At 66.2% G+C, this 55,070-nt stretch carries 57 protein-coding genes, 1 tRNA gene and 1 riboswitch (2 of these 59 only partly in view); of the genes, 28 read left to right on the forward strand and 30 right to left on the reverse strand.

From position 1 onward, the window contains the following. The 3 genes in view from ileS to QOL68_RS10810 are tightly spaced (at most 27 nt apart) and all read left to right on the forward strand, a layout consistent with a single transcriptional unit that may run on beyond the window. Nucleotides 1–704: the 3' end of an isoleucine--tRNA ligase gene (ileS, locus tag QOL68_RS10800; protein WP_058456793.1), read on the forward strand. The gene continues 2,323 nt to the left of window position 1, outside the view; only the last 704 of its 3,027 coding nucleotides appear in the window; the start codon falls outside the window, past its left edge; its stop codon occupies nt 702–704. Continuing rightward, on the forward strand, nt 701–1,237 hold the full coding sequence (lspA, locus tag QOL68_RS10805) for a signal peptidase II (RefSeq protein WP_282949463.1): 537 nt from the start codon (nt 701–703) through the stop codon (nt 1,235–1,237). Before ileS ends, lspA begins: the two co-directional genes overlap by 4 nt. A 27-nt stretch (nt 1,238–1,264) precedes the next feature. Continuing rightward, a complete protein-coding gene (locus QOL68_RS10810; RefSeq protein ID WP_282949462.1) occupies nt 1,265–1,684 on the forward strand; it encodes a DUF3035 domain-containing protein in 420 nt (139 codons plus the stop codon). 21 nt (nt 1,685–1,705) lie between these two features. On the opposite strand, the gene QOL68_RS10815 is transcribed toward QOL68_RS10810, so the two are convergent. The 4 genes from QOL68_RS10815 to QOL68_RS10830 all read right to left on the reverse strand — a co-directional run bounded on the left by QOL68_RS10815 (nt 1,706) and on the right by QOL68_RS10830 (nt 5,578). Beyond that, nucleotides 1,706–2,599, reverse strand: a complete 894-nt coding sequence (locus tag QOL68_RS10815; RefSeq protein WP_282949461.1) for an aspartyl protease family protein — start codon at nt 2,597–2,599, stop codon at nt 1,706–1,708. Between the two features lie 62 nt (nt 2,600–2,661). Next, nucleotides 2,662–3,330: a hypothetical protein gene (locus tag QOL68_RS10820; protein ID WP_282949460.1), complete on the reverse strand. Its 669-nt coding sequence runs from the start codon at nt 3,328–3,330 to the stop codon at nt 2,662–2,664. Nucleotides 3,331–3,359: 29 nt separating this feature from the next. After that, nucleotides 3,360–5,288 carry a 1-deoxy-D-xylulose-5-phosphate synthase gene (dxs, locus tag QOL68_RS10825; protein ID WP_058456789.1) on the reverse strand — a complete coding sequence of 643 codons (1,929 nt, stop codon included), beginning with the start codon at nt 5,286–5,288 and terminating at the stop codon, nt 3,360–3,362. A 47-nt stretch (nt 5,289–5,335) separates the two neighbouring features. Further along, a complete protein-coding gene (locus QOL68_RS10830; RefSeq protein WP_058456788.1) occupies nt 5,336–5,578 on the reverse strand; it encodes a hypothetical protein in 243 nt (80 codons plus the stop codon). Between the two features lie 162 nt (nt 5,579–5,740). Between QOL68_RS10830 and QOL68_RS10835 the strand changes: the two genes are divergently transcribed. Further along, complete coding sequence (locus tag QOL68_RS10835) at nt 5,741–6,766, forward strand: MipA/OmpV family protein (protein WP_282949459.1); 1,026 nt, start codon at nt 5,741–5,743, stop codon at nt 6,764–6,766. Between the two features lie 169 nt (nt 6,767–6,935). Here the strand turns inward: QOL68_RS10835 and QOL68_RS10840 are convergent, their stop codons facing one another. Then, nucleotides 6,936–7,826, reverse strand: coding sequence for a LysR substrate-binding domain-containing protein (locus QOL68_RS10840; RefSeq protein WP_282949458.1), 891 nt, complete (start codon nt 7,824–7,826; stop codon nt 6,936–6,938). A 133-nt stretch (nt 7,827–7,959) separates the two neighbouring features. Here QOL68_RS10840 and QOL68_RS10845 point away from each other — a divergent pair, with 133 nt between their 5' ends. From QOL68_RS10845 to QOL68_RS10865, 5 genes are read left to right on the forward strand one after another with little or no spacing between them, the layout of a single operon-like run. Then, nucleotides 7,960–8,586, forward strand: a complete 627-nt coding sequence (locus QOL68_RS10845) for a pyridoxamine 5'-phosphate oxidase family protein (protein ID WP_282949457.1) — start codon at nt 7,960–7,962, stop codon at nt 8,584–8,586. After that, a complete protein-coding gene (locus tag QOL68_RS10850) occupies nt 8,583–8,993 on the forward strand; it encodes a VOC family protein (RefSeq protein WP_058456784.1) in 411 nt (136 codons plus the stop codon). Before QOL68_RS10845 ends, QOL68_RS10850 begins: the two co-directional genes overlap by 4 nt. A gap of 6 nt (nt 8,994–8,999) precedes the next feature. Continuing rightward, complete coding sequence (locus QOL68_RS10855) at nt 9,000–9,479, forward strand: nuclear transport factor 2 family protein (RefSeq protein WP_282949456.1); 480 nt, start codon at nt 9,000–9,002, stop codon at nt 9,477–9,479. 28 nt (nt 9,480–9,507) lie between these two features. Next, nucleotides 9,508–9,729 carry a tautomerase family protein gene (locus QOL68_RS10860; RefSeq protein WP_058456783.1) on the forward strand — a complete coding sequence of 74 codons (222 nt, stop codon included), beginning with the start codon at nt 9,508–9,510 and terminating at the stop codon, nt 9,727–9,729. Then, nucleotides 9,726–10,181 carry a DMT family transporter gene (locus tag QOL68_RS10865; protein ID WP_282949455.1) on the forward strand — a complete coding sequence of 152 codons (456 nt, stop codon included), beginning with the start codon at nt 9,726–9,728 and terminating at the stop codon, nt 10,179–10,181. Before QOL68_RS10860 ends, QOL68_RS10865 begins: the two co-directional genes overlap by 4 nt. 112 nt (nt 10,182–10,293) lie before the next feature. Here the strand turns inward: QOL68_RS10865 and QOL68_RS10870 are convergent, their stop codons facing one another. Further along, nucleotides 10,294–10,749, reverse strand: a complete 456-nt coding sequence (locus QOL68_RS10870; RefSeq protein WP_282949454.1) for a DUF6265 family protein — start codon at nt 10,747–10,749, stop codon at nt 10,294–10,296. A 19-nt stretch (nt 10,750–10,768) separates the two neighbouring features. Beyond that, nucleotides 10,769–11,158, reverse strand: coding sequence for a winged helix-turn-helix transcriptional regulator (locus tag QOL68_RS10875; protein ID WP_282949453.1), 390 nt, complete (start codon nt 11,156–11,158; stop codon nt 10,769–10,771). A 120-nt stretch (nt 11,159–11,278) separates the two neighbouring features. Here QOL68_RS10875 and QOL68_RS10880 point away from each other — a divergent pair, with 120 nt between their 5' ends. The 5 genes from QOL68_RS10880 (at nt 11,279) to QOL68_RS10900 (ending at nt 15,940) form a co-directional block, all read left to right on the forward strand. Then, nucleotides 11,279–11,881 carry a flavodoxin family protein gene (locus QOL68_RS10880; protein ID WP_282949452.1) on the forward strand — a complete coding sequence of 201 codons (603 nt, stop codon included), beginning with the start codon at nt 11,279–11,281 and terminating at the stop codon, nt 11,879–11,881. Nucleotides 11,882–11,939: 58 nt separating this feature from the next. Further along, a riboswitch (TPP riboswitch) is annotated at nt 11,940–12,051 on the forward strand. Between the two features lie 57 nt (nt 12,052–12,108). Beyond that, a complete protein-coding gene (gene thiC, locus QOL68_RS10885) occupies nt 12,109–14,016 on the forward strand; it encodes a phosphomethylpyrimidine synthase ThiC (protein WP_282949451.1) in 1,908 nt (635 codons plus the stop codon). A gap of 142 nt (nt 14,017–14,158) precedes the next feature. Continuing rightward, nucleotides 14,159–14,896, forward strand: coding sequence for a TIGR04255 family protein (locus tag QOL68_RS10890; RefSeq protein ID WP_282949450.1), 738 nt, complete (start codon nt 14,159–14,161; stop codon nt 14,894–14,896). Then, nucleotides 14,893–15,486 carry a hypothetical protein gene (locus tag QOL68_RS10895; RefSeq protein ID WP_282949449.1) on the forward strand — a complete coding sequence of 198 codons (594 nt, stop codon included), beginning with the start codon at nt 14,893–14,895 and terminating at the stop codon, nt 15,484–15,486. Before QOL68_RS10890 ends, QOL68_RS10895 begins: the two co-directional genes overlap by 4 nt. Then, nucleotides 15,479–15,940 carry a hypothetical protein gene (locus QOL68_RS10900; protein ID WP_282949448.1) on the forward strand — a complete coding sequence of 154 codons (462 nt, stop codon included), beginning with the start codon at nt 15,479–15,481 and terminating at the stop codon, nt 15,938–15,940. Before QOL68_RS10895 ends, QOL68_RS10900 begins: the two co-directional genes overlap by 8 nt. Before the next feature lie 632 nt (nt 15,941–16,572). Here the strand turns inward: QOL68_RS10900 and QOL68_RS10905 are convergent. Then, a tRNA-Cys gene (locus QOL68_RS10905) sits at nt 16,573–16,646 on the reverse strand. Between the two features lie 238 nt (nt 16,647–16,884). On the opposite strand from QOL68_RS10905, the gene QOL68_RS10910 reads away from it, so the two are divergent. From QOL68_RS10910 to QOL68_RS10920, 3 genes are all read left to right on the forward strand, one after another. Further along, complete coding sequence (locus QOL68_RS10910) at nt 16,885–17,547, forward strand: protein-L-isoaspartate O-methyltransferase family protein (RefSeq protein ID WP_282949447.1); 663 nt, start codon at nt 16,885–16,887, stop codon at nt 17,545–17,547. Nucleotides 17,548–17,600: 53 nt separating this feature from the next. Further along, complete coding sequence (locus QOL68_RS10915; RefSeq protein WP_282949446.1) at nt 17,601–19,076, forward strand: TolC family outer membrane protein; 1,476 nt, start codon at nt 17,601–17,603, stop codon at nt 19,074–19,076. A gap of 127 nt (nt 19,077–19,203) precedes the next feature. Continuing rightward, nucleotides 19,204–19,614 (forward strand): DUF2497 domain-containing protein, encoded by a 411-nt coding sequence (locus QOL68_RS10920; RefSeq protein ID WP_282949445.1) that lies wholly within the window; start codon nt 19,204–19,206, stop codon nt 19,612–19,614. A 124-nt stretch (nt 19,615–19,738) separates the two neighbouring features. Here the strand turns inward: QOL68_RS10920 and nudC are convergent, their stop codons facing one another. From nudC to QOL68_RS10935, 3 genes are read right to left on the reverse strand one after another with little or no spacing between them, the layout of a single operon-like run. Further along, nucleotides 19,739–20,608: an NAD(+) diphosphatase gene (gene nudC, locus QOL68_RS10925; RefSeq protein ID WP_282949444.1), complete on the reverse strand. Its 870-nt coding sequence runs from the start codon at nt 20,606–20,608 to the stop codon at nt 19,739–19,741. Then, complete coding sequence (locus QOL68_RS10930; protein ID WP_282949443.1) at nt 20,608–21,894, reverse strand: serine hydrolase domain-containing protein; 1,287 nt, start codon at nt 21,892–21,894, stop codon at nt 20,608–20,610. The genes nudC and QOL68_RS10930 overlap by 1 nt, the downstream gene beginning before the upstream one ends. After that, on the reverse strand, nt 21,891–22,919 hold the full coding sequence (locus QOL68_RS10935; protein ID WP_282949442.1) for an A/G-specific adenine glycosylase: 1,029 nt from the start codon (nt 22,917–22,919) through the stop codon (nt 21,891–21,893). Before QOL68_RS10935 ends, QOL68_RS10930 begins: the two co-directional genes overlap by 4 nt. A 26-nt stretch (nt 22,920–22,945) precedes the next feature. Here QOL68_RS10935 and QOL68_RS10940 point away from each other — a divergent pair, with 26 nt between their 5' ends. The 4 genes from QOL68_RS10940 to smc all read left to right on the forward strand — a co-directional run bounded on the left by QOL68_RS10940 (nt 22,946) and on the right by smc (nt 28,605). Further along, nucleotides 22,946–23,503 (forward strand): DUF721 domain-containing protein, encoded by a 558-nt coding sequence (locus tag QOL68_RS10940; protein WP_058456828.1) that lies wholly within the window; start codon nt 22,946–22,948, stop codon nt 23,501–23,503. 9 nt (nt 23,504–23,512) lie between these two features. After that, a complete protein-coding gene (locus QOL68_RS10945; protein WP_282949441.1) occupies nt 23,513–24,226 on the forward strand; it encodes a DsbA family protein in 714 nt (237 codons plus the stop codon). A 37-nt stretch (nt 24,227–24,263) separates the two neighbouring features. Then, nucleotides 24,264–25,010, forward strand: coding sequence for a thioredoxin domain-containing protein (locus QOL68_RS10950; protein ID WP_204992244.1), 747 nt, complete (start codon nt 24,264–24,266; stop codon nt 25,008–25,010). Between the two features lie 151 nt (nt 25,011–25,161). Beyond that, entirely contained in the window at nt 25,162–28,605 is a 3,444-nt protein-coding gene (smc, locus tag QOL68_RS10955; protein ID WP_282949440.1) for a chromosome segregation protein SMC, read from the forward strand. Here smc and ubiA read toward each other — a convergent pair whose 3' ends face one another. The 4 genes from ubiA to QOL68_RS10975 form a co-directional block, all read right to left on the reverse strand. Continuing rightward, nucleotides 28,606–29,511, reverse strand: coding sequence for a 4-hydroxybenzoate octaprenyltransferase (gene ubiA / locus QOL68_RS10960; RefSeq protein ID WP_282949439.1), 906 nt, complete (start codon nt 29,509–29,511; stop codon nt 28,606–28,608). It abuts the gene before it with no gap. A 64-nt stretch (nt 29,512–29,575) separates the two neighbouring features. Further along, entirely contained in the window at nt 29,576–30,235 is a 660-nt protein-coding gene (locus QOL68_RS10965) for a TadE/TadG family type IV pilus assembly protein (RefSeq protein ID WP_282949438.1), read from the reverse strand. Continuing rightward, on the reverse strand, nt 30,232–30,828 hold the full coding sequence (locus QOL68_RS10970) for a TadE/TadG family type IV pilus assembly protein (RefSeq protein ID WP_058456766.1): 597 nt from the start codon (nt 30,826–30,828) through the stop codon (nt 30,232–30,234). The genes QOL68_RS10965 and QOL68_RS10970 overlap by 4 nt, the downstream gene beginning before the upstream one ends. Next, the gene (locus QOL68_RS10975; protein WP_282949437.1) at nt 30,825–32,744 is read right to left on the reverse strand and encodes a TadE/TadG family type IV pilus assembly protein; all 1,920 of its coding nucleotides are present in this window, start codon (nt 32,742–32,744) and stop codon (nt 30,825–30,827) included. The genes QOL68_RS10970 and QOL68_RS10975 overlap by 4 nt, the downstream gene beginning before the upstream one ends. A 206-nt stretch (nt 32,745–32,950) precedes the next feature. On the opposite strand from QOL68_RS10975, the gene QOL68_RS10980 reads away from it, so the two are divergent. From QOL68_RS10980 to QOL68_RS10990, 3 genes are all read left to right on the forward strand, one after another. Continuing rightward, nucleotides 32,951–33,691 (forward strand): 16S rRNA (uracil(1498)-N(3))-methyltransferase, encoded by a 741-nt coding sequence (locus QOL68_RS10980; RefSeq protein WP_282949529.1) that lies wholly within the window; start codon nt 32,951–32,953, stop codon nt 33,689–33,691. Between the two features lie 153 nt (nt 33,692–33,844). Then, a complete protein-coding gene (locus QOL68_RS10985; RefSeq protein WP_282949436.1) occupies nt 33,845–35,755 on the forward strand; it encodes a proprotein convertase P-domain-containing protein in 1,911 nt (636 codons plus the stop codon). Between the two features lie 62 nt (nt 35,756–35,817). Continuing rightward, nucleotides 35,818–37,191: a glutamate--cysteine ligase gene (locus QOL68_RS10990; protein ID WP_204992238.1), complete on the forward strand. Its 1,374-nt coding sequence runs from the start codon at nt 35,818–35,820 to the stop codon at nt 37,189–37,191. A 113-nt stretch (nt 37,192–37,304) separates the two neighbouring features. Here QOL68_RS10990 and QOL68_RS10995 read toward each other — a convergent pair whose 3' ends face one another. The 10 genes from QOL68_RS10995 to QOL68_RS11040 all read right to left on the reverse strand — a co-directional run bounded on the left by QOL68_RS10995 (nt 37,305) and on the right by QOL68_RS11040 (nt 44,252). Continuing rightward, nucleotides 37,305–37,976, reverse strand: coding sequence for a glutathione S-transferase family protein (locus QOL68_RS10995; RefSeq protein ID WP_282949435.1), 672 nt, complete (start codon nt 37,974–37,976; stop codon nt 37,305–37,307). Between the two features lie 42 nt (nt 37,977–38,018). Beyond that, nucleotides 38,019–38,663 (reverse strand): ribosome biogenesis GTP-binding protein YihA/YsxC, encoded by a 645-nt coding sequence (gene yihA / locus QOL68_RS11000; protein ID WP_282949434.1) that lies wholly within the window; start codon nt 38,661–38,663, stop codon nt 38,019–38,021. A gap of 109 nt (nt 38,664–38,772) precedes the next feature. After that, a complete protein-coding gene (yidC, locus tag QOL68_RS11005; protein ID WP_282949433.1) occupies nt 38,773–40,512 on the reverse strand; it encodes a membrane protein insertase YidC in 1,740 nt (579 codons plus the stop codon). A gap of 46 nt (nt 40,513–40,558) precedes the next feature. Next, complete coding sequence (yidD, locus tag QOL68_RS11010; RefSeq protein ID WP_058456758.1) at nt 40,559–40,771, reverse strand: membrane protein insertion efficiency factor YidD; 213 nt, start codon at nt 40,769–40,771, stop codon at nt 40,559–40,561. Between the two features lie 142 nt (nt 40,772–40,913). Beyond that, nucleotides 40,914–41,261, reverse strand: coding sequence for a ribonuclease P protein component (gene rnpA, locus QOL68_RS11015; RefSeq protein ID WP_058810749.1), 348 nt, complete (start codon nt 41,259–41,261; stop codon nt 40,914–40,916). A gap of 29 nt (nt 41,262–41,290) precedes the next feature. After that, nucleotides 41,291–41,425, reverse strand: coding sequence for a 50S ribosomal protein L34 (gene rpmH, locus QOL68_RS11020; protein ID WP_003046693.1), 135 nt, complete (start codon nt 41,423–41,425; stop codon nt 41,291–41,293). Between the two features lie 101 nt (nt 41,426–41,526). Continuing rightward, nucleotides 41,527–41,835 (reverse strand): hypothetical protein, encoded by a 309-nt coding sequence (locus QOL68_RS11025; RefSeq protein WP_058456827.1) that lies wholly within the window; start codon nt 41,833–41,835, stop codon nt 41,527–41,529. A 101-nt stretch (nt 41,836–41,936) separates the two neighbouring features. Further along, the gene (locus tag QOL68_RS11030; protein WP_204992099.1) at nt 41,937–42,086 is read right to left on the reverse strand and encodes a hypothetical protein; all 150 of its coding nucleotides are present in this window, start codon (nt 42,084–42,086) and stop codon (nt 41,937–41,939) included. Nucleotides 42,087–42,298: 212 nt separating this feature from the next. Then, entirely contained in the window at nt 42,299–42,814 is a 516-nt protein-coding gene (locus QOL68_RS11035; RefSeq protein ID WP_282949431.1) for a hypothetical protein, read from the reverse strand. A 196-nt stretch (nt 42,815–43,010) separates the two neighbouring features. After that, entirely contained in the window at nt 43,011–44,252 is a 1,242-nt protein-coding gene (locus QOL68_RS11040; RefSeq protein WP_282949430.1) for an FAD-dependent monooxygenase, read from the reverse strand. A 104-nt stretch (nt 44,253–44,356) separates the two neighbouring features. Between QOL68_RS11040 and QOL68_RS11045 the strand changes: the two genes are divergently transcribed. Further along, nucleotides 44,357–44,908 (forward strand): TetR/AcrR family transcriptional regulator, encoded by a 552-nt coding sequence (locus tag QOL68_RS11045; protein WP_282949429.1) that lies wholly within the window; start codon nt 44,357–44,359, stop codon nt 44,906–44,908. Here QOL68_RS11045 and QOL68_RS11050 read toward each other — a convergent pair. Then, a complete protein-coding gene (locus tag QOL68_RS11050; RefSeq protein WP_282949428.1) occupies nt 44,905–45,498 on the reverse strand; it encodes a TetR/AcrR family transcriptional regulator in 594 nt (197 codons plus the stop codon). The genes QOL68_RS11045 and QOL68_RS11050 overlap by 4 nt on opposite strands. A gap of 33 nt (nt 45,499–45,531) precedes the next feature. On the opposite strand from QOL68_RS11050, the gene QOL68_RS11055 reads away from it, so the two are divergent. Genes QOL68_RS11055 through QOL68_RS11065 form a run of 3 tightly spaced genes read left to right on the forward strand, consistent with a single transcriptional unit; the run spans nt 45,532 to nt 49,546 of the window. Then, the gene (locus tag QOL68_RS11055) at nt 45,532–46,713 is read left to right on the forward strand and encodes an aromatic ring-hydroxylating oxygenase subunit alpha (protein ID WP_282949427.1); all 1,182 of its coding nucleotides are present in this window, start codon (nt 45,532–45,534) and stop codon (nt 46,711–46,713) included. Beyond that, entirely contained in the window at nt 46,710–47,930 is a 1,221-nt protein-coding gene (locus QOL68_RS11060) for an FAD-dependent oxidoreductase (RefSeq protein WP_282949426.1), read from the forward strand. The genes QOL68_RS11055 and QOL68_RS11060 overlap by 4 nt, the downstream gene beginning before the upstream one ends. Further along, on the forward strand, nt 47,927–49,546 hold the full coding sequence (locus tag QOL68_RS11065; RefSeq protein WP_282949425.1) for a phytoene desaturase family protein: 1,620 nt from the start codon (nt 47,927–47,929) through the stop codon (nt 49,544–49,546). The genes QOL68_RS11060 and QOL68_RS11065 overlap by 4 nt, the downstream gene beginning before the upstream one ends. Here the strand turns inward: QOL68_RS11065 and QOL68_RS11070 are convergent. From QOL68_RS11070 to QOL68_RS11085, 4 genes are all read right to left on the reverse strand, one after another. Further along, complete coding sequence (locus QOL68_RS11070) at nt 49,508–50,854, reverse strand: APC family permease (protein ID WP_282949424.1); 1,347 nt, start codon at nt 50,852–50,854, stop codon at nt 49,508–49,510. The two genes, QOL68_RS11065 and QOL68_RS11070, sit on opposite strands and share 39 nt — an antisense overlap. A 4-nt stretch (nt 50,855–50,858) precedes the next feature. Continuing rightward, nucleotides 50,859–53,321, reverse strand: a complete 2,463-nt coding sequence (locus QOL68_RS11075) for a TonB-dependent receptor (protein WP_282949423.1) — start codon at nt 53,319–53,321, stop codon at nt 50,859–50,861. A 150-nt stretch (nt 53,322–53,471) separates the two neighbouring features. Beyond that, nucleotides 53,472–55,067 carry a tetratricopeptide repeat-containing sulfotransferase family protein gene (locus tag QOL68_RS11080; protein ID WP_282949422.1) on the reverse strand — a complete coding sequence of 532 codons (1,596 nt, stop codon included), beginning with the start codon at nt 55,065–55,067 and terminating at the stop codon, nt 53,472–53,474. Nucleotides 55,068–55,069: 2 nt separating this feature from the next. Next, on the reverse strand, nt 55,070 holds a 1-nt sliver of the coding sequence (locus tag QOL68_RS11085; RefSeq protein WP_282949421.1) for a DsbA family protein. It continues 1,532 nt past the right edge of the window; a 1-nt sliver of its 1,533-nt coding sequence is all that appears in the window; its start codon lies beyond the right edge, outside the window — the gene reads right to left on this strand; only part of the stop codon is in view: it crosses the right edge, with 1 base visible at nt 55,070.

Below are 55,070 nucleotides of genomic sequence, written 5' to 3' on the forward strand. Positions count from 1 at the left end.
TGCCCGAACTCGAACGCTATATGCTGTCGCTGCTCGCCGACCTCGATGCGAAGCTGGCCCGCGCGGTCGATGATTTCGACTTCAACACCTACACGCGCTTGCTCGCCGATTTCTGCAACGAGGATCTGTCGGCCTTCTATTTCGACATCCGCAAGGACGTCCTCTACTGCGACCTCGGCCCCGCCGCCCCGCTCGGCACCGACACGCGGCGCGCCTACCGCAGCGTGCTCGACATCCTGTTCCACGCGCTCGTCCGCTACGCGACCCCGGTGCTGGTGTTCACCGCCGAGGAAGTCTGGGGCACGCGCTATCCCGAAGCAGGTTCGGTCCACCTCCTCGAATGGCCGGTGCTGCCGTCGTTCGAGCACAACAAGGAACTCGTTCTACGGAATACCGAACTGCGCGAACTGCGTAGCAAGGTGACCGAAGCGATCGAACCTTTGCGTCGTGAGAAGATTGTGCGCTCCAGCCTCGAAGCAGAAGTCACGATGAGCGACCTCGAAACGATCCTGCGCGATCTCGATCCCAGCTATCTGGCTGAAACTTTCATTTCGGGCGCCGTGCATCTTGTACCGGGGCATGACGGGATCACGATCACGCCAACCCAAAACCACAAATGCGGCCGCTGCTGGCGCCACCTCCCCGAAGTGACCGAGGACGGCGCCTTGTGCAATCGCTGCGAGACGGTATTGGACGCCCGATGAGCATGCGTTCCCCCCATCTGCGTTTCGGTCTCGTCATCGCGGCGATCGCCTTCGTCCTCGATCAGGCCGCGAAATGGATCGTCACCGTGCCGCTGTCGCTCGAAACCAAGCCCTATGGCCAGATCGAGCTGCTGCCCTTCTTCAACCTGACCTGGGCGCAGAATTACGGCATCTCGCTGTCGATGTTCTCCGACCAGTCGCCGACGACGCGCTGGACGCTCGTCGCGGTGACCGGGATCGTCGCCGCCGCGGTCGCCTTCTGGATGACGCGCGAGAAAGCGAAGGGCGACGTCATCGCGCTCGCGCTGATCCTCGGCGGCGCGCTCGGCAATATCGTCGACCGCATCCGCCTCGGCTATGTCGTCGACTATGCCGACCTGCATTTCGGGGATTTCCGCCCCTTCATGATCTTCAACGTCGCCGATGCCTGCATCAGCATCGGCGTGCTTTTGCTGGTTGCGCGCGCGCTGCTCTTGGGCGAAAAGGCCCCTCCGGCGGCCGAGAGCGCAGGCGATCTGGCCGCCAAAGAGTAACGGGGCGAATTGGGAGTATTTTGTAAAGTGAACCGGACCACCGCCATTCTCGCCACCTCGATTCTCGCGACGACGCTTTCGGCCTGCGGGTCGAACAATCTGTTCAGCCGCGACCGTCCCGACGAATTCGCGGTGTCGCGTCAGGCGCCGCTCGTCGTGCCGCCCGATTTCTCGCTCACCCCGCCGGCGCCGGGCGCCGCGCGCCCCGGCAATGAAACGACCGCCGAACAGACGCTGAAGGCGCTCTTCGGCGGCCCCGCGCAGCGTAGCGCGACCGAAAACCAGATCATCGGCAGCGCCGACGGCCAGCGCGGCGACCCCGGCGTGCGCAGCAATGTCGGCAGCCCCGAGACGCAGGTCGTCGACAAGGGCCTCGTCACCCGCGACATCATCTTCGCCCCCGAAGGCGACGGCCGCGACGCGCAGGCGGCGATCCCGGGCGCGTAAGCCGCAGCTAGGGTCGTGATCCTAGTCCGCCGCCGGCGGGCATAGCGCAACCGCCTTCGTCCGCTGGTCGATCAGCAGCGCAAAATGCTGCAGCGCATGGGCGCCAGCCAGCAGTTCGGGGTAGTTTTCCGACACGCGCACCTCGACGTTCGACAGCTCGGCACCGCCGATCCGGAACGGGCCGGCGACCATCGCGCGTCGCGTGTCGACGGTCGAGTTCGTCAGGCGCCCTTCACCTGCCGCCGCGACCGGGCCGCCGCCGACGCGGTCGAACAGCGCCTTCGGCAGGACGAAGGCGACATTGGCGCCGGTATCCAGATTGGCCTCGGCCGCAATCCCGCCGATCGTCGCGGGCACCCGGAAGGCGCGTTCATAGGCGAGGACGCCCGGCGCACCCCGCGCCAGCCCGGTCTTGCGCGTGAAGCGCAACATGCGCGACGGATAGTCGATGATCAGCAGGCCATCGCCGAAGAAGTCGCGCCCGATGATGCCGTCGAACCCCGCCTCGGCCGAAAGGCGCGACGCATAATCGCGGGTAATCACCTCGAGATCGCGGCGGACGAGCCCAGCCAGATCGAGCGACGCCAGATGCACCGTGTCGACGCGCGCCGAGGCGACCCCGTCCGACGTCTCGCCGCTGCCGTGGACAGGCAGGCCCAGCCGCGCAACCAGCCGGGCATCGGCGCGCGCCATCCCGCTCGCCCCGGTGTCGACCGCAAAGACGAAGGGCCCCTGCCCGTCGACGCGCGCCTCGATATAGATGCGGCCGTCGACGGTACGGAAGGGAATGCTGAACAGCGCGCCGGCGGCGGCCGATTGCACCAGCGCGCACGCGCCGGGTTCCGCAGCCTGCGCCCCCGTGCCCGCCATCGCCAGCATCGCGGCGGCCATCCCGCCCCATTTCCATCCGCCCATGTCAAACTCCCGCCGGGTCAAAGTGTGTTGTATTGATAATACACTTTGACCCGGCGGGTCAATCAGGCGAACAGGCTCGACAGCAATGTCATCGCAACCAGGCTCTCGACCATTGCGCGCGAGGCATGGCCAAAGGCCTTGAGCCGCCCGCATTTCAGATGCTGGTTGAACCAGGCGGTCTGCAAAAAGCCGAACCAGAGCAGCCCGAACAGCGCGAGCGCCCCGCCCGCCAGCACCGACCAGTCGTGCGCCAGCTTGATCAGGATCACCGCGGTGCCCAGCAGCATCGCGAGCACCGCGGCGACATAGCATTGGCTGTAGAAGGGCGCGCGCAACGTGTCGCGATCCACCTGCAGCTTCTGCGCCCGCACCATCCGCGTCGCCAGCATCACCGGAAACAGGCTGAAACTGACGATGCGCAGGATAATCAGGTCGGTGTTGTTGCTGACAAACGCCGCCAGCCCGACCTTGCTGGCGATCATGGCATCATCGCCGACCAGCGCGATCTCGGCCGCGTGGACGAGGATCAGCGACAAGAGCAGGAACAGCGGCGGTGACAGCGTATCGGTATATTGCTCGTCGGCCGCGTCGCCCTGCTCGACGTCCGAATAGTCCATCATCTGTAGCGGTCGCACCAACGTGCGCCACAGCGTGACCGGATAGAAGACCAGCCACGACATCACCTCGTACAGCAGGTCGTCGAGCGACTGGATGAGGTTGAAGAAGTTCATGCCGCCCCCGTTCGCGTGCGGCTACCGGTTCACGCCCGCGCGCCCGCTTCCTCGACGCCGGCGCTGTTGTGGCGCAGCGCCTTCAGCACGCAGTCGACGATCTGCGGCGCGTTGAGCCCCGCGGCATCATATTGCGCCTGCGGCGAATCCTGGTCCTGGAAGATGTCGGGCAGCCGCATCGTGCGCAGCTTGAGCCCCGCGTCGATCAGCCCTTCGTCGCTCGCGAGGGTCAGCACATGCGCGCCAAGCCCGCCGATGCTGCCTTCCTCGATCGTCACGCACACCTCATGGGCGGCAAGCGTCCTGCGGATCAGCTCCTCGTCGAGCGGCTTGGCGAAACGGAGGTCGATCACGCTCGTCGACAGGCCCCTTGCTTCCAAGGTGTCGGCCGCTTTCAGCGCCTCGGCGAGCCGCGTGCCGAGCGAAAAGATCGCAACGGTCTTGCCGGCCCGCACGACGCGGCCCTTGCCGATCGCCAGCTTCTCGGGAACCTCGGGCAATGGCACGCCGGTGCCGTTGCCGCGCGGATAGCGGAAGGCGATCGGGCCGGCGTCATATTCGGCCGCGGTATAGGTCATATGGACCAGCTCGGCCTCGTCGGCCGCCGCCATCACCACCATGTTCGGCAGCGTCGCGAGATAGGTGACGTCGAACGACCCGGCGTGGGTCGATCCGTCCGCCCCGACGAGCCCCGCGCGGTCGATCGCAAAGCGCACCGGCAGATTCTGGATCGCCACGTCATGGACGACCTGGTCATAGGCGCGCTGGAGGAAGGTCGAATAGATCGCCGCGAACGGCCGCATCCCCTGCGCCGCGAGTCCCGCGGCAAAGGTCACCGCATGCTGCTCGGCGATCCCGACGTCAAACGACCGGTCGGGATGCGCCTTCGCGAACTTGTCGACGCCCGTCCCCGACGGCATCGCCGCGGTGATAGCGACGATGCGCGGATCGCTGTCGGCCAGCTTCGCCAGCGTCTCGCCGAACACATTCTGGTACGATGGCGGCCCCGGCGGCGCCTTCGCCTGTTCGCCGGTGATGACGTCGAACTTCTGGACGCCGTGATATTTGTCGGCGGCGGCCTCGGCGGGGGCATAGCCCTTGCCCTTCATCGTCACCGCGTGGATCAGCACCGGACCGTGGTCGCTGTCGCGTACATTCTCCAGCACCGGGATCAGATGATCGAGATTATGCCCGTCGATCGGCCCGACATAGTAAAAGCCCAATTCCTCGAACAGCGTCCCGCCCATCGCCATGCCGCGCGCGAACTCGTCGGTCTTCTTCGCCGCCTTGTGCAGCGGCTCGGGCAGCTTGCGCGCAAAGCGCCGCGCGATCTCGCGCAGCTCGACGAACGGCCGCGACGAGACGAGCTTGGCGAGATAGGCCGAGAGCCCTCCGACCGGCGGCGCGATCGACATGTCATTGTCGTTCAGGATGACGATCAGCCGGTTGCCCGCCTGCTTCGCGTTGTTCATCGCCTCATAGGCCATGCCCGCCGACATCGACCCGTCGCCGATCACCGCGATCGCGCGGCCGGGCTCGTCCTTCAGCTTGTTCGCGATCGCAAAGCCCAGCGCCGCGCTGATCGAGGTCGACGAGTGCGCCGCCCCGAACGGGTCGTACTCGCTCTCGCTGCGCTTGGTGAAGCCCGAAAGCCCGCCGCCCTGCCGCAGCGTGCGGATGCGGTCGCGGCGGCCGGTAATGATCTTGTGCGGATAGCATTGGTGCCCGACATCCCACACGATCTTGTCGCGCGGCGTGTCGAACACATAGTGAAGCGCGACGGTCAATTCGACGACGCCCAGCCCCGATCCCAGATGCCCGCCAGTGCTGCCGACGGCCGAAATCGTCTCGGCGCGCAGCTCGTCGGCGAACTGGCGGAGGTCTTCGGGCTTCAGCTTGCGGAGGTCGGCGGGGACATCCACCGTGTCGAGCAGCGGCGTATGCGGACGGTCGGTCATCGCGCCGTCATAATGGTAACCGCAGAAACTGTCGAACGAAAAGGGGCCTAATCGCCGCTCGCCGTGCCACCTTCCTCTTCGCGCGCCTTCGCCGCATCGACCTGCGCGTAAAGCCCGCGCACCATCAGGTCGGTGAACACCAGCATCACCCCGACCGTCCCGACCAGCAGCGCGACCGCCGCGACCGGAAACGGGCCGATCGCCGCAATCGCGCCGCGCCGCATCGCGGCGGCAAGCAGCACCGCGACCGCCATCAGGGCATAGCCGACAAAGCGCCATGCGCGGGTCATGCTGAACCGGACCGTGCCCGCGGGCCAATCAACGATATGAAAGGATATTGGTGCATGAATGCCACGATGCAGGGGAAAGCAACCTCTCGCAAGACGAAGACGTTGCATTGATGTGACATTCGCCTACACCCCTTCACAGAGGGGCAAGATAACAGGACAGCCATGCCCGCTTGGATTTCGCTCTTTCGCCTCTCCCGGTCCGCACCGATCCTTGCTTTCGCCTGCGCCTTCGCCGCGCCCGCCGCGATGGCCGAGGAAGCCTCGCTCCCCTATGATATCGTCGAACCCGCCGACAGCGGACTCTCCGGCAGCCGCGAAGTCCCCGAACCGCCGTCCGCCGGCTATCTGCAGCGCGGCGACATCGACGACAATATTCTCCTCCCGACCCGCGGCGACGACATCGACGACGATGACGAAAGCCGCAAATGGGCGCGCGACTATTTCGCGGTGGCGGCGGGGGTGATGACGACGCCGAGCTACAATGGCTCGGACGATCGCACCCTGCTCCCCGCCTTCTACATCCGCGGCCGCGTCAGCGGTTTTTCCTTCTCGACGCGCGGCACCAACCTCCAGGTCGACCTGCTGCGCCAGCGGCGCGGGGCAAAGACCGACGTCAAGTTCGGCCCGATCGTCAGCCTGCGCAGCGACCGCACCAGCCGCATCAAGGATCCGCAGGTTGAGGCGCTCGGCGAAAAGAAGCTGGCGGTCGAGGTCGGCGCGATGGCGGGGATCAGCCACACCGGCGTGATCACCAGCCGCTACGACCAGATCGCCTTCCGCGTCGTCGCGCTCAAGGATGTGTCGGGCCGCCACGGCAGCTGGGCTTTCTCGCCGACGATCGACTACGGCACCCCGCTGTCCAAGCGGCTCTATGTCGGCGTGTCGGCGTCGATCAATTTCTACGGTAAGGGCTTCGGCCGCTATTATTTCGACATCGACCCCGCGGGCAGCGCGGCGAGCGGGCTTCCCGTCTATAACCGCGCGGGCGCGAAGGGCGGAGCGGGCAAATATACGCTCGGCCTCGCGAGCGCCTATGCGCTGTCGGGCGATCTCCGCAAGGGCTTCGTCCTGATCGGCGGCGCGCAATATGGCCGCATGCTCGGCCGCATCGCCGATTCACCGATCGTCAGCATCGCCGGCAGCCGCAACCAGTGGCTCGCGGGCGGCGGGATCGCGTATCAATTCTGACGGGTGGGGGCGGTTGCGGCCTCTCAATCATCGTCACCCCGGACTTGATCCGGGGCCTGCCTTGTCTTTTCATCCGAGGCCGGAAGAGGAAAGGCGGGTCCCGGGTCAAGCCCGGGATGACGAATAGCGCGGCGACCGTTCCCCGCCCCAAAAAAAGCGACACACGCCCTCAAACCAGCCCCGTCATCCGCATCCGCGCCTTCATCGCGGCGATGAACAGCCGCACCGACGGCAGCGCGGCGCGCGACGGTTCGAACAGGAGGTGGACGGGCAGCGCTTCGGGCTGCTCATCGGGCAGCAGCGACACCAGCCGCCCCGCATCGACCGCCGCCGCGACCTGGTAACTCAGCAGGTTCGCAATCCCGACCCCCGCCTCGGCCGCCGCCAGCGCGGCATCGACGGTGTTGACGACGAAGCGCGGCCGCCGTTCGAAGCGCCAGCGGCCGCTCGCGAGCTGCCATTCGTTCGTCGTGCGCGGCCCCTCCATCCCGATCAGCTCGTGCCCCGCAAGTTCCGTCACCACCCCCGGCGCGCCGCGCAGCGCCAGATAGGCGGGGCTCGCGACCAGCATCTGGCGCACCCGGCCGATCCGCACCGCCTTCAGCCCCGAATCGGCGAGCGGCCCGATCCGCACCGCGACGTCGATCCCCTCCTCGACGATGCGGACGTTGCGGTCGATCAGCATCATGCGCGCGCCGAGCGCCGCATGTTCGATCAGCAACGCATCGACCACCGGCAGCACATGCAGCCGCCCGAACATCACCGGCGCGGTGAGGTAAAGCTGCCCGCTCGGCACCGCCTCGACCCCGCGCGCCGCGCGCTCGGCATCGGCGAGTTCGCCGAGCAGCCGCCGCGCCTCGCCCAGAAAGGCGCTGCCCGCGTCGGTCAGCGACACCGCGCGCGTCGACCGGTGGAACAATGCGGTGCCGAGCCGCGCCTCGAGCGCCGCGATCCCGCGCGTCACCGCGGGCGGCGAGCTGCCGAGCTTGCGCGCCGCCGCGGCAAAGCCCCCCTCGCCCGCCACCGCGACGAACATTTCCAGCGTCAGCAGTCGGTCCATGATTATTCCATATACCGGAATTAACTTGTTCGATCTTCCCTGATTATCACAATCTACGCAACGGCCTAAATCGATGCGGCGAACGGAAGCGTGCCCCCTCCAGCTTCCGTTCGCACTCTTGGAAGGACGGCAGATGGCGCAGAATTACCGGCATATCGTTTTCAGCGACGCGGCGAAGGCGCTGCAGGAACAGCATGGCTCGCGCATCTCCTATGCAAAGCTCGACACGCGCCCCGTCGGCGAGATCGACGTCCTGACCGCGAAGGAGATCGACTATATCGCGCTCCGCGACAGCTTCTACATGGCCAGCGTCACCCCCGACGGCTGGCCCTATATGCAGCATCGCGGCGGCCCCGCCGGTTTCCTCAAGCATGTCGGGGGCAACCGTATCGGTTTCGCCGATTATCGCGGTAACAAGCAATATATCAGCACCGCGAACCTCGCCGCGAACGACCGCGTCTCGTTGTTCCTGATGGACTATCCGAACCGCGAGCGGCTCAAGATCGTCGGTCACGCACACAGCGTCGAGCTCGCCGACGATCCCGCGGCGGTCACCGCGTTGATGCCCGAGGGGTATCGCGCGGTGCCCGAGCGCGCCTTCTTCATCGACGTGATCGGCTGGGAGTGGAACTGCTCGCAGCATATCACGCCGCGCTTCACCGAGGCCGAAATTTCGGCAGCGATCAAGCCGATGGCCGCCGAACTCAACCAGCTGCGCGCCGAAATCGCCGCGCTCCGAGCAGAAAGGGATGACCAATGACGACCGCTTGCACGCAGGGCGCCCATCACATCGGCCTCGCCGTCCGCGACGTCGCCGAAGCGCGCGACTTCTTCGTCGAGGCGCTCGGCTTCGGCGTTGCGGCCGAACGCCCCGACTATCCCGCGATCTTCGTCACCGACGGCACGACGCTGCTCACCTTGTGGCAGGTCGCCGATCCGGCGGGCGCGACCGCCTTCGACCGCCGCGCGAATATCGGCCTCCACCATCTCGCGCTCCGCGTCGCCGACCTCGACGCGCTGCGCACCGTCTTCGCGCGCGTCCAGAACCATCCGGGCACGGTGATCGAATTCGACCCCGAACCGATCCGCGAGGGGGCGACGACGCACCATTTCATCTGCGCGATGCCCGGTGGTATCCGGATCGAATTCGCGACCCCCTTCGCCTGAAAGGATATGCCGATGCCCCGCCCCCCGCTCCCGCCGTTCGACCATGACAGCGCGACGCTGAAAGTCCGCCTTGCCGAGGACGGCTGGAACAGCCGTAACCCCGCGCGCGTCGCGCTCGCCTATACCGAAGACAGCGTCTGGCGGAACCGCTCGACCTTCGTCACCGGCCGCGAAGCGATCGTCGACTTCCTGACCGGAAAATGGCAGCGCGAGCAGGATTACCGGCTGATCAAGGGGCTATGGGCCTTCACCGGCAACCGCATCGCGGTGCGCTTCGCCTATGAATGGCACGACGAGGCGGGCCAGTGGTGGCGCTCCTACGGGAACGAGAATTGGGACTTCGCCGGCAACGGCGAGATGCAGCGGCGGATCGCGAGCATCAACGACCTCGCCATTGCCGAATCCGACCGGCTGTTCCACTGGGATCGCGGCGACAGCGGCCGCCGCCCCGACGACCACCCCGGGCTCGAAGAGCTCGGTCTCTGACACCTCCGTCCGCGAAAGGATTCCGGCCATGCCCTATGTCAATATCCAGATCACCCGCGAGGGCGCGACGGCCGCGCAAAAGGCCGAGCTGATCGGCGGCGTCACCGAGCTGCTGCAGCGCGTCCTCGGCAAGAATCCGGCGACCACCGTCGTCGTGATCGACGAGGTCGACACGGACAATTGGGGAATCGGCGGCCTTCCCGTCCTCGACTATCGGGCGAAACAGGCTTCGGGAGGACCGGCACGATGACGAGCGGCAACGCGACCGGATTCGCGATCATCATGTTGCTCACCGGCATCGGCATCCCGATCCTCGCCGCGCTCAACGGCGGCCTCGGCGTCCGGCTCGGCGCCCCGATGGCGGCGTCGATGATCCTGTTCGGGCTCGCCTTCCTGATCGCGACCGCGGGCGCGCTCGCGACCGGTTCGATCGGGCAGATCCGCTTCACCGCCGGCATTCCGTTCCAATTCTACTTCGGCGGCTTGTTCGTGGCCTTCTATGTGATCGCGGTGACCTTCATCGCGCCCAGGTTCGGGGTCGGCAACGCGATCTTCTTCGTCCTTGTCGGCCAGCTCATCAGCGCCGCGACGATCGACCATTTCGGCCTGTTCGGCGCGATGCGCTCGGCGATCGACGTCAAGCGCGTCGCCGGGATCGCGCTGATGGTCGCCGGCGTCTATCTCGCGCGGCGGACCGCGTGATAATCCTCCCTGCGGCGCAGTCGTGGAGTGGTGGAGGGGCTGCGCCATAGCCCTTCCGTCAGCGGCTGCGCCGCTGCCACCTCCCCATCGCTCCGCGACAGGGAGGATCGCCCTAGCGCCGCGTATAGACCCAGCGCCGCGCCTTCGACCCGTCGAGCAGCGAAATCGTCGCGGTCAGCGTGTCGCCCTCGCGCGCATAGGTGATGCGCTGCGGATAATCATGCGCCGCATTCTCGAAGGTCGCGCTCGTTGCATCGCGCGCGGCCAGCCGGAACGCCACCGGCGCCCCGCCGCCGGGCTGCGCCAGGTAGCTGACGGCCCCGTCGGCGCCTGCCTGCAGCCGCAGAAACTCGAATTCGCGCAGGCTTCCGTCGCGCCCCGACCGGCTCGCGCCCAGCATCACCCCGCCGCGCGGCACCGTCCAATATTCCTCGGTCCAGCGGCCCCCGCTGTCCTTGCCGCCCTCCTCGATCCACGATCCCGCGATCCAGCCGAGATCGTCGACCGTCGCGGCGGGCGCCGCCGCGGCCAGCAACAGCGCCGCCAATCCTGCGAATAATCCCGTCATACGCGCCTCCCTCCCGTATCTAGGCCGCCTCGCGCCCCGCAAAGGCTGCGCGTGCCGCGAGCACCGCGTCGAACTCGCGCTCGATCCATTCGAACAACGGGGTCAGCGAATGGCCGAGCGAGGTGCCGAGCGGGGTCAGATGATATTCGACGTGCGGCGGCACCGTCTGGAAATCGCGCCGCTCGACGAGGCCGTTCGCCTCGAGCGCGCGCAGCGTCTGCGTCAGCATCTTCTGGCTGATCCCGCCGATCCGCCGCTTGAGCTCGCCGTTGCGGTGATGGCCCTGCGCGATCACCAGCAGCAGCAGCAGGCTCCACCGATCGCCGATCAGGTCCAGGATGTCGCGCGACGGGCATCCCGCATCGCACGGATCAACCTTGTCTATCCAGTCGGGAGCCTTTTCTTTCATAGTTACCTCAAGGTGCGTACTACACTTTTGGTTCCTACCCTATCATGTTCGCTTTCGCAAGCCGGGGGCTCTCCCCTCTCCCTCCGCCCCCGGCTGCACCGGTTCAGGAAGGACAGAGACATGACCCAGGTTGCCATCGTCTATCATTCGGGCTTCGGCCATACCGACGTCATCGCCGCCGACGTCGCGCGCGGCGTCGAGGAAGCGGGTGCACGCGCGATCGCGCTGAAGATCGAGGGCGGGCAGACCGACTTCGACGCCTTTTTCGCGACGATCGCCGAATCCGATGCGATCATTTTCGGCTCGCCGACCTATATGGGCACCGTCTCGGCGCCGATGAAGGCGTTCATGGACGCGAGCGCCGCAGTCTATTTCACCAAACAGTGGAAGGACAAGCTCGGCGCCGCCTTCACCGTCTCGGGCTCGCCCTCGGGCGACAAGCTGAACACGCTGACCACGCTCGCGATCTTCGCGGCGCAGCACGGGATGCTGTGGATCGGCACCGGCCAGAACCCCGGCAACAACGACGACACCTCGGCGGCGACCGACGCCGAAAACCGCCTCGGCAGCTTCCTCGGCGCGATGGCGCAGGCGGCGAACGACAGCCCCGAGGTCACGCCGAAGGCCGGCGACCGCGCCACCGCGGTCTCGCTCGGCAGGCGCGTCGCATCGGCCGCCGCGCGCTGGCGTGCCGGCGCCCGCGAGGCCATCGCCGCCGCCTGACTTTCCGCTGCGGCGCGCTGTCTTTCGATGGACAGCGCGCCGCCGCCCGGCTAAGCATCGCTCATCCCCGGGGAGCCGCGTCTGTGATGGCCGGTTGAGAGCGGAATAGACCGCGACCCGTTGAACCTGATCCGGGTAATACCGGCGGAGGGAGGGTCGGCTTCACCCCAAAGCGAAACAGGGGCGTGAAAACCGTCTTTCGCTCCGGCTAACTGGAGCGACTGCACATGGCCGACATCGATTCCCGCCTCGACAAAGCGCAAGCCCCCCAAGTTTCGTTAGACTCGATCGGGGTGACGACCGGACCCATTCGTGGCAGCCGCAAGGTCCATGTCGCCTCGCCCACCGGCAGCGGCATCCGCGTCGCGATGCGCGAGATCGACCTCGACCCGCACAGCGGCGAGCCCAGCGTGCGCGTCTATGACACCAGCGGGCCTTATACGGACCCCAACGCGAACATCGACATCGCCAAGGGCCTCCCCGAACTGCGCGCCAGCTGGATCCGCGCCCGCGGCGACGTTCAGGAGGTGACCCAGCGCGAGGTCCGCCCCGAGGATAACGGCCAGCTCGGCCCCGACCGCTCGGGCGGCGTCCCCGCCTTCCCCAACGTCCGCAAGACGGTGCTGCGCGCCAAGCCGGGCCAGAACGTCAGCCAGATGCACTATGCCCGCCGCGGCATCATCACCCCCGAGATGGAATATGTCGCGACCCGCGAAAATCTCGGCCGCGAGCGGCTCGCCGAATATGTCCGCGACGGGCAGGACTGGGGCGCCAGCATTCCCGATTACGTCACCCCCGAGTTCGTCCGCGAAGAGGTCGCGCGCGGCCGCGCTATCATCCCGTCGAACATCAACCACCCCGAAAGCGAGCCGATGGCGATCGGCCGCAACTTCCTCGTCAAGATCAACGCCAATATCGGCAACAGCGCGGTCGCCAGCGACGTCGCGTCGGAGGTCGACAAGATGGTCTGGTCGATCCGCTGGGGCGCCGACACCGTCATGGACCTGTCGACCGGGCGCAACATCCACGACACGCGCGAATGGATCATCCGCAACTCGCCCGTCCCGATCGGCACCGTCCCCATCTATCAGGCGCTCGAGAAAGTCGGCGGCATCGCCGAGGAGCTGACGTGGGAGATTTTCCGCGACACGCTGATCGAACAGGCCGAGCAGGGCGTTGATTATTTCACCATCCACGCCGGCGTCCGCCTGCCCTACGTCCCCTTGGCGGCGAAGCGCGTCACCGGCATCGTCAGCCGTGGCGGCAGCATCATGGCGAAATGGTGCCTCGCGCATCACAGGGAAAGCTTCCTCTACGAACGCTTCGACGAGATTACCGAGATCATGAAGGCCTATGACATCGCCTACAGCCTCGGCGACGGCCTCCGCCCCGGCAGCATCGCCGACGCCAATGACGAGGCGCAGTTCGCCGAGCTCTACACGCTCGGCGAGCTCACCAAGCGCGCCTGGGATCAGGATGTGCAGGTGATGATCGAGGGGCCGGGGCACGTGCCCATGCACAAGATCAAGGAGAATATGGACAAGCAGCTCGAGGCCTGCGGCGAGGCGCCTTTCTACACATTGGGGCCGCTCACCACCGACATCGCGCCGGGCTATGATCATATCACCAGCGGCATCGGCGCCGCGATGATCGGCTGGTACGGCACCGCGATGCTCTGTTACGTCACGCCGAAGGAGCATCTCGGCCTCCCCGACCGCGACGATGTGAAGGTCGGCGTCGTCACCTACAAGCTCGCCGCGCACGCCGCCGACCTCGCCAAGGGCCACCCCGCCGCCAAGGTCCGCGACGACGCGCTATCGAAAGCGCGCTTCGAATTCCGCTGGCGCGACCAGTTCAACCTGTCGCTCGACCCCGACACCGCCGAGCAGTACCACGACCAGACGCTCCCCGCCGAGGGCGCCAAGTCGGCGCATTTCTGCAGCATGTGCGGCCCCAAATTCTGCTCGATGAAGATCAGCCAGGAAGTTCGGGAATTTGCGAAGCTGCAAAATCAGGACAGCGCCGACTTCATCGCCGCCGAAGAGGCCGAAAAGGGCATGGCGGAAATGAGCCAGGTCTATGAGGATACCGGGCGCGAGCTGTATATGGGTGCGGGTGGTCGGGAGCATGATTGAGAATCGCGAAATTCGTTGCCGCTAAACATTTTGATACTGTCGACGCGTATGGAATTCATGGCACGAAGCGCATATTTGTAGCGCTGACTAGCCATAGCTGTCACAGGGCCGCGCAGTGTCGTGAACCGGAGCCGCAAAAATCGTGAGCGATCGCCCAATTGAACTCGCCTATTCCGCCCCGCCCATTATCGAGGCGCTGGCTCAGATTTACTACGAAGAACCCATTTCGGACAGCGACCTGAAGAAGGCCGTGAGTCGGATAAAAAAGCGATATGCGAACCAGACAAAATTGAAAGTGAGCAGCGCACAGCTCGATATGGTGAATCAAGGCGCACAATTTAAATCCATGGACCAATACAAGTTCTCGTCTGAAGATGAGACAGATATCGTAACAATAGACAAACATTCTTTTACGTGGAGCAAACTGGCCCCCTATGAAGGCTGGCAAAATATTTACGATAGAATCAAAAATGAGTCGGAAGATATAAATTCAGTTCTACCATATAGAAAAGCAAATAGACTTGGATTGAGATATATTAATAGAATTGATGTCCCAAAAATAGATGACATTTCTAGATATGAGGACTATTTAACTATAAATATATCTATACCTGAATGCTGGCCTTCTATAAATAACTATGGGTGGAGGATAGAGCGTGAGTTTGACAAAGAGTTTATAGCAATTGTGCAATCTGCAGTTATTTCTCCGGAGCTACCCAACACTGGTGCATTTCTCTTGGATATTGATATCGTGCTAGGAAATAGCGTTCCAAGCAAACATGCGGACATCCTAAAAAAATTCGAGAGAATGAGAAGTTTGAAAAACGAAATTTTCGAATTATCTATTACAGATCGGGCGAGGGCGAGTTTTTCATCATGAACCAATTGACTGGCGGACTTGTAGGTCGACCATCTCAGAGAAAGCTCCTTGTAACCCAGTCCAGCGCCGCCGCGCTTGGGCTGAAGCTTGAAGATATCATGCGAGGCGGTCTTGCATCCGAGCAGGTAAAACGAATTCACCCTGCTACCGCTCCAACTCTTGCAGAACGAGTGTTCCAAGCTCTCGTCGACGCAAAAATCTGGACATCCAAAGTCGCGATGCATTTGGATCGGGGTACACGAGACCGCTATTTCCGTCAGTTGGACTTGCTTCATGACTGCGACGAATGGTTTGGGGATCAAAGTCCCGTGGTATTGGACTCGTACAAAGCATTTGTTCGATTCATGCACTTGATTGGAGGGTTGTCGAAGCCCTCTTTAGGGCTTTCCCCAAAAGGCATCCTTGTTGCGGTTTGGCATGGCGACCACGGACGACTAACGATTGAATTTCTATCTTCCGATTGGGTGCAATGGACAGTCAGTCGCCCTTTAGGCGACCGTACTGAACGCGCTGCAGGCAATACGGAATTGACGCGAATCTTGCCGAACTTGGCTCCTTACTCGCCAGAGGCATGGTTCAACGTTGGCTGAGATCAAGGTACCTGACTCAGATCACCTGATGCGATACGTGCCCTACGGCCAGCAGTTGCGAGCGCCTGAAACTGACGCGTTCTTAGGGATTTTGGGTATCGCGTTTTCTGTTAGGCCTTCCGACCAAGGGGGCCTCTCAGTCACTTGGATTGAGCACTATGGCGAAAAGGACGTCGCTACCGTTACGGTCGCCGCAGCGGCATTTCGAGATAGCCTCGAAAAGAAGAAGTTGGCGCCCAAAGCATATTTTGCTGTCGGAAATGCCGGTCTAACAAGGCGCCTCGCTGCGGAGCATGGCAAAAAGATCAGGCTGATTAGCGCTCCTGACGGATCAAACACTGGTCATGTCGAGATACACCGCTTTAGCGACGATGACCGCACTCTTCTTGATGCTCTTGCACTGGACGTCTACACCGAACACATCGCTGTTGCGTCATTAGAGTTCGAAAGCTGAGGCCCATGCCGCTTCTCCTCAGACGCTAACTTCGGACTACGTGACCGTTTACTAAATCTGCGAAATCGGGGCCGAAGCACCCACTAGTCGGCCTCGCAGCCACAACATGCTACACCCCCCGCATGCGCGCCCGGAACCCCCTCTACGTCATGGCCAAGCGGCCGCCGGAGATGCAGGCGCAGATCACCGCGCTGCCGCTTGGGCGACGCCGGACGCGGGCCCGACCTGCTCCATGTCACGCTTATCTCGCTCTACAACCTCCACTATGCCCCGCCCGAGTGGCTGCCCGCGCGCCCCTGAAACCTTGGCGCCGCGCCGGGCGGCTTCGCGGCGGCCCCACCCGCGAGATAAGGCTTTCCTACATTATCCCGCCATGCTTCAAGCTGGCCGGTGAGCAGCATCCTTCCCTCTACGGCGCGCCACCCTTCCGCCGCGGCCCGGCAAGCGATCGCCATTGGGCTGAACTTTCCTGAACTTTGGATGCAAGGAGCGCGCCCTGCATCCCCGGAATCGGCGGCCGCCCGCGCCCGGAATCGGATGCGAAGGCGGAGCCACGTCAACGTGGCCGGGCGGCGCGCAATGGCGCCCCTCGCGCGAGATCAACGCGCGCGTCCCGACTTGTTGATTAGGGATGGAGGCCCGAGCCGGAATCGAACCGGCGTATACGGATTTGCAGTCCGCTGCGTCACCACTCCGCCATCGGGCCTCAGGCGCAGAATTGCGTGGAGACAGCGCCCCTAGCCGCTTTGTTTCGCAGTGGCAATCCGTTCGTTTCGCAATCTGCATCATCCGGCACGCCCTTCGATGCGTACTTGGCTCCATCCCCTTTGCCCGCTATGCGCGGCGCGGCGGGGTCTTATGGCTGTATTACTATTGCAATACAGCCATGCTTGGGCTAGAACCGCGCCATACAGGCTTGGGCCCAGAGAATCGGATAGAGACGGATGGCAACGAAATTGAGCGAGACGGGTGCGGCCGCGATGCGCGCCGCGATGATCGACAGCCAGCTGCGCACCAACGACGTCATCGACCCCGACGTCGTCGCCGCGATGGCCGCGGTGCCGCGCGAGGCGTTCGTGCCCGCCGCGCTTTCCGGCGTCGCCTATATGGACCGCGCGATCGCGCTCGGCGACGGCCGCGCGCTCAATCCGCCGCTCGTCACCGGCCGCCTGCTCGTCGAGGCGGCGGTGCGGCCCGGAATGCGCGTGCTGCTGGTCGGCGCCGCGACGGGCTATACCGCCGCGCTGCTCGCGAAGCTGGGCGCCGAGGTTCATGCCGTCGAGGAACGTGCCGACCTGATCGAGGCCGCGCGCGCCGCGGCGGGCGATCCGGCGATCGCCTGGACCCAGGGCCCGCTCGCCGCCGGCGCGCCGAAAGCCGCCCCCTTCGACCGCATCATCATCGAGGGCGCGGTCGAAACGCTGCCCGACGCGCTCGTCGCACAGCTCGCCGAGGGCGGGCGGATCGTCGCCGCGCGCCGCGATGGCAGCGTCTCGCGGCTCGTCCACGGCGTGAAGGCGGGCGGGACCGTCGCGCTGCGCGCCTTCGCCGACATGGACGTCGCGCCGCTGCCCGGATTTGCCGCGCCCAAGGGCTTCCAGTTCTGAGCGTTGCCCGCCTCTTCCCCCGTTTCAGGCTGAACAAGACGATGCATGACAAGATGACTATCGCAACCGGTCGCCGCGCCCGCTGGCTTGCCGGTCTCGCCTTCGGCGCGCTGGTCGCCGCATCGCCCGCGCACGCCGAAACGCTGCAGGGCGCGCTCGCCAAGGCCTATGAGAACAACCCGACCTTGACCGGCGCCCGCGCGGGGCAGCGCGCGAACGACGAGAATGTGCCGATCCAGAAGGCGGCCGGGCTGCCCTCGGTCGGCGCCAGCGTCGACTATCAGGAAAATCTGGTCGTCCCCGGCAACAGCTTCTTCACCCCCGGCCGCTCGGTTTCGACCGGCGCGCAGCTGTCGGTCCCGCTCTATCAGGGCGGCGCGGTGCGCAACGCCGTGAAGGCCGCCAAATATCGCGTCGAGGCGGGGCAGGCCGACCTGCGCGCGACCGAGGCGAGCATCTTCTCGCAGGTCGTCGGCGCCTATATGGACGTCATCCGCGACATCGCGATCGTCCAATTGAACCAGAAGAATGTCTCTGTCCTCAGGACCAATTTGCAGGCGACGAGCGACCGGTTCGAGATCGGCGACCTGACGCGCACCGACGTCGCGCAGTCGCAGGCCCGCCTCGCGCTTGCCGAGGGCGACCTGCGCACCGCCGAATCGAACCTGATCCGCAGCCGCGAAGCCTATATCCGCCTGGTCGGCGACGCGCCGACCGACCTGCAGGCGCCGCCGGTGCTGCCGAACCTGCCGACGACCGCCGAGGAAGCGGTGGCGATCGCGCTCACCAACAATCCCGACATCGACGCCGCGAACCAGCGCCTCAGCGCCGCGCGCGCCGACATCGGCGCCGCGCGGGCGACCCGCGCGCCCAAGGTTTCGGCGACGGTCAGCGGCGGCTACAACAACAACCTCAACTCGATCCCCGCCGGCAACACGACGTCGGACAATACGACGACGAGCACGATCGCCGGCGTGTCGATGACCCTGCCGATCTTCCAGGGCGGCCGCGCCTCGGCGCGCGTGCGCCAGGCGCAGGCGCAGACCAGCCAGGCGATCGAGAATTATGTCGCGGTCGAACGCGACGTGATCGCCCAGACGCGCGGCGCCTATGCCGCGTGGCAGGCGAACGAGCGGATCATCGCCGCGACCGAACAGGCGGTCGGCGCCAACGGCCTGTCGCTCGAGGGCGTTCGCGCCGAAAACAGCGTCGGCACCCGCTCGATCCTCGACATTCTGAATGCCGAACAGGAATATCTGAACACGCAGGTCCAGCTCGTCTCGGCACGGCGCAACAGCTACGTCGCCGCTTTCTCGGTCCTCGCCGCGATGGGCAAGGCCGAAGCGCGCGACCTCGGGATCGAAGGCGGCGCGCTCTATGACCCCGAGGTCAATTATCGCCGCGTGAAGGGCCAGCTCTGGGACTGGGCCGACGATCCGAAGCCGCAGCAGCAGGCAACCGACACCAGGACGGTTCCGGCCCCCGACGCCGGCGTCCCCGCCTATGTCGAAATGGGCCCGAAACAATAAGGCTTGGCAAAGGCCGCCCCCGGCCGGTAAGATGATGGTTAACCGCCTGGTAGGGCGACCCTGATATCGTGGGGCCCGGAATGGGCAAATGGGGGCAGTAATGGGCGATCTGTCGCGGGAACCATCGATGGAAGACATCCTGTCGTCGATTCGGCGCGTCATCGCGCGCGACGAGGCTCCCGGTGCCCGCGCCCAGCGCGTCGCCGCCGCGAACGAGGATGTTCTCGACCTTCACGAAGGGGAAGCGCCAGATGATGCGATGGCCGATGCACCGCCCGTGATCCCGACCGAGGAAGAGCTGCTCTCGGCCGCCAGCGCCGATGCCACGCGCCAGTCGCTCGACGCGCTGACCGCCGCGGTCGCGCCCGCGGTCACCGCCGCGATCCCGGCCGCCGCGACCGGCGGCCGCACGATGGAAGACGTGGTGATCGAGGCACTCCGTCCGATGCTGAAGGAATGGCTCGACGCCAACCTTCCGACGATGGTCGAGGCGATGGTCGCCAAGGAAATCAGCCGGATCACCGGCAAGAAATTCTGACAATCTCGCTTCTCCCTTGATGGGAGAAGGATATGAAGCCTTGCCGCGCAGCGGCTAGGCGGAGTTGGATGAGGGTGATCGCGCGTTTCTGCGCCGTCGCTCCGGAACGAGACCGTACGGGAAGCTACCCTGCCCAATCCTCCAGCAAATAACGCGCGATCGCCAGCGGCGGCGGCGCCATGAAGCTCGCCCCCATTTCGCCCGCCAGCGCCGCCCGCACCTCGGCGCGGTCGACCCACATCGCCGCCTCGAGCTCGGTCGTATCGATCGTCAGCGCCGTATCATGCGCGACCGCGCGGCAGCCGATCATCAGCGACGAGGGGAAGGGCCAGGGCTGGCTCGCCACATACACCACGTCCGACACCTGGATCCCCGCCTCCTCGAACAATTCGCGCGCCACCGCCTCTTCGAGCGATTCGCCAGGTTCGACGAACCCCGCGAGCGCCGAGAAGAAGCCCGGCGGAAAGCCCGGCTGGCGCCCGACGAGCACGCGGTCCTGATATTCGGCGAGCATGATCACCACGGGATCGACGCGCGGGAAATGCTCCGAACCGCAATTGCCGCACTTCCGCCCCCAGCCGCCCCGAAAAATCCCGGTCGGCGCCGCGCACACCGCGCAGAAGCCGTGCCGCGCATGCCAGTCGACAAGGCTGCGGGCGCCGCCGTAGAGCGCCGCCTCCTCGGGCGACAGCAAGGGGATCAGGCGCATGACCGTCCGCGAGCGCGCGTCGATGCGCGCGCCGGGCGCGGGCGCGCGGACGAAGCGCGGCGCGCCGGCATCGTCGATCCCCAGCAACAGCAGCGCGCGCTCGTCGGCGGGGTCCAGCGGTTCCCAGATCAACCCGCCCCGCTCGCCGGGGACCGGATCGATCCCGTCCATCGCGAGACAGGTCGCGCGCGGATCCTGCGTTGCCGCCGCAAACGCTTCCGCATCGGTACGCAGGCGATCGGCGCGGTCGAGCCGCGCTCCGGTGAAACCAAGCGGCAGCGGCATCAGGCCATCACATCCTTGTAGAAATTCTTCCCGAAGTCGCGCTGGAAGGGCAGCGCCTCGGCGGGCATATATTGCGCATAGCCGCCGACGCGGCAGCCGCGCTTGCGATCGACGAAGCCGATCGTTCCCGCCGCGCCGCCCCAGCCGAAAACGCCCTCGCCCGTCGGCGAGGTCGGCAGCGACACGCGCCCGCCCGCGCCGAACCCTTCGCCCTCGACGAAGCTGTTCTTTGTCGAGGCGCCCGCGGGCAACAGGTTCGACATCGCGAGCCTGGCGGTCTCGGGCTTCAGGATCCGCACGCCGTCCGTCTCGCCTTCGCCGAGCAGCATCGCGAGGAAGCGGTCATAGTCGCGCGCGGTCGAAACGAGCCCGCCGCCGCCATAATGGATCGGCGGCTTGTCGAGATAGATCGAGCTTGTCGCCGGATCGATCGGCAGCAACGCGCCACCAAAGGGGGCATAGTTGGTCGAAAGCCGGCCGACGTCGGCCGCCGCGACCTGAAACCCCGTGCTCTTCATCCCCAGCGGATCGAACAGGCGCGCCTTCAGGAACAGGTCGAACGGCTGCCCCGATACGACCTCGATGACGCGGCCAAGCAGGTCGAGCCCGACCGAATAGCTCCACTGCGTGCCGGGTTCGTGAACAAGCGGCAGCTTGGCGAGCCGGTCGGCGAATTCCGCAAGGCTCGGCGCGGGCTTCGACGCCGGCAAGCCCGGAATCGGCAGGCGGCTGACCTGCCCGCCCAGAATCCCCTGCTCGTTATAGGCGTCGCGCAGCGGTCCCTTCTGGACGATCCCGTAACCGAGCCCCGCGGTATGCGTCAGCAGGTGGCGCACCGTGATCAGCGTCGTCGCATCGCGCACGTCGGTCAGCGATCCGTCGGGGGTGTTCTGAACCTTCATCTTCGCAAAGGCGGGCAGGATGTCGGCGATCGGCTGGTCGAGCTTGAGCTTGCCGTCCTCGATCAGGATCATCGCCGCGATGCCGGTGACCGGCTTGGTCATCGAATAGAGGCGCCAGATCGTGTCGCCGTCGACCGCCCGCGCCGAATCCATCGCCTGCGTGCCCGCGCCGAAGACGTCGAGCGCGCCCTGCCCCTTGCCGATCGCGGCGAGCGTCCCGGCGAGTTCGCGCCGGTCGACGAAGCCCTCGATAAAGGCCGCGGTCGCCGGGTAGGCCGCACCGCCGTCGGCTTTCCAAGCCAGCGCCGCACCCGGCAGCATCAGCCCTGCGCCGCCCAGCGCGAAACCGCCCAGCAGCGCCCGGCGCGAAACCATCATGGTCATGAAATTCTCTCCCGCATCTTGTCGGTCAGTTTGCGATAGAGCGTCGGCAATCCGGCCGCGTCAAGCGCCGAAAGCGGCCACCACTCGCCTTCCCCTGCGGCATCCTCGCTTTCGCGGGCAACGAGCGTCAGGCGAAGGTCGAAATGGGTGAAACCATGATCGACCTGGACGATACCGGACTCGGCGGGCGGAACGTCGGTCCAGGCGCCGCCGGGCAGCGCGCGCATCCCGCCGAGCATCCCCTTGTCGGGACGGCGGACGAGCCAGACGGCATCGTCGCGCTCGATCCAGTGCGCGACGCCATAGCGCTGCGGCTTCGCCTTTTTCGCAGGCTTGACCGGCAAGCGCTCGATATCGGCGCGGCCCTGCGCGCGGCAGTCGACCATGACCGGGCAGATGCCGCACCCGGGCGCGCGCGGCGTGCAGATCGTCGCGCCGAGGTCCATCAGCGCCTGCGCGAAGTCGCCGGGCCGCTCGCCGGGAACCAGCGGCGCCAGCTCGGCGCGAATCGCGCGCTTGGCGGCGGGAAGCGGGGTTTCAATGAGCCGGTGCCGGGCGATCACGCGTTCGATATTGGCGTCGATCACCACCGCCGGGCGCCCGAAGGCGATCGCGGCGACTGCCGCGGCCGTATAATCCCCGACCCCCGGCAGCGCGCGTAGCCCCGCTTCGCTATCGGGAAAATGCGCGTCATGCTCGCGGGCGACGGCGCGCGCGCAGGCGAGCAGGTTGCGGGCGCGGGCGTAATAGCCGAGCCCGGCCCAGGCCGCCATCACGTCGGCGTCGTCGGCCGCCGCCAGATCGGCGACCGTCGGCCAGCGCGCGACAAAACGCTCGAAATAGCCGGCGACCGCCGCGACCGTCGTCTGTTGCAGCATGATTTCGGCCATCCACACGCGGTACGGATCGGGCACCGCATCGCTCCCCGGCGGAATGCGCCATGGCAGCGCGCGCGCCGACCGGTCGTACCAGCCGAGCAGACGCGCGGCGAAACTGTCGATGCTGCCTGAAGTCTGGACGCTCACCCCCCGCCTATGGCATGGCGGCGGCGATGGCGAAAGCGGACACTCCCAAAGGCGAAAAGCCGAAGAAGAAGGCGGCAAAGAAGCCCGACGCCAAGCCCTATGAGCGCCCGCGCGGCGGCGAGGCGCGCTCGATCGCCGACCTCGTCCCCGAAATCGGCCGCACCGCCTTCCGCAAATTCGGCTTCATCCAGTCGTCGGTGGTCAGCCGCTGGCGCGAGATCGTCGGCGACCGGCTCGCCGACGTTACCCAGCCCGCGATGATCCGCTTCCCCGCCGGGCAGAAGGCGGGCGGCACGCTGCACCTGACGATCAGCGGCGCGCACGCCCCGATGCTCCAGCATGTGTCGCCCGACATCATCGCCGCGGTGAACCGCTTCTTCGGCTATGCCGCGATCGCCACGGTGCGGATGACGCACGGACAGGTGACCCCCGCCGCCCCCGTTCAGCCGCCCGCAATGCTCAAACCCGTACCCGAAGAATTGGGGGATAGCCTTCGCGATATCGGCGACCCGGAACTGCGTACCGTGCTCGAACGCATGGCGGCGGGGCTGGCGTCGGCGCCGAAGCTCCCCCGGATCAGTTGAAGGCCACGCATGTCCCGACTTCGCCCGACCTCGCGCCGCATCGCCGTCGCAGTTGCCGCCACCGCCGCGCTCGCGCTGTTCGCCGCCGCCACGCCCGCGCAGCCCGTCCGCTGGTCGGCGAAGGTCGAAACCAGCCCGATCGGCGCCTATATCGTCGGCAACCCGAACGCGAAGGTCCGGCTCGTCGAATATTTCAGCTATACGTGCAGCCATTGCGCCGAATTCGCCAAGGCGGGTTCGGCCCCGCTCCGCACCCTCTATATCGACAAGGGGCTGGTGCTGTTCGAATATCGCAACCTCGTCCGCGACCCCGTCGACATGACCGCCGCGCTGCTCGCGCGCTGCGGCGCGCCCGCTGCCTTCGCCGGAAATCACGACGCGATCTTCGCCGCGCAGCCGGTCTGGCTCGGCAAGGTCGCCAAGGCGACCGAAGCGCAGAGGAAAAGCTGGTATCAGGGCAGCCTCGGCGACCGCGCGCGCAGGATCGCCGCCGACACCGGGCTCTCCGCGATCATGCAGAAGCGCGGCTATACAACGGCGCAGATCGGCACATGCCTCGACAGCGAGGTCGCGCAGGCGGAGATCGCGGGGATGACCAACATCGGCCAGAACGCCGATCGCGTCGCGGGCACCCCGACCTTTTTCATCAACGGCCGCAACGCCGCCGTGGTCCAGTGGACCGCGCTCAAAACGAAACTCGACGCCGCCCTGAAGGGCTCCTAAGAAGCCACCATATCCCCTGTCCGGAGAGAAACCGACCATGACGAAGGCCCCGCTGCGTATCCTCCTCCTGTCCTCGCTCGGCGCGCTCGCGCTCGCGGGTTGCGGCGAAAGCAAGACCGACCCCGCCAAGGAACAGGATGTCATTGCCAAGGTCGCGGCGCCCGCGGGCAAGAGCTGGTCGGCAACGGTCAGCCAGACCGCCGACGGCGGCTATCTGATGGGCAACCCCGACGCGCCGATCAAGATCATCGAATTCGCCTCGCTGACCTGCTCGCACTGCGCCGAATTTTCCAAGGAAAGCCACGAGGAGATCAAGCGCGACTTCATCGACACCGGCCGCGTGAGCCTCGAGGTGCGCAACTTCATCCGCGATCCGCTCGACGCGATGGCGGCCGCGGTCATCCGCTGCGGCCCGGTCGACCGCTATTTCCCGCTGCAGGAAAATGTCTTCGCCTCGCAGGCCGACCTCTTCGCGGGCGCGCAGGCGAATGCCGCGGGCGGCGAAGCGGCGATGAAGCTGCCCCCGGCGCAGCGCTTCCCGGCGCTCGCCAAGGCATGGAAGCTCGACGCCTTCTTCCAGTCGCGCGGCGTCACCGCCGAACAGATCAACGCGTGCCTCGGCAATATCGACAATATCTCGAAGCTCGAACAGGGCACCAACGCTGCGGTCGAGAAATATACGATCCAGGGCACCCCGACCTTCGTCATCAACGGCCAGGTCGCCGAGGGTATCGCGACCTGGGGCCTGCTGCGCGACCGCCTGCGCACGATGGGCGCACGCTGAACGCCGGCGATCCTCCCTGCGGCGAGCCCGCGGGGAGGAGCCTTTCTAACCCCTTGCGACTCCCCCTCCGGCGCGTCATGACGGTGCGAGGGGGAATTGTGACGCAAAGGTTGCAACAGCCGCGATTCGACGACCTGCACGGGAGCTTTCCGTGCAGATAAAGCGGCTGCGCCTGACCGGTTTCAAAAGCTTCGTCGAACCCACCGAACTGCGCATCGAACCCGGCCTCACCGGGGTCGTCGGCCCCAATGGCTGCGGCAAGTCGAACCTGCTCGAGGCGATCCGCTGGGTGATGGGCGAATCCTCGCCGAAGTCGATGCGCGGCGGCGGGATGGAGGATGTGATCTTCGCGGGCACCACGCGGCGCCCGCCCCGCGATTTCGCCGAGGTCGCGATCCATTGCGATACCGAGGGCGGCGTCGTCGCGGGGCTTTCGGACGCAAGCGAGGGCCACGAGATCGAAATCATCCGCCGTATCGAGCGCGGCGCGGGCAGCGCCTATCGCGCCAACGGCCGCGACGTGCGCGCAAAGGACGTCGCGCTGATCTTCGCCGACGCCGCGACCGGCGCGCACAGCCCGGCGCTCGTCAGCCAGGGCAAGATCGCCAATGTCATCGCCGCCAAGCCGACCGACCGCCGTGCAATGCTCGAAGAAGCGGCGGGCATCGCGGGCCTGCACGTTCGCCGCAAGGACGCCGAGCAGAAATTGCGCGCGACCGAAACCAATCTCGGTCGCCTCTCCGAAATCGTCGCCGATATGGAGGTGCGCGCGAACGCGCTCCGGCGTCAGGCGCGCGCGGCCGAAAAATACAAGAAACTGTCCGAGGATATCCGCGTCGCCGAAGGACGGCTGATCTATGCACGCTGGCGCGACGCCGCCGCCGCCGCCGATCAGGCGCGCCGCGACGCCGACGCCGCCGAAGCCGCGGTAAAAACCGCGCAGGCCGAACTCGAGACCGTCTCGGCGGCGCAAGTCGAGGTCGCGACGCGCGTCGGCGCCGCGCGCGCCGAGGCGCAGTCGCGGCGCGATGCGCTCGCCGAGGCGACCGCGACGTTCGTCCGCCTGCAGGGCGAGGAACGCGCGGCGCGGCAGCGTCTGGAAGACCTGGCGGCGCAACAGGCGCGGCTCGCCGACGATCGGACACGCGAAGGCGAATTCGCGCGCGAAGCGCACGCCGCGCTCACCGGCCTCGACGCCGAGGGCAAAACGCTGGAGCGCGACATCGCCGCGCACGACGCAAACAAGGCCGCGCTCGTCGAGGCCAATCAGGCGGCGCAGACGCGCCTCCGCGATGCCGAGGTCGCGTTGGCGCAGGCGCGCGCCAAGGCCGCGAGCGAAGCCGCCGACCGCCGCATCGCCGTCTCGGCGCGCGACACCGCCGAAGCCGCCGTCCGCCGCGTGGCGCAGGACAAGGCGCGCGTCGATGCCGAAATCGCCGCGCTCGGCGACAGCGCCGCGCTCGCCGCGACCGAGGCCGAAAGCGCCAGGGCGGCCGAAGCGGCCGAAGCCGCGATCGCCGAGGCCGAAGCCGCCTTGCAGAACGCCGAAGCCGACCGCGAAGCGACCGCCGCCGATCTCGCCACCATCGAAGCCGGTCTCGCCGAAGCCCGCGCCGCGCTCGCCGCGCTGGACGGAGAGGCGGCGACGCTCGAACGCGCGCTCGCTGCCGCGAAGAGCGACGACGACCGCATCCTCGACCAGCTTCGCGTGACGCCGGGCTATGAAGCCGCGCTCGCCGCCGCGCTGGGCGACGATCTCGATGCGGGCACCGCAAAGGACGCGGCGCGGAGTTGGGGCGGCGCCGACAAGGGAAAGAACGATCCGGTGCTTCCCGCGGGAACGCAATCGCTCGCCGATTTCGTAACCGCGCCCGCGGCACTCGCCCGCCGCCTTGCGCAGGTCGCGGTTGCCGAAAGCGACGGCGGCCAGACACTCGCGGTCGGCCAGCGCATCGTCACGACGGGCGGCATGATGCGCCGCTGGGACGGCTTCGTCACCCGCGGCGACGGCGCGACGGCGACCGAGCGGCTGCAACGCCAGAACCGCCTCGACGCGCTCGCCGCGCAGCGTCCGCAAGTCGAACTCGGCGTGCAGGAACTGAAGGATCGCCGCGATACCGCGGCCGCCAGGGCGGGCGAACTCGCCGAAGCCGCCGCGGAAGCCCGCAGGGGGCTCGCGCAGGCCGACGAGGCTCGCCGCGCCGCGCTGCGCGCCGCCGACCAGGCACAGGCCGCGCTCGATCGCCACCGCGACGCGACCGCGATGTTCGATCGCCGGCTTGCCGAGGTCGCCGCGGCCGCGAAAGAAGCCGCCGACGCGCTCGCGGCGCAGGAAGCCGCGCTGGCAGCATTGCCGGACGACAGCATCGCGCGCGCTGCGCTCGATGCCGAGGAAGCCGCGACCGAGCGCGCGCGCACCGACGCCGGCGAAGCCCGCGACGCGCTGGCGGCACACGAACGCACCCTCGCGGCCTTGAGCGAACGGCAGGCAGTCGTCAGCGCCGAGATCAAGAGCTGGAAAGCGCGCGCCGGCGAGGCGGCGCGCCGCGTTACCGAAATGGACAAACGCGCCGAAGCCCTCGCCGCCGAAGCCGCGAAACTCGCCGACGTCCCAGAAAAGCTCGCCGCCGAACGCGGCGCGGCCGAGACGCAACAAGCCACCCTTCGCGAACAGATGGGCGCCGCCGAATCGCGCGAGCGCGAGGCGGAAGCCGCGCTCCGCGAAGCCGAAGCCGCGCTCACCGCGATCCGCGAGCGCGTCGCCGCGGCGCGCGAAACCCGCGCGGGCGCGGTCGCGCGCTCCGAAAATGCCGAATTGCGCCGCGTCGAGATGGGCCGCCTGTCGGGCGAGCGTTTCGAATGCCCGCCGCCGCTGCTGCCCAAGAAGGCCGGCTTCGAGGAGGACGGCGTCGGCGACGCGATGCACGAATCGGCGCAGCACGACCGGCTGATCGCCGAGCGCGAGCGGCTCGGCCCGGTCAATCTCGTCGCCGCCGACGAGCTCGCCGAACTCGACACCGAACGGACACGCAACGCCGCCGAGATCGAGGAACTGACGCAGGCGGTGAACCGTCTGCGCGGCTCGATCGGCAATTTGAACCGCGAGGGCCGCGTCCGCCTGCTCGCGGCGTTCGAGACGGTGAACGAGCATTTCCAGCGGCTCTTCACGACGCTGTTCAACGGCGGCCAGGCGCATCTCGAACTGGTCGATTCGGACGATCCGCTCGAAGCGGGACTCGAAATCATGGCGCAGCCGCCGGGCAAACGGCTCGGCACGCTCACCCTGCTCTCGGGCGGCGAGCAGGCGCTGACCGCGGTCGCGCTGATCTTCGGCCTGTTCCTCACCAACCCCGCGCCGATCTGCGTCCTCGACGAGGTCGATGCGCCGCTCGACGACGCGAATATCGAGCGTTTCTGCGACCTGCTCGACCGCATGACGCGCGAGACGAACACGCGCTACCTGATCGTCACCCACAATGCGGTCACCATGGCGCGCATGCACCGATTGTTCGGGGTGACGATGATCGAGAAGGGCGTCAGCCGCCTCGTCTCGGTCGATCTCGGCGGCGCCGAGGAACTGCTCGCGGCCGAATGATCAGGGCGCGCTGCCGACCACCAGCATCGCCGCGAACACCAGAAGTCCGGCAAAGCGATTGCTGCGGAACTTGGCGAGCGCGTCGGCGCCATCGGCGGGGTTCAGCGTCACCACCTGTCCCGTCAGGTGCAATGCTGCCGGGACGAGCGCGACGAACACCAGCGGATCGGGCCGCACGCTCCACAGCGCGCCCGCCCAGCAGGCGAGCGCCACCGCGTAGCAGAAACCGACGCCGCCCTTCACATGCGCGCCCATCGCGCGCGCGCTCGACTTCACGCCGACCAGCGCATCATCCTCGATATCCTGCAGCGCATAGATGGTGTCATAGCCGATCACCCATGCGATGCAGCCGGCATAGAGAAGCGGCAGCCCGAGCCCCTCGCCGCCGCCGACCGCGATCCAGCCGACGAGCGCGCCCCAGCTGAAGACCAGCCCGAGCCAAGCCTGCGGCCACCAGGTGATCCGCTTCATGAACGGATAGGCGGCGACGAGCGCGAGGCTCCCGAGCGCGACGATCTGCGCCCCGCGCGGCAGCTGGACGAGCACGAGGAGGCCGACCAGCGACAGCAGGATCGTCCACAGCAGCGCGTTGCGCACCGACACCGCCCCGCTCGCGACGGGCCGCGATGCGGTGCGCGCGACCTTTGCGTCGAGATCGCGATCGACGATGTCGTTATAGACGCAGCCCGCGCCGCGCATCGCGATCGCGCCGAGCAGCAGCCAGAGGAACAAGGGCCAGTGATGGAGCGCGCCGCCCGCGAGCGCGAGGCCGAAGGCGCACGGCCAATAGAGCAGCCACCAGCCGATCGGCCGGTCGAAGCGCGCGAGCAACGCATAGGGCCGCGCGCCGGCCGGCAGGAGGGCGACGAAACCCTGGAACTGGCTGTCGGGTGGCGCGGCGGTCATCGGCTCGCGCCCTAGCAGGCGGCGCGAGCCGGATAAATGATTGATTGGATGGACCCGGCCGCGATCAGGTGCAGCTGGCGACCGTGCCGGTCGGGGTCGGGTTGAACCCTTCCCTCAGGTCGCGCGCTTCGCGGACGTTGAACGCGGCCGTCGTGTGGATGCGCTGCGATCCCAGCCATTTGCCATAGAGCAAGGGCTGATAGTCGTAATAGACTTCGACGAACATCACCGCGGTCCCTGCGGCGGCGGTGACTTCCTTGCCCGTCGGGCCCATGCCCGGAAAGGCGTTGCCCGTCGCGCCGTCGCCGGCGGCGCCGAAGCTCGACTGAACCCCAAGGTCGCCGTAGCAGCGCTGCCAGTGAATCCACTGCCCGCCGTCGGTGTTGCGTTCGAGGCTCGACAGGATGACGCGGCCGCGGCGTTCGAAATCCATGTTGCGTGCCTGTTTCTCGACACCCGAAAAGACTTCGTTGATGTCGATCTCGCGAATGATCGGTTGCGACAAGGAGTCGCCCGTCGCGATGCGCGATGCATTGTCCGCGGCGCCGAGCGCGATCTGGCTGACCCGCGTATGCACGAGCACGAGGTTGGCGATCTCGATTCCCCCGAAGCCGAGCAGGACGAGCAACGGCACGGTGAACGCCATTTCGACGAGCACGGCGCCGCGGCGATCGCGGCGCAGCCGCCGCATGATCGCGCGCGCGATGATCCGCCGCGCGCTCATGGACAGCGCACCGGGCTGGCATCGGACCCGACGGCGAAGGGCTGGTTGCGTAGCACCGTTGTCTCCCTCAACGTGGTTTCCTGTGGCTGACCCAGCATCCGCCATACGGGCAGGACGCGATCGAACTTCATCTCGACGGTGTAGAGGATGACGTCGTCGGCGCCGCCGTTGCCGCCGCGCGCGCGGTCGCTGTCCCAGACGCCGTTCCCGTTCACATCCTCGAAGCATTCGGTGTTCTGGTGTGCGCCGTCGCCATTGTCGTCGTTGAACGGTTCGGGATTCCCGACCTCGCTGAAATTGTCGTAGGCCCGGCGGGCAAAGGTCACTTCGGCGTGGGGGAATACTTTCACCACCGCCGTCTCCACCGCATCGTCGAGCGCCGTCTGGCTGGCGCCGCCCGTTTCAAGCGTCGAATCGCGCGCCGCTTTTGCGACGGCGCCTTGCAACACCTGCTTTGCGTACATCTGCCAGCTATAGTCGAAGATGCCCATCAGCAGCAGGATGAAGAGCGGCCCGGTGAAGGCGAACTCGACGAGCGCCGCGCCGCGCTCGCTGTCGCGAAGCCGGCGGAGCAGGCTGGACCGGCGCGTCATTGCGACAGCCTCAGGCGCGAAATCTGCTGCGCGATCTGCGAGAAGATGCTGGCGAGCTGCGCGCTGCTGCCCGCTTCATAGGCCTTGCCCGACGATGCACAGGCGACAAGCTTCGCATTCTTGGCGTCGTCGAGGTCGACGCCAAAGCCGATGATCCAGACGACGATGCCCTTCTGCTTCGCAGCCGCGCACAGATAGCTGAGGCGGTTGGTGTGGCGCGCGATCGCATCGGCGTTATCGGTCGCACCGATGCGCTGCATCACTTGCTCGAGGCCCTGATGCGAATAATTGGTGCGCGGCGTGTTCATCTCGCCATCGGTCATGAAGATGATGTGGCGTCCGACCGGGCGGCCCATGTAATTGCCATTCTCGGCAGCGAACAGACCGTCGGGCGAGATCAGACGGGCGCCCCACGCCATGCCGCTGTCGTGATAGGTATAACCCTGCGCTTTCAGGCCGTTGATCTTGGTGGTGAACGCGGTCTTGCCCGCATCGTCCATGTTGGTCAGCTTCATGACCGGCACCGGACAGGCGCCCGTGTCGCCGAAATTCTCCGACTGCTTGCCGAAATTGGTGCTGTTGGTGGTCGAGTTCACATTGGTCGGCGACGAACGCGAATAGACGAAATAGGGAATGAACATCCGCCACTTGGTGTCGTCGTTCGCCGTCGGCACCAGGTCGATATCCATGTCATAGGTGTTCGCAGGCGGCGCGGCGTTCGACGCGAAGGCGTTCGTGGCGCGCTCCATCACGCAGCCGGTCCACGGCGCGGACTGGCTCGCCCCGGCCGTCCCGGTGTTGAACGAAAGCGACGTGGACATGTTCTTCCCCGACGACACGTCGAAGGTGCGGTCGAGATAGGTGTAGGTATATTTCTCGGTCTTCGTCTGGACCGTGTTTTCGGTATAGGTTCGCGACCGCCTTTCGCGAGTGCAGACCTTGGTAGAATTGTTGAACGACTGGTTCCGGTACGCATATTCGGTTTTCGGCACGCCCGTCGTCGTTACCGTCGTGCGCGTGTCGCCGGAGATGTTCGGACCGTTCACCGTCGTCGTCGACGTTCCGCTGATGATCTCGCTGCTTTTCGAGCAATTGCTGTTCGTCGTGGCGGTCACCGTTTGCGATGCCCAGCTAGACCAGCCCGACGGCGTTGTATTGGTCGGCGATCCGGTCGTGTTCGACGTCGTCGTCCACAGCGCGGCGGTATTCGGCTGCCGCGACGGCACGGTGACGGTGTCGGCGATCCAGCTCGACTGCAGGATCGCCCCGACGTTGACTGTGCCGCTGTAGGGCACGACACCGATCCGCAGGCGACCATCGCCGCGTTCGGCCGAGGTGATCGTCGTCATGAAAAGGTTGGCCGCGTTGCGCAGCGCCGCGATCTTCGCGATCGTCGCGCCGCCGCCGGCGTCGCTGTCGGCGATCTGATCGTCCATCGACCCGGTGACGTCGAGCACGAGCATCACGTCGGTGCTCGAGATTTCGAGTTTCGCCTCACAATTGACCGATAGCGCGAAATTCTCCTTGCCGAACATCGTCATCACCAGCGTCGGCAGCGTCGCCGCCGCGGTGCCGCCGACCGACGACGTCCCGACCGGCACCGACGAGAAGGATATGCCCGTGCTGCCGTACATCGCAGTCGGGTAGTTGAAGTTGAACATCTTGTTCGCTTCGGCCTTCTGCGGGTCGCCATAGCTGCCGCCGGCCATCGCGCGGCGGCCGGCGAGCACGCCGGCGTCGCACGCCTGCTGCAGGCGGAGCTGCGCCATATAGGCGCGGCCGATATCGACCGCGGAACCGACGATGCCGATCACCGGGATGATCGCAGCCGCCGTCAGCATCATGGCGTTGCCGCGCTGGTCGCGCAGAAGTTTCGAGGCGCCGGCCCTGAGGCCGTTCAAAATGGTCCCTCGCATGGTCTAAACCCCTCTTGGTCCAGACGCACCACCCACCCAGATGCGCGACTGGTATCCTCGCACCTAGGGGGAAACTGCTTACCAAATCGCTAATCGGCTCCCCCGACATGCTCGCATTTCGGCGCCGATTCTGGCCCGTATCGGGACAGGTCGGTTCGCTCGACACGGCAGATGCGCCGCGCGCCGCGCTCTGCTATCGCGGCGCCATGCCCGCGACACCCGCCTGGCCGCCCGCCAGCACGCCCCGCCTCTATATCGACCAGCCGCTCGGCCCCGAAGCCGCGCCGCACATCGACGGCGCGGCTGCGCACTATCTGCTGAACGTCATGCGGCTGAGGGTGGGCGACCCGCTGTTGCTGTTCGACAATCGCAGCGGCGAATGGCTCGGGCGCATCGCCGACGCGGGCAGGCGCTCGCTCGACATCGCCATCGAGGCGTTGATGCGCCCGCGCGAGGCGGTGCCCGACCTCTGGCTCTGCTTCGCGCCGGTCAAGAAAGCGCGGCTCGACTGGATCATCGAAAAGGCGACCGAACTCGGCATCGCGCGGCTGCAGCCCGTAATCACCGAACGGACGATCGTCGAACGGGTCAGGCACGAACGGCTCGAGGCGCAGATCGTCGAGGCGTGCGAGCAATGCGGGCGCACCGCGCTTCCCGAGCTCGCCGAGCCGGTGAAACTGCCACAGATCCTGAAAGCGTGGCCCGCCGGGCGGTCGCTGCTCTTCGCCGACGAAGCGGGCGGCGAATCGCTCGCTGTCGCCCCCGCGCCGCCGCCCGCCGCGATCCTGACCGGGCCCGAGGGCGGCTTCACCACCGCCGAGCGCAATCTGCTGCTCGCACACCCCGCGGTCCGGCGCATCGCGCTCGGCCCGCGCATCCTGCGCGCCGAGACCGCGGCGATCGCGGCAATCGGGGTTTGGATGGCGGCCAACGGCGATTGGGCATAACTGTACCAAAAATGGACATTATTGCTGCCAGTCTGGCAGTTATTAACTTCAAATTAGGGATATCGACCGCAAAGCCTGCTCATGCAACGGCGGGACCAGAGCCGAGATCGCTGGCGTGGGGGCCGGCGGACACTGCTGAGGCGGGCGGCGACCATGCTCGCCTGGCTGGCGCTGGCTCTCGTCGTTGCACCCGCTGCGGCTCAGACCAGCGCGACCTACAGCAACACGGCGGCCGGCACGATCAGCGAAACCGCCACCCCCTGTACCGGGCCGATGGTGCGCACCTTCACCGTCGCGGCAAACACGCAGATTACCGACGTCAATATCGGCGTCCAGCTCGGCCACAGCTATCGCGGCGACCTTCGCGTCACGCTGACCTCGCCTTCGGGAACCGTCGTCAATCTCATCACCAATGTCGGCACCGGCGCCGACAATCTGAACGTGCTGTTCGACGACAGCGCGGCGGCGAGCATCTCGACCCACACGGCGAACGACAACACGTCGGCGGCGCCGCCGTACCAGCGGACCTTCCGCCCCGAGGGCGCGCTCGCCGACTTCAACGGACAGGGGACCGCGGGAACGTGGCAATTGCAAATCTGCGACTCGCTGAACGGCGACAGCGGCAGTTTCACGCGCGCCGACCTGACCCTGACCAGCGTACCGCTGTCACCCTATGCCGACCTGTCGCTCGCGAAATCGGTGAGCAACGCGAACCCTTCGTCGGGCGCCAGCATCAGCTATACGCTCAGCGTGACCAATGCCGCCGCCTCGGCGCTCACCGCGACGGGCGTGACGGTGCAGGACATGCTCCCCCCGGGCGTGACCTTCACCGGCGCGTCGGGGTTCGGCAGTTACAACAGCACCACCGGGGTCTGGACCGTCGGCAGCATCCCGCCGGGCACGACGCGCACGCTGACGATCAGCGGCACCGTCTCGGCAACCGCGGGCGCGACGATCACCAATGTCGCAGAGATCAGCGCCTCCTCGGCCTATGATTATGATTCGACCCCCGGCAACGGCGCCGCGGGCGAGGACGACTATGCCGCGGCGAGCTTCACCGTCGCCGGAACGCGCACCGCGGGAACCCCGCCGACGCTCGTCTGCCCGGCCGGGACGACGACGCTCGACTGGGACGGCGTGACGTGGAGCGCGGGGACGACCAGCGGCAGCTATGCGCTGACCGCGATCGGCACGACCGGCTTCAACATCGCGATCAGCGGCGGCGCCTTCCTCAGCAACGCGACCTATGGCGGCCAGTCGCCGACCCGGCAGAATATCGTCACCGGTGCGCTGTCTCCGGCGCAATATTCGATCTTCGAGCTGGTCGATTTCACCAGTCAGGCGGGCTCGGTCACCTCGACGATCACCCTGCCCACCGCGGTCCCCGGCGCGCAGTTCCGGCTGTTCGACGTCGACTATGCAGCGGGGCAGTTCGCCGACCGCGTCACCGTGACGGGCAGCTTCAACGGCACGAACGTCACGCCGGTGCTGACGAACGGCACCGCCAACTATGTCATCGGGAGCACCGCTTATGGCGATGTCCTGTCGGCCGACGCCAGCGCCGACGGCACCGTGACCGTGACCTTCGCGGCGCCGGTGGACAGCATCACGATCGACTATGGCAGCCACGGCCTTGCTCCGGCCAATCCGGGGCAGCAGGGGATGGCGATTCACGACTTCCTCTTCTGCCGCCCGGTCGGCAATCTGCTGATCGCCAAGACAAGCAGCGTCGTCAGCGATCCGCTGAACGGCACTACCAACCCCAAAGCGGTACCCGGCGCGACGATGCGCTATTGCCTGCTCGTCACCAACGGCGGCAGCGCGACCACGACGGGCATCCTCGTTTCCGATCCCCTGCCCGCCACCACCACCTTCGTTCCGGGGTCGCTGCGCAGCGGGACGAGCTGCGCGGGCGCGACCACGGCCGAGGACGACGATGCGGCGGGAGCGGACGAAAGCGACCCCTTCGGCGCGGCGATCGGTGGAACCACCGTGTCCGCCAGCACCGCGACCCTGGCCCCCGCGGCAGCGATGGCGGTAACGTTCGACGTCACGGTGAACTGACACCGTCGGCGCCCCTCATGACCCCGATTGCATTCTATACCGAATAGTCTAGATGGCGCGAAATGAGCACGCGCACCGCTTCCGACAGCCACGATCCGATCATCGAAAGTCGCGACCAGCTCGCGGCGCCCATGGCCAGGGGCGAGAAGCCGAGCGATCGCTGGCGGATCGGTACCGAGCACGAAAAATTCGTCTATCGCACCGCCGACCACCGCGCCCCCTCCTATGACGAGCCCGGCGGCATCCGCGACCTCTTGATGGCGCTTACGCGCTTCGGTTGGGAGCCGGTGATCGAGGGCGGGAATGTCATCGCGCTTGCCGGCAGCGACGGCACCGTCAGCCTCGAACCCGCGGGGCAGTTGGAGCTTTCCGGCGCTCCGCTCGAAAATCTCCACCAGACCTGCGCCGAGACCGGGCGGCACCTCAAGCAGGTGAAGGAAGTCGGCGCCGAACTCGGGCTCGGTTTCCTGGGGCTCGGCATGTGGCCCGACAAGACGCGCGCCGAGCTGCCGATCATGCCCAAGGGCCGCTACAAGATCATGCTGGAGCATATGCCGCGCGTCGGCAGCATGGGGCTCGACATGATGCTGCGCACCTGCACCATCCAGACCAACCTCGACTATTCGTCCGAGGCCGACATGGTGCAGAAATTCCGCGTCTCGCTCGCGCTCCAGCCGCTCGCCACCGCGCTCTTCGCCAGCTCGCCCTTCACCGAGGGGAAGCCCAATGGCTATATGTCGTATCGCAGCCATATCTGGACCGACACCGACCCCGCGCGCACCGGCATGTTGCCCTTCGTGTTCGAGGACGGGTTCGGGTACGACCGCTATGTCGACTATATGCTCGACGTGCCGATGTATTTCGTCTTCCGCGACGGCCGATATATCGATGCTGCGGGCCTCAGCTTCCGCGATTTCCTGAAAGGCGAGCTGTCGGCTCTTCCTGGCGAACTGCCGCGGCTTTCCGACTGGACCGACCATCTCTCGACCGCCTTTCCGGAGGTGCGGCTCAAGAGCTTCCTCGAAATGCGCGGCGCCGACGGCGGCCCGTGGAACCGCATCTGCGCGCTGCCCGCGCTGTGGGTCGGGCTGCTCTACGACCAGGGCGCGCTCGATGCGGCGTGGGATCTCGTCAAGGGCTGGAGCATCGAGGAGCAGCAGGCGCTGCGCGATGCCGTCCCCAGCGAAGGCCTCGACGCCCCCGCGCCCGGCGGCGGCACCGTCGGCCAGCTCGCGCACCGCGTGCTCGACATCGCCGCGGCGGGGCTCGCGGCGCGCGGACAGGTCAATTCGATGGGCGACAACGAGGTCGGCTTCCTCGAACCGCTGCGCCGCATCGCGGCGACGGGCAAATCGCCCGCCCACGACCTGCTCGACCGCTACGAAGGGCCGTGGGACCACGACCTGTCGAAAATCTACGACGAGCTGAGCTTCTGATCGCATCGTCCCGATCGGATGGGGACCTGCCATTTGAAGCGAGCCCGTGTTTCCCCTCCCGCCTGCGGGCAGTGGGATAACGGGCGGCCATCGCCCGCAACCCGGCGATCGCCTCAGTCGGGCCCGGCCATCTCGAACTGTTCGATGACCCAGTCCTCGGCCTGCGCGCCGCCGATCCATTCCTGCATACAGGGGTGGCTGATCACCGCCTGGCAATAAGGGATGGCGAAGCGCGGGAGCGGGATCGAGTAGGTGAGGAAGCGCGTGACGACGGGGGCGAACATGATGTCGGCCGCCGACCATTCGCCGAACAGATAATCCCCCTCGCCGCCGAAGCGCGCGCGCGCTTCGGCCCAGATCTGCAGGATGCGGATGACGTCGGCCTGCACCTCGGGCAGCAGCTCGGCGGCGGGGTAGATGCGGCGGATGTTCATGCTGTGGTTGCGGCGCAGCGCCGCGAAGCTCGAATGCATTTCGGCCGCCATCGAGCGCGCCATCGCGCGCGCGGCCATATCGTCGGGCCAAAAGCCGCGGGTGCCGCCGGTCTTTTCGTTGAGATAGTCGATGATCGCCAGGCTGTCCCAGACGACGATGTCCTCGCCGTCCCACAGGATTGGCACCTTGCCGCCCGACGGCGCGAATTCGTCGCCCTCGCGGCGTTTCGACCAGTCCTCGTCATAGAGCGGGACGGTCACCTCCTCGAAGGGCAGGCCGCTATGCTTGACCGCGAGCCAGCCGCGCAGGCTCCAGCTCGAATAGGCCTTGTTGCCGATGAACAGTTTCATGGATTCTCCCTGCCCCTTTCTTCGAGGGAGGGGCGACAAAGGTCAACTCTCGACCGCCTCCAGCACCGCGGTGCGCAGTTCGGCGATCCCCATGCCCTTTTCGCTGCTCGTCGCGATCACATCGGGGTGCGCGGCAGGATGCTTGCGCGCTTCGGCCTCGGTCGCGGCCTGGACCGCGGCGAGGTCGCTCGCCTTGATCTTGTCGGTCTTGGTGAGGACGAGGCGATAGCTGACCGCGGCGATATCGAGCATTTCCAGCACCTCGCGGTCGACGTCCTTGATCCCGTGGCGGCTGTCGATCAGCACCAGCGTGCGCTTCAGCACCTGCCGGCCGCGGAGGTAATCATTCACCAGAAAGCGCCATTTCCTGACGACATCCTTCGGCGCCTTGGCAAAGCCATAGCCCGGCATGTCGACGAGCCGGAACACCAGCGGTTCGCCGACGTCGAAATAATTGAGCTCCTGCGTCCGCCCCGGCGTCACCGAGGTGCGCGCCAGCCCGTTGCGGTTCGTCAGCGCGTTGAGCAGCGACGATTTGCCGACGTTCGAGCGGCCCGCGAACGCGATTTCGGGCACGCTGGGCGCCGGCAGATGCTGGAGCGCGGGCGCCGATTTCAGGAAGGCGATCGGGCCTGCAAACAGCTTGCGGGCGCGTTCGGTTCGGTCGGGATCGATTTCGTCGGTCATAAAGCCTGTGCTCCTGCGCAGGCAGGGGCCCATCTCCTGTTGTCTAAGTCCGAAACCACCGGAGATGGGTCCCCGCCTTCGCGGGGACGCACACGCCAATGGGGCGGTTCTATTTCGCCGGCGCCGCCTTCAGCGCCGGGAACTTGCGATACATGAACTGCTGCTGCGCGATCGACAGGCAGTTGTTCGTGATCCAGTAGAGCAGCAGGCCCGCCGCGAACGGCGCCATGATGAACATGAACATCCACGGCATGATCTTGAACACCTGCTGCTGCACCGGATCGGTCGCCTGCGGGTTCAGGCGGAACTGCAGGAACATCGTGATGCCGAGGATCAGCGCGAGCGGCCCGAGCGCCAGCAGCGACGGCGGCGTGAAGTCGAGCAGGCCGAACAGGTTCAGGAAATGCGCCGGATCGGGCGCCGACAGATCCTTGATCCACAGCGCGAAGGGCTGGTGGCGCATTTCGATCGTCAGCATCAGCACCTTGTAGAGCGCATAGAAGATCGGAATCTGGATGACGATCGGCAGGCAGCCCGCGAGCGGATTGATCTTCTCGTCCTTGTAGAGCTTCATCAGCTCCTGCTGCTGGCGCGGCTTGTCGTCCTTGTAGCGTTCCTGCAGCGCCTTCATCTTCGGCTGGACGAGGCGCATCTGCGCCATCGAATGGAACTGGCGCTGCGCGATCGGGAACATCAGGCCGCGGATGATCAGCGTCAGCAGCATGATCGCGACGCCGAAATTGCCGACCATGCGGAACAGCCAGTCGAGCAGCTTGAAGATCGGCACCGCGAAAAATTCGAACCAGCCCCAGTCGATCGCGTTCGACAGGCGGGTAATGCCCTGATCCTTCTCGTAGCGCTGGAGGGTATAGACCTCCTTCGCGCCCGCGAAGATGCGCGTCGTCGTCGTGACCTGCTTGCCCGGTGCGACCTCGGCAAAGTTCCGCGCGAACAGCGTCTGGTAATTATTGGCTGCGGGCGAGGTGATCGATGCGCTGACACGCTCACCCTTGGCGGGGACGACCGCCGCGAGCCAATATTTGTCGGTGAACCCGAGCCAGCCGGCCGAATCATATTTCGCCGCCGTGCCTTCGTCGAGGTCGGTGTAATTGACGTCGAACACCGACTTGCCGCCGAGATAGCCGGTCGGTCCGACGTGGATCGTCCAGCTGTCCTGTTCGTGCGGATCGGTCGGCTTGCCGAGGCGATCGATCAGCGCGAAGCTGCTTGCGCTGACCGGTGCCGCGCCGCTGTTGGCGATCGTCTGCTTCGCGGTGATCAGATAATCGGCGTCGATGCTGTACGCGATGCGGAAGGTCTGGCCGGTGGTGTTCGACCAGCTCAGGGTTACGGGCGTCGTCGGCGTGAGCTTCGCACCCGACGCGGTCCAGACCGTCGCGGGCCCCGGAACCTCGACGCCCTGCGCGGCCCAGCCGACGCTCGCGAAATAGGCGGCCTTGGTGTTGCCCGGCGCGAAGAGGCGCACCGGCGGCGCGTTCTTCTTGATCGTCTGGCGATATTTGGTGAGCGTGATGTCGTCGATGCGCGCGCCGACGAGGTTGATCGAGCCGGCGAGCGCCGGTGTATCGATCGGCACGCGGTTCGCCGAGGCGACGGCGGTTTCGACCGCGACGATCGCCTGCGCGGCGGGGGCGGCGGGCGCGCCGGGTGTCGGCAGCTTGGCGGGCTGACCCGGCGCCGCGGTGGTCGCGGTCGGCGAACCTGCGACGGTCTTCGTCACATCGGGCTTGGCCGGGGTCGGGAAGAATTTCTGGGAAACGAAGTTCCAGCCCAGGAGGATAGCCGCCGACAGCAAGATTGCCGTGATCCAGTTACGCTTGTCGTCCACGCTCTTCGGTCTCTCTTCGTCTCAAAAATGTCGGGATAGGCCGCGCTCAAGGCACGGGGTCGTAGCCGTGACCGCCCCAAGGATGGCAGCGCAATAGCCGCTTTGTCGCCAGCCAGCCACCCTTGATCGCACCATGGCGTTTGAGCGCGACGATCGCATATTCGCTGCACGACGGGGCGTAGCGGCAGGTCGGCGGCAGGATGCGCGACGGGCCGAGTTGCCAGCCGCGGGCGATCAGGATGAGCAGCTTTGCGATCATGAACAAAGACCGGAAAACTGCCGAACTTCATTCGCGATTGCCCTTTGTTCGACACCCCGGACTTGATCCGGGCCCCATGCGACCGCGGTGGTTATGGACCCCGGATCAAGTCCGGGGTGACGATAAGGGAGAAGGGCAACGCTCATAACGCCTTCGCCGCCAGCTTCTTCGCCGCGCGCCTCAGCGCCGAATCGAGATGCTCGCCGAGTTCGGCAAAGGCGATGTCGTTGCCGCCGGGGCGCCCGATCAGCACATGGTCGGCGCCCGCGATGCCCGATTCGCGAAGCGCGGCGCGCGCAAGTTCGCGGAAGCGCCGCTTCATCCGGTTGCGAGTGACGGCGTTGCCGACCTTCTTGCTGACCGTAAAGCCGACGCCCGGCTCATCGTCGCCATCGCCGCGCGGGCGGACGAGCAGGACAAAGCCGGGCATGGGGAAGCGAAGGCCGCGGTTGGCGGCCAGAAATTCGCTGCGTTTCGATAGCGTTCGCACCAGACGGGCTGGCGCAGAAGCGCCGGCGCTTAGGCCGACAGCTTCTTGCGGCCGCGGGCGCGGCGAGCGGCCAGAACCTTGCGGCCGCCGACGGTGGCCTTGCGGGCGCGGAAGCCGTGACGGCGCTTGCGCACGAGGCGGCTCGGTTGATAGGTGCGCTTCATCGCGGTTTTCCCTAGATCTTGTCAAATGCCGTAACAGAAAAGGGCCGCCAGACGTGGGCGGCCACTGTTGGACGCGCCGATAAGCGGGATTCGGTGCAAAGTCAATCGCCATCAAGCGACTCCAGGGCGGCCCGTGCCCGCCGCCGCGCGGCGCTGACGCGGCGCATGATCCGGTCGGCGCGCTCGCCGTAGCGCGGGTGGCTGCGCTTGAAGCGGACATAGCGCCGCTTCGCCCACGCGCTGTTCTGGAGGCAGAGCATCAGGCCGACGGGGAAGAGGATGATGAAGCCGGGGCCGGGAAGCACGCCGACGACCGGCGCGGCGACGATCAGCAGCACGCCGAGCAGGAAGAGCGCGAGGCGAACCTGCGCATTACGCCGCAAGCGCTGGTAGAGGCTCCGTTTCGCCATAGGGGCGATGTGGGGAGCCTGCGGCGTGTTGCAAGGATAAAGCAGTTCGGCACGCCCGAGCCGACGATCGCGCATGTCCGCTTTGGGGTGGGAAGCGGACGTCAGCTTATGAGATACAGCACGATTGAAACGGGTATGCCTATCAGGATCGAAATGCTGACAATCGCGACGACCCAAGCTGCCGCGCGGCCATGGCGGTCGTCCACATGCTCAATAGCCGTTCGCGCAAGATCTACGATCAAGATTTCCATATCGACATCATACCGGGACCAAACATGCCCGCAATCGGTCGTTAGCAGTCATCCGCTCCAGATCGGCACGAATGGCGGCTAACGACCGGAAGCTGCCCTATCCATCATCGTCACCCCGGACTTGATCCGGGGTCCATGACTTCAGCGCTGCGGTGGATCCCGGATCAAGTCCGGGATGACGAATGACAGCATACGGCCGAAAGCGGACGTAGCTACTCCGTGCCTGCAATGGGTTTGAAATCGTAAACTTGGCAGCTGAGGCCCCGGCTCTTGAGAGGCAGAGGCGGGGTTGCCCGCTTTATCCACTTGTTCCGAAACCAGAAATCGAGCGTGCAACTATCCACGAAATCAATGACCGGAAGATTGCCTCGGAAGGCCAACACTCCATACTCTCCTACCTCGGGGAAGACAGCACGATAGATCGGACAATTTGCTCTAGGGATCGCGAAATAGTCGACGGACCAAGCATCCAACTGCTCGTCGACCTTCAATGAACCTGCATAAACATGGATCACCCTAAAATGTGCTTTCCCGCCGTTTTTTGGCGCGTCGGTGATGACACCGTAGACAATGTTATATGAGTTTTTGAACCGCTCGGTCGCCGCTTCGCGCGCTTCCGCTCCAAGGTTACGATCGGGCGGAGGAGGCGGTAGCGGGGGGCAAGCTAGGGCCAAAGATGCACGAAACATCAGAATTGCCGTTAAGATCTTTATTCCGAGAATCCTCATCGTCCAATTCCCTGCTTGCGGGTCAATCCAATCTTGCCCTTTCCAATAGGCTCTTCTGATTTACCTGCGCCGCCTCCCTGGAATACCGAGCATTGCCGATCCGATTAGTCTCTGTGAACGAAGGAGTTTAACGACGGCTTTCCACCCCATCGCGGTCGTCAACGCTGTAGGGCCCCGGTGACGCACCCCGCCACCTTCAGGCCGCAAGCCGCCACCCCGTCGCATCACCCTCCCCCGCCGAGCCCGCGTCTCCGCCCGGGGCCACCGCCAGCTCGCGCCGCGCGATCCCCGACAGTTGCAGCGCCAGCTTCGCCTTGAACGGCGGCACCCGGTCGAGTGCCCGCAGCAACAGGTTGCGCACCCCGCGCCGGACCCGCCCGCGAACCAGCGCCAGTTTCGTCAGCCGCCCCGCCAGCCCCAGCACCGCCTCGGCGGCCGGACGGCGCCGCGCGCCATACGCATCGAGCAGGCTTTCGGGCGCGCCGCGCACGACGCGCGCCAGCAACGGTGCCAGCAGCATCGCATCGACGATCCCGGTGTTCATCCCCTGCCCGCCCGCGGGGCTGTGGACGTGCGCGGCGTCGCCCATGACGAGCAGCCGACCGTCCCGATAGGTGTCGGCGACGCGGTGGTGGACGCGGAACGCCGAACTCCAGTGGACTTCGGCGACGACCGGGACGACCGCCGGCCCGCCGCGCTCGGGGCCGCGCGTGTCGAGCAAATGCTGGATCGCGGCGCGATCGGGGCGCTCGCCTTCGTGGCGGTGCGTCGCGACGATACGATGGCGTCCCCCGGGCAGCGGCGCGACGACGACCATCCCCGCGGGCGAGAAGAACAGCGACACCTCCTGCTCGCGCCGGGGCACCGCGAAGCTCACATCGGCCAGCACGAAGCTCTCTTCGTAGCGTCCGCCCTCGAAGGCGATGGTCGACGCCTCGCGCACCTTGCTGTGCATCCCGTCGCCGCCGACGACGTAGCGCGCGCGGATCGTCCGTTCGCCACTCCCGGTCGTCACGCGCACCGTCACGCCGTCCGCATCCTGCGCAAGGTCCAGCGCCTCGACGCCGCGATGCACCCGGCCGCCGAGCGCGGCAAGCCGCTCGGTCAGGATGCGTTCGGTGACGTCCTGCGGCAGCATCAGCACGAAGGGATAGCGCGACGGCAGCCGGTCGAAATCGATCGACAGCAGCCGGTGGCGCCGGTCGCGCACCGCAAAGCGCGTCATCTTCAGGCCCGCTGCCAGCATCTGCGGCACGACGCCGAGCGGTTCGAGCATTTCCAGCGTGTGCGCATGGATCACCCCGGCGCGCGACAGATTGAGGCCCGCTTCCAGCCGGTCGATCAGCAGATGGTCGATTCCCGCCTGCTGCAGCGCGGTGGCGAGCGCGAGCCCGGTGGGGCCGGCGCCGACGATCAGCACGTCGGTCTTCGTCTTCATCGTCTCGACTCCTTTTGTCAACATTTGTTGACTTTTCTCACATGGGCTTGTTTTTGTCAACAGTCGTTGATAAATGTTGTGCCATGGTCGACAAGCCGTTGAAAATGAAGAAGTCGGAACGCACGCGCGCGGCGATCGAAGCGGCTGCGCGGCGGCTGTTCGCCGAGCATGGCTATGAGCGGACGGGGATTCGCGACATTGCCGCGGCGGCGGCGATCGATCCCGCGATGGTGATCCGCTATTTCGGCAGCAAGGACCGCCTGTTTGCCGAGGTCGCCGATTTCGACCTGGGCCTGCCCGATGTCGCCAGCATCGATCCCGCGCATGTCGGGCGGACGCTCGTCGCTCATTTCCTCGCGCTGTGGGAGGGCGACAGGGCGAACGGCGGCCTGCCGGTCCTGCTCCGTTCGGCGGCGTCGAACGAATTCGCGTCGACGCGAATCCAGCAATTGTTCGCGGCCCAGGTGCTGCCCGTGCTGCTGTCGCTCGGTCCGTCCGCAACCGCGTCGCAACGCGCCGGGCTCGTCGCCAGCCAGATCCTCGGCCTCGCGCTCACGCGCTACGTCCTCGCGCTGCCTCCCGTCGTCGCGCTCGACCGCGAAACGATCCTCGCCGAGGTCGGCGCGACGGTCCAGCGTTACGCAATCGGCGGCTAGGGCAGCAGCGCGGCCAGCGCGCGTTCGACCATCTGCGCCGCGGCGTCGGCGCCGAAGCTCGCGGCGTCGAGCGACAGTTCGAGCCACAGGCCGTCGACCATCGCGGTCAGCATGATCGCCAGACGGTCGGGATCGCGCGCGCCGCACGCGACGAGCAATTCGCCGAGGCGCGCGCGATAGCCGGCGTAGCTCGTCGCGTGGATCGCCGCCATCCGCGCGTCACTCCGCGCCAGCGCCCAGAAGGCGGTCCACGCGCCGAGCAGTTCGGGATCGGTCACCGGCGCGCGGAAGCTCGCGGTAAGGTAAGCCGACAACCGCGCGCGCGGATCGGCGCCGGCCCCTTCCACCGCGCCCGCGAAGATCGCGTCCATCCGGTCGCTCGTCGCCTGATAGGTCGCGGCGACCAGGTCGTCGATTCCCTCGAAATAATGGCGCAGCAGCCCGGGCGACACCCCCGCCTGCGCGCAGATCGCGCGGACGCTCGTCCCCGCGAGGCCATGTTCGGCCAGCACCGCCGCGGTCGCCTCGATCAGGTCCGCCCGGCGGGCATCGGCGCTTTCGCGCGTAAAGGCTTGGCGAGCGGCGGTCATGTTGTTATACAATCGTACAACAAGGAACGAACCATGGCAACGCTACGCGACACCTTCGACACCATCGACCCGCTCCCCACCGATTCGCTCGACGGCTGGTCGCTCCCCGCCTGGACCTACAGCGACCCCGACTTCTATGCCGCCGAAATGGACCGCATCTTCCGCCCGAGCTGGCAGGTCGTCTGCCACGACAGCGACATCCCGAACACCGGCGACTGGCATAGCATCGACTATTGCGGCGAGAGCGTGATTCTCGCGCGCGGCACCGACTGCGTCGTGCGCGCCTTCACCAACGTCTGCCGCCACCGCGGCTCCCGCCTCGTCGATGGCGCGACGGGCTGCGCGAAGAAGCTCGTCTGTCCCTATCATGCCTGGACCTACGAACTCGACGGGCGGCTCTCTGGCGTACCCGACAGCGCGAGCTATCCGACCCTTGACAAGGGCAAGGCCGGACTCGTGCCCGTCGGGCTCGAACAATGGCGCGGCTTCTGGTTCGTTCGGCTGGAGGACGATGGCGGCCCGTCGGTTTCTGGCATGATGGCGCCCTATGAGGCGATGATCGACCCGTACCGTTTCGAGGAACTCGGCGCGCTGGGCCGGGTCACCATGCGCCCGCGCGCGGTGAACTGGAAGAATGTCGGCGACAATTATTCGGATGGCCTCCACATCCCCGTCGCGCATCCCGGCCTCACCCGCCTGTTCGGCAAAAGCTATGGCGTCGAGGCCGAGGACAATGTCGACCGCATGTGGGGTGATCTGATCGACCGCCCGTCGGTCAACTGGTCGGAGCGCATGTACCAGCGGCTGCTGCCGCCCGTCCCGCATCTGCCCGAAGACCGGCAACGCCACTGGCTCTATTTCAAGCTCTGGCCCAACGTCGCCTTCGACATCTATCCCGATCAGGTCGATTTCATGCAGTGGCTGCCGACCGGACCGACGACCTGCCTGATCCGCGAAATTTCCTATGTGCTCCCCGATGAGCGCCGCGAGATGAAGGCCGCGCGCTACCTCAACTGGCGCATCAACCGCCAGGTCAATGCCGAGGACACCGAACTGATCACGCGTGTCCAGATGGGCATGCAGTCGAAGAGCTTCAGCATGGGTCCGCTCAGCGACAAGGAAGTGTGCCTCAAGCATTTCTGCGCACGAATGCGCGAGATCATTCCCGAGGCGCGGCTGGAGCAGGCGCCGCCTGCCGGCTGGAGCCGCCGTTGAACGCCGACGCGCCCGTGGTGATCGTCGGCGGCGGACCCGCCGGCATGGTCGCGGGGCTGCTCTTTGCCCGCGCCGGCGTTCCCGTCACCATCCTCGAAAAACATGCCGATTTCCTCCGCGATTTCCGCGGCGACACCGTACACCCCTCGACGCTCGAGCTATTCAACGAGATCGGGCTGCTCGAAGAGTTGCTGAAGGAGCCGCACGCTGCGATCGACACGATGACGCTCAATCTGCTCGGCGGCCAATATACGATCGCGACGATGAAGCATCTTCCCGTCGCGGCACGCTTCGTCGCGATGATGCCGCAATGGGATCTGCTCGATTTCATCGCCGGACAGGGCAAGCGCTACCCGACCTTCGACCTGCGCATGTCGACCGAGGCCACCGGGCTGACTAGTGATGCCGCGGGTCGGGTCAGCGGCGTGACGCTCGCGACCGGGGAGACGCTGCCCACTCGCCTCGTCATTGCCGCCGACGGCCGCCGCTCGGTGCTGCGCGACGCCGCCGAGCTGCCGCGGGAGGATCTCGGCGCGCCGATGGACGTGCTGTGGTTCCGCGTCCCCGTTCCCGCGGGCATGGATATGTCCGAGGTCGCGCTCGGCACGATCGACAAGGGCGGCATGGTCGTCGCGATCCCGCGCGGCGACTATTGGCAATGCGCGCAGATTATCGAAAAGGGAGGCTTCGCGCCGATCGAGGCGCGCGGGATCGCCGCCTTTCGCGATCGTATCGTCGAGATTGCGCCGGGCCTCGCCGCCGGCATCGATGCGATCGAGAGCTTCGATGATGTAAAATTGCTCTCGGTTGCGCTCGACCGGCTGACGCGCTGGTCGCGTCCCGGCCTGCTCGCGATCGGCGATGCGGCGCATGCGATGTCGCCGGTCGGCGGCGTCGGGATCAACCTCGCGGTACAGGATGCCGTCGCGGCGGCGAACATCCTCGCCGCACCGCTCGCCGCAAACGCCGATCCCGATCCGCTGCTCGCGACGGTGCAGGCGCGCCGCTGGACGCCGACCACGCGGATGCAGGCGATCCAGCGTTTCGCGCACCAGCGCGTCATCGAACCGATGCTGCGCGGCGAAATCACCCGGGTGCCCTTCGCCGTCCGCCTGCTCGACGCCATTCCGCTGCTTCGCCGCATTCCGGGCCGTATCCTCGGCCTCGGCTTCGGCCGCCAGCATGTCCAATCCCCGCTTGCGAAAGAGTTTTCATGACCAAAGCCTATGATGCCCTGATTATCGGCGCCGGCCACAACGGCCTAGTCTGCGCCTTCTATCTCGCCAGGGCGGGGCTGAAGGTGCGCATCGTCGAGGCGCGCGACGTCGTTGGCGGCGCCGCAGTGACCGAAGAGTTCGCTCCCGGCTTCCGCAATTCGGTCGCGAGCTACACGGTCAGCCTGCTCCAGCCGAAGGTGATCGCGGACATGAAGCTCGCCGATCATGGCTATCGCGTCATCGAACGCCCGATCAGCAATTTCCTCCCGCAGGAAGATGGTGGTTACCTCAAGCTCGGCGGTGGGCTGGAGCGCACGCAGGCCGAGTTCCGCAAGTTTTCGGGACGCGACGCCGACGTGCTCCCGGCCTATTATGACGCGCTCGAAAATGTCGCCGAATTGCTCCGCGACCTCGCGCTGCGGGTGCCGCCGAACGTCGGCGAGGGCCTGCGCACCTTGCTCGACGGCGCGCGGCAGGGACGGCGATTCGCGACGCTCAGCCTCGAACAGCAGCGCGACGTGCTCGACCTCTTCACCAAATCGGCGCGCACGATGCTCGACAGCTGGTTCGAAAGCGAGGCGGTCAAGGCCGCCTTCGGCTTCGATGCGGTCGTCGGCAACTATGCCAGCCCCGACACCCCGGGGAGTGCCTATGTCCTGCTCCACCACGTCTTCGGCGAGGTGAACGGCAAGAAGGGAGCCTGGGGTCACAGCGTCGGCGGCATGGGCAAGATTACCGAGATCATGGCAAAGGTCTGCCGCGACATGGGGGTCGAGATCAGCCTCGAAAGCCCGGTCGCCAAGGTGCTCGTCGATGGCAGCAAGGCGGCCGGGGTCAAGCTGGTCGGCGGCGAGGAGATTGCAGCGGCGCGCGTCATCGCCAATGTCGGGCCGAAACTGCTTTATGAGCGGCTGATGGTTGCCAGCGACCTGCCGGCCGACTTCGAGCGCCGCATCAAGGGCTTCAAGGCGGGCAGCGGCACTTTCCGCATGAATGTCGCGCTGTCGGAGCTCCCCAAATTCACCTGCCTTCCCGAGCCGGGCGAGCATCACCAGTCGGGGATCATCCTGGCGCCGACGCTCGATTATATGGACCGCGCCTTCCTCGACGCGAAACAGCATGGCTGGTCGAAGGCGCCGATCGTCGAGATGCTGATCCCCTCGACCGTCGACGACAGCCTCGCGCCCGAGGGGTGCCATGTCGCGAGCCTCTTCTGTCAGCAGTTTGCACCCGAATTGCCCGCCAAAGACGATGGGACTCCCCGCGATTGGGACGATGAGGAGGAAGCGGCCGCCGACGCGATCCTCGACACGGTCGAGAAACACGCGCCGGGCTTCCGCGCCAGCATCGTCGGCAGCACGCGCCTTTCGCCCAAGGGGCTCGAACGCAAGTTCGGCCTCGTCGGCGGCGACATCATGCACGGCAATATGAGCCTCGACCAGCTCTGGGCCGCGCGCCCGGTGCTGGGCAACGGCGGCTATCGCGGACCGGTCAAAGGACTCTATATGTGCGGTGCGGGCACGCACCCGGGCGGCGGCGTGACCGGCGCACCGGGGCACAACGCCGCGCAGGTGATCCTACGCGATCGGGGCTTCTTCGCGCCACGCTGGCGCTGAGCGACGCATCAGGAAATAGATGGGAAGCCCCGCCGCGGTCATCGCCAGGCTCCACAAGCTCGCCTCCAGCCCGGCGCCGTAAAAGGCCCAGCAGCTATAGGCCGCACCGACCAGCGTGACCGCCGCGAAGCCCGGCGACACGCGCAGCTCGCCGAGATGTTCGAGCTTCAGTGCGGCGAGGCTGCCGACGACGTAGAGGATGATCGCGGTCGAGGTCGTTACCAGCACCATGAAGGTGAAGAGCCCGGCCAGTCCGCGCGAATAATTGGCGTAAACGACGAAGCTCGCGAGCGCGCTCGACAGGATCTGTGCGGCGAGGGGCGAGCCGAACCGGTTGTCGTGGCCGAGCAGCGACGGGAGAAGACGGCGGTGCGCCAGTTCGCGGGGAATCTCGCCCTGTAGCAGGACGAAGCCGTTGAGCGCGCCGAGCGCGGCGATCGCAGCGAAGATCGCGACGACGTCACCCGCCGTCGGGCTTACAAGGGCGCCGAAGAAGGTCGCATAGGCCGCGTTGGACTGCTGGAGCGTGTCGACCGGCAGCAGCAAGGTCACCGCGGTGCAGGAGAGGAGGTAAAGCAGGCCGGTCGCCGCCGCCGCGATTAATGTCGCGCGCGGGATCGTGCGTTCGGGATCCTTTACGCGATCGCCGACAATTGCCGCGCTTTCGAAGCCGAGCAGCGCGAACAATGTCAGCGTCGCGGCGCCGCTGATCGCTGACAGGCTGACCGGCGCGGTGTGTGCCATCCCCTCGACGCGCGCCTCACCCGTACCGAGCAGCCATAGCGCGACGCCGATGGCTCCGATAACCGGCACCAGCTTTAGCAGGAGCGTGATGACCTGCGTATTCCCCGCACGCCGCACGCCGGTGAGGTTGATCAGCGTAAAGAACCACAAAAAGCCGATCGCAAGCAGCGCCGCGAGTGGACCCTTTTCCCCCAGCCGCGGCGCAACGATGGACAGGTTGCTGATCGCCGCAACCGCCAGCGTCGCGTTCGCGGTCCAGCAGCTGATCCAGTAGCTCCACGCGACGATGAAACCGACCCCGGGACCGAAGGCCGCATTGGCATAGGTGAAGGCCGCACTGCCGCCCGGCAGGCGGCGCGACAGGCGCGCAAAGATCAGCGCGAGGCACAGCGTTCCGGTGATCGTCACGCCCCAGCCGATCACGGCGTTCCACCCGAGCGGGGCGAGGTCGCGCGGGAGCAGGAACACCCCCGACCCGATCATATTGCCCATACCGAGCGCGATGCACATCAAAAGGCCGAGCTTTTGGCCCGGCCTTTTGATGCTGGCCGCAGTATCGGTCACCAGATCAGAACTTGGCGCCCAGCCGCGCCCCGAGCGTCTGGGGCTGGTTCACGAGGATCTGCACGCGCCCGTTGCACTGCCCGCAGTTCGAGAAGCGCGAGAGCTCGGCGCGCTCGTCGAACGCGTTCTGCAGGAATAGCTCGAAGCTGTAGCGGCTCCAGTCGAACCCGACCGCGAAATCGACCGTCGTCGATCCGCGAATGCGTCCAAGCTCGTTCGCGACATCGACCCGGATGTCCGAGCTGGCCGATCCGCGATGCGCGATCACCGACTGCAGGTGCAACTCGCCCGGTCCGACGGGGAAGGCGTAGCGCACGGTGGCGTTGCCGTTGAACTTCGGCGTCACCGGCAGGCGCGTCCCCTTCGGCGCCGCGATCGAATTGTCAGGGTCGGCGGTACATTGATACGTCGGATCGTCGATCGCGCAGAGATTGTTACGCGTCTTGGCATCGGTATAGGACGCCGCCGCCGAGATCGTCAGCCCGTCGGTCGGCCGGATATTGATGTCCGCCTCGATGCCCTTGATCCGGGCGTTCGGGCCATTGTGAATCTCGGTAAAGCTGTTGAGCCCAAGGAAGGAGAACTGGAAGCGCTTCCAGTTCTGCAGATAGACGGCAGCGTTCAGACGAACCAGCCCGCCGGCGAGCGTCGTCTTGATCCCGAGCTCATAGTTGGTGAGGAAATCGGCGTCATAGGGCGCGATCGTCGCGCGGCGATTGATGCCGCCCGGCCGGAAACCGCGCGACCATGTCGCGTAAGTCAGGACATCCTCGCTGGGTTTCCACGTCAGGTTCAGGCGGTGGGTGAAGCCCGTATCCTTCGTCCGCTTGGGGACCAGCTTGCCGTTCACATAATCGGCAAGGTTGGTACAGGGCCCGCCCTCGACCTCGGCGGGAAGCAGGGTGCCGCCGGGATTGTCGCGCAGGATTGCGCCCGTCGTGGTGTAACAGCCGGCCACGCCCGTCCGCGAACTGCCCGCCCCGTTGAACGGCGGGCCATTGGGATTGCGGCCGAAGCCGAAGAAGCCGATCAGGCTGTTGTCGTATTTGTAATAGCGCCCGCCCCCGGTCAGCGTGATCGTCGGAGTGATGTCGAAGCTCGCCTCGCCGAACGCTGCATAATCCTTGTCGACGCGCTTCTGTTCGGTGAGCCACAGCGTGCCCGGCCGACCGTTGACCGACAGCGCGTCGGCAAGGCCGGGGACGATATAGTCCTGATGAATCTCGTTGCTCTGGCGCTGGAAGAACAGTCCGGCCACGACGCGGAAGCGCGAGTCCTGCGGCGACGAGATGCGCAATTCCTGGCTCAGCTTGCGGAAATGATCGGTGCCGATGATATACTGGCGCGGGTCGATGTCGTTGCCCGCGTTATCCTCGAGGTAGAAATAGCCGGCAAGGCCGCCATAGGAGGCATAGAGCGCGTCATAGGCCTCGGCATAGTCGGTATAGTCGTTGATCTGGTAAGTCTTGCGGTCGAGATAGGCGCCCGCATAGGTGACGTCGAAATTGCCGAGCTTGCCCTCGATCGTCAGTGCTGCCTGGATGAACTTGTCGCTGCGCGAGTCGGGATAGAAACGCTGGACCTGCAGATCGCCGACAAGCGGATCCTGCGCGAAGGTGCCGTGGCTCTTCTGCTTCTGGTAGAGGACCGTCGGCGTGATCGTCCAATTGTCGTCGAGGTCGACCTTCAACGCGGCGCGGCCACCATAGATTTCGGCATCGTTGAAATCCTTCTCGACGAAGGCGTCGTTGTCGACGGTGATGCCGCCCGGGGTTGGCAGGAACGACCGCGTGCCGGGCACATTGTCGATATAGCCCGCGTCCTTCTGGTACCAGCCGACGAGGCGAACCGCGGCCATCTCGCTGAGCGGCGCATTGATCATGCCTTCGAGGCGGCCGCCGGTCCCGCCATGCTTGATCGTGTTAAGCTCGCCGTCGACGCGGCCTTCGAAGCCTGCCGTGCTCGGCTTGTTGGTGATGATGCGGATCGTGCCCGCCTGCGATGAGGCGCCATAAAGCGTGCCTTGCGGACCCGCGAGCGATTCGATGCGCGCGATGTCATAGATATGGACGTCGAGCGTGCCGCCGATCGTCGTGACTGGCTGTTCGTCGAGATAGACGCCGACGCTGGGCAGCGAGCCCGAGTGGTTGCCGTCGCCGCCGCTCGCGACGCCGCGCATATAGACCGTGGTCACGCCCGGCTGGCTCGACTGGAAGGAGACGCTCGGAAGGAGCTTCGAGAAGTCCTGGAAATTGGCGACGTTCAACTGGTCGAGCTTGCGCGTGCCGAGCGCCTGGATGCTGATCGGAACATTCTGCAGATTTTCCTCGCGCTTCTGCGCGGTGACGATGATCTCGTCGTCGGCGCCCGCGTCCGAAGCCTGCTGGGCGATCGCGGCGCCCGGCGACAGCATCGTCGTCGACAAGGATGCCAAGAGCAACGCGCGGCGTGAAAAACGAAACCCCATACAGACCCCCCTGTTCATGCTGGCGCCGTTTGTTGCAGCGCAGGGCGCCAAGGTGTGCCAGCTTTCGGGCAATCGTCAATCGAGGTGCATGAAAATGGGGGCTGCGGCTCGCAGTTTCGCGACCACTATGACAAAATTGCAACAATAAGCTCAGGCGCGAACCGGATATTGCGCGAGAACCGGCCCCAACGCCTCGACAAGCGGGCCGAGCCACGGTTCCATCGCGCGCCACTGGTCGACGCCGTCGCGGTTGATCGGGCGCCGCACCTGTTCGGAGCTCGCGGTGCGGACGGCACGGTCGTTGGCATGAAAGTCGAGGCACGTCTGCTCGAATGGGAGGTCCATATAGGCGAGCATCGCGCGTACCTCGCCTTCGAGGTCGCCGATCACGCGTTCATGAAAGACGCGGTGGACGTGACCGGGCAGCACCGTGTCGAAATGGTCCATCAGCTCGACATAATCGGCATAGTAGCGCCCCATATCGGACAGGCTGTAGCTGAACGCCTGCCCGCGCGCGAAATGCTGTTTGAAGTTGGAGAAACAGCAATCCATCGGATGGCGCCGCGCGTCGATGATCTTCGCCTTGGGCAGGATCAGCCGGATGAAGCCGACATGCAGCCAGTTGTTCGGCAGCTTGTCGATATAGAAGCGCTTGTCACTCTTGCGCTGCACCTGCGTGTCGCGCAGATATTGTTCGCCAAGCTCGCGCGCCTCGGCCGCGGTCAGCCGGGCGATCCCGCCCATATTCCGCGCTTTCGCGAACAATTTCGGGATATCGGGCAGTTCCATTGTGCCCTCGATCATCGAATGGCTCGACAGGATCTGCTCGATCAGCGTCGATCCTGCGCGCGGCATCCCGACGATGAAGACCGGATCGGGTGCATCGCAGCCATAATCGGGGCGCTCGGCAAAAAACGACGCCGTGTACAACGCCTTCGCATGGTCGACCGATGCCCGCGTCTGACCGGCGTCATAGTCGAGCATCGCCCTTCGCAGCGCATTGCCGCGGTCGTAATGCGCAAAGGCGGCTGCGGCCTGTTGCCGGTCCTCGTTCGCCTTGCCGAGCGCGAAATGGAGGTGGAAGCGATCCTCGGGCGCGATGTCGCTACGGTCGAGAGCGGCTTCCATCGCGGCCAGATCGTCGTCGCCGAACCGGAAAGTCTTGAGATTGGCGAGGCTCCACCACACTTCGCCGAGCGAAGAACGAAGCTCGAGCGCCTTGCGATAGGCTGCGACGGCGTCGGCCTGCCGCCCGACCGTCTTCAGCATATGCCCGTAGGACATCCAGATCTTAGGCTGTTTACCAAAGGTCTGCAGCACCTTCTGGTAAAGTTCGAGCGCTTCGTCGAACTCGCCAACGCGGCCGAGCGCCGCTGCCTTCAGATTGGCGTTCATCAGATTGTCGGGGTCGACGGTCTGCAGTTTTTCCAGCTCCTCGACCGCCTCGCCCGACCGCCCCTGCCGATGCAGGACGGTCGCGAGGTTCGAGCGCGCCGCCAGAAATTCGGGCGCCAATTCGAGCGCACGGCGCAGCAGCGCCTCGGCGTCGCGATAGCGTTCGATGCGCGCCGCGAGTTCGGCGAGCATGCGGATCGCAGCAACGTCGAACGGATCCTGCTTCAGATGCGCCTTGAGCACAGGTTCGGCGTCGTGAAGCCGCCCTTCGGACAGCGCGAGCGCCGCCGCCATCAACTCGGGGTTACGAAGCCCCCGCTCGATCGAACGTTGCGCGTGGTTCGCCGCCATCCT

The sequence above is a fragment of the Sphingopyxis sp. Geo25 genome (assembly GCF_949769135.1).
In the GTDB taxonomy this organism is placed as follows: domain Bacteria; phylum Pseudomonadota; class Alphaproteobacteria; order Sphingomonadales; family Sphingomonadaceae; genus Sphingopyxis.

What these genes read in the sequence shown, in the direction of transcription:
- lspA (WP_282949463.1), top strand. Translation starts at nt 701, where the DNA reads ATGAGCATGCGTTCCCCCCATCTGCGTTTCGGTCTCGTCATCGCGGCG.
- QOL68_RS10815 (WP_282949461.1), bottom strand. Translation starts at nt 2,599, where the DNA reads ATGGGCGGATGGAAATGGGGCGGGATGGCCGCCGCGATGCTGGCGATG.
- QOL68_RS10820 (WP_282949460.1), bottom strand. Translation starts at nt 3,330, where the DNA reads ATGAACTTCTTCAACCTCATCCAGTCGCTCGACGACCTGCTGTACGAG.
- dxs (WP_058456789.1), bottom strand. Translation starts at nt 5,288, where the DNA reads ATGACCGACCGTCCGCATACGCCGCTGCTCGACACGGTGGATGTCCCC.
- QOL68_RS10830 (WP_058456788.1), bottom strand. Translation starts at nt 5,578, where the DNA reads ATGACCCGCGCATGGCGCTTTGTCGGCTATGCCCTGATGGCGGTCGCG.
- QOL68_RS10835 (WP_282949459.1), top strand. Translation starts at nt 5,741, where the DNA reads ATGCCCGCTTGGATTTCGCTCTTTCGCCTCTCCCGGTCCGCACCGATC.
- QOL68_RS10840 (WP_282949458.1), bottom strand. Translation starts at nt 7,826, where the DNA reads ATGGACCGACTGCTGACGCTGGAAATGTTCGTCGCGGTGGCGGGCGAG.
- QOL68_RS10845 (WP_282949457.1), top strand. Translation starts at nt 7,960, where the DNA reads ATGGCGCAGAATTACCGGCATATCGTTTTCAGCGACGCGGCGAAGGCG.
- QOL68_RS10850 (WP_058456784.1), top strand. Translation starts at nt 8,583, where the DNA reads ATGACGACCGCTTGCACGCAGGGCGCCCATCACATCGGCCTCGCCGTC.
- QOL68_RS10855 (WP_282949456.1), top strand. Translation starts at nt 9,000, where the DNA reads ATGCCGATGCCCCGCCCCCCGCTCCCGCCGTTCGACCATGACAGCGCG.
- QOL68_RS10860 (WP_058456783.1), top strand. Translation starts at nt 9,508, where the DNA reads ATGCCCTATGTCAATATCCAGATCACCCGCGAGGGCGCGACGGCCGCG.
- QOL68_RS10865 (WP_282949455.1), top strand. Translation starts at nt 9,726, where the DNA reads ATGACGAGCGGCAACGCGACCGGATTCGCGATCATCATGTTGCTCACC.
- QOL68_RS10870 (WP_282949454.1), bottom strand. Translation starts at nt 10,749, where the DNA reads ATGACGGGATTATTCGCAGGATTGGCGGCGCTGTTGCTGGCCGCGGCG.
- QOL68_RS10875 (WP_282949453.1), bottom strand. Translation starts at nt 11,158, where the DNA reads ATGAAAGAAAAGGCTCCCGACTGGATAGACAAGGTTGATCCGTGCGAT.
- QOL68_RS10880 (WP_282949452.1), top strand. Translation starts at nt 11,279, where the DNA reads ATGACCCAGGTTGCCATCGTCTATCATTCGGGCTTCGGCCATACCGAC.
- thiC (WP_282949451.1), top strand. Translation starts at nt 12,109, where the DNA reads ATGGCCGACATCGATTCCCGCCTCGACAAAGCGCAAGCCCCCCAAGTT.
- QOL68_RS10895 (WP_282949449.1), top strand. Translation starts at nt 14,893, where the DNA reads ATGAACCAATTGACTGGCGGACTTGTAGGTCGACCATCTCAGAGAAAG.
- QOL68_RS10910 (WP_282949447.1), top strand. Translation starts at nt 16,885, where the DNA reads ATGGCAACGAAATTGAGCGAGACGGGTGCGGCCGCGATGCGCGCCGCG.
- QOL68_RS10915 (WP_282949446.1), top strand. Translation starts at nt 17,601, where the DNA reads ATGACTATCGCAACCGGTCGCCGCGCCCGCTGGCTTGCCGGTCTCGCC.
- QOL68_RS10920 (WP_282949445.1), top strand. Translation starts at nt 19,204, where the DNA reads ATGGAAGACATCCTGTCGTCGATTCGGCGCGTCATCGCGCGCGACGAG.
- nudC (WP_282949444.1), bottom strand. Translation starts at nt 20,608, where the DNA reads ATGCCGCTGCCGCTTGGTTTCACCGGAGCGCGGCTCGACCGCGCCGAT.
- QOL68_RS10930 (WP_282949443.1), bottom strand. Translation starts at nt 21,894, where the DNA reads ATGACCATGATGGTTTCGCGCCGGGCGCTGCTGGGCGGTTTCGCGCTG.
- QOL68_RS10940 (WP_058456828.1), top strand. Translation starts at nt 22,946, where the DNA reads ATGGCGAAAGCGGACACTCCCAAAGGCGAAAAGCCGAAGAAGAAGGCG.
- QOL68_RS10945 (WP_282949441.1), top strand. Translation starts at nt 23,513, where the DNA reads ATGTCCCGACTTCGCCCGACCTCGCGCCGCATCGCCGTCGCAGTTGCC.
- QOL68_RS10950 (WP_204992244.1), top strand. Translation starts at nt 24,264, where the DNA reads ATGACGAAGGCCCCGCTGCGTATCCTCCTCCTGTCCTCGCTCGGCGCG.
- ubiA (WP_282949439.1), bottom strand. Translation starts at nt 29,511, where the DNA reads ATGACCGCCGCGCCACCCGACAGCCAGTTCCAGGGTTTCGTCGCCCTC.
- QOL68_RS10965 (WP_282949438.1), bottom strand. Translation starts at nt 30,235, where the DNA reads ATGAGCGCGCGGCGGATCATCGCGCGCGCGATCATGCGGCGGCTGCGC.
- QOL68_RS10970 (WP_058456766.1), bottom strand. Translation starts at nt 30,828, where the DNA reads ATGACGCGCCGGTCCAGCCTGCTCCGCCGGCTTCGCGACAGCGAGCGC.
- QOL68_RS10975 (WP_282949437.1), bottom strand. Translation starts at nt 32,744, where the DNA reads ATGCGAGGGACCATTTTGAACGGCCTCAGGGCCGGCGCCTCGAAACTT.
- QOL68_RS10980 (WP_282949529.1), top strand. Translation starts at nt 32,951, where the DNA reads ATGCCCGCGACACCCGCCTGGCCGCCCGCCAGCACGCCCCGCCTCTAT.
- QOL68_RS10985 (WP_282949436.1), top strand. Translation starts at nt 33,845, where the DNA reads ATGCTCGCCTGGCTGGCGCTGGCTCTCGTCGTTGCACCCGCTGCGGCT.
- QOL68_RS10990 (WP_204992238.1), top strand. Translation starts at nt 35,818, where the DNA reads ATGAGCACGCGCACCGCTTCCGACAGCCACGATCCGATCATCGAAAGT.
- QOL68_RS10995 (WP_282949435.1), bottom strand. Translation starts at nt 37,976, where the DNA reads ATGAAACTGTTCATCGGCAACAAGGCCTATTCGAGCTGGAGCCTGCGC.
- yihA (WP_282949434.1), bottom strand. Translation starts at nt 38,663, where the DNA reads ATGACCGACGAAATCGATCCCGACCGAACCGAACGCGCCCGCAAGCTG.
- yidD (WP_058456758.1), bottom strand. Translation starts at nt 40,771, where the DNA reads ATGATCGCAAAGCTGCTCATCCTGATCGCCCGCGGCTGGCAACTCGGC.
- rpmH (WP_003046693.1), bottom strand. Translation starts at nt 41,425, where the DNA reads ATGAAGCGCACCTATCAACCGAGCCGCCTCGTGCGCAAGCGCCGTCAC.
- QOL68_RS11025 (WP_058456827.1), bottom strand. Translation starts at nt 41,835, where the DNA reads ATGGCGAAACGGAGCCTCTACCAGCGCTTGCGGCGTAATGCGCAGGTT.
- QOL68_RS11030 (WP_204992099.1), bottom strand. Translation starts at nt 42,086, where the DNA reads ATGGAAATCTTGATCGTAGATCTTGCGCGAACGGCTATTGAGCATGTG.
- QOL68_RS11035 (WP_282949431.1), bottom strand. Translation starts at nt 42,814, where the DNA reads ATGAGGATTCTCGGAATAAAGATCTTAACGGCAATTCTGATGTTTCGT.
- QOL68_RS11040 (WP_282949430.1), bottom strand. Translation starts at nt 44,252, where the DNA reads ATGAAGACGAAGACCGACGTGCTGATCGTCGGCGCCGGCCCCACCGGG.
- QOL68_RS11045 (WP_282949429.1), top strand. Translation starts at nt 44,357, where the DNA reads ATGAAGAAGTCGGAACGCACGCGCGCGGCGATCGAAGCGGCTGCGCGG.
- QOL68_RS11050 (WP_282949428.1), bottom strand. Translation starts at nt 45,498, where the DNA reads ATGACCGCCGCTCGCCAAGCCTTTACGCGCGAAAGCGCCGATGCCCGC.
- QOL68_RS11055 (WP_282949427.1), top strand. Translation starts at nt 45,532, where the DNA reads ATGGCAACGCTACGCGACACCTTCGACACCATCGACCCGCTCCCCACC.
- QOL68_RS11065 (WP_282949425.1), top strand. Translation starts at nt 47,927, where the DNA reads ATGACCAAAGCCTATGATGCCCTGATTATCGGCGCCGGCCACAACGGC.
- QOL68_RS11075 (WP_282949423.1), bottom strand. Translation starts at nt 53,321, where the DNA reads ATGGGGTTTCGTTTTTCACGCCGCGCGTTGCTCTTGGCATCCTTGTCG.
- QOL68_RS11080 (WP_282949422.1), bottom strand. Translation starts at nt 55,067, where the DNA reads ATGGCGGCGAACCACGCGCAACGTTCGATCGAGCGGGGGCTTCGTAAC.